We start from the raw sequence: 57671 nt of genomic DNA on the forward strand, positions 1-57671 counted from the left end.
TTGTTTGGCGGGAAGAAACATCCTCACCTTTCGAGGGTTAATAAAGGAAACTTGACTTTATTTCCGGCCTTATCCTGGTGTCAGAAATTTTAAAATATAGCGGCTCTATATGTGGTGCAAAAGGTGTGATTGAATAAAAAAAGACAAATTTGCTTTAGAAGCAATTTAAAACGCTACAGGAAGACCTTCAGTGATAAAATCCATACTTGATAACGACCTTTACAAATTTACCATGCAGCTTGCAGTGCTTGAACTTTTTCCCAAAGCTGAGGCTGAATACCGGTTTACCAACAGGGGGCCTCAGCGCTTTTCTGCGGAATTTGTAGAAGAACTTGAGAGGTTTATAGGCGAGGAAATCTCGAAGTTGGCATTAACGGAAGAAGAATACAACTGGCTTTCCGAACACTGCCCTTACCTGAAGCCCATGTACCTTGAATACCTTAAAAATTTCCGTTTCAAGCCAGATGAAGTAAAAATCTGCCTTACCGAAGAAAAAGATCTCGATATCCGCATAAAAGGACCCTGGCACAGCACGATTCTCTGGGAAATTGTACTTATGGCTGCTGTTTCGGAACTCTATTTCACAACCATTGAAAAAGAGTGGAAAGGGGACTCCGAAAACTGCACTTACGAATCCGTGCTGGCTGCTTATGAGAGCAAAATTCTTGAAATGGGAAGAGCTCTTGAGAAATATAACTGCCTTTTTTCGGAATTCGGAACCCGCAGGCGAAGAAGTTCCGAACTTCACGACCATGTGATGAAAACCCTGACCGAGATAAAAACCCTTATGGGAACAAGCAATGTCTATTTTGCAAAAAAATACGGCCTGAAAGCTATAGGGACAGTCGGGCACGAGTGGATTATGGGCACCTCGGCGCTTGTAGGGCTAAGGTATGCAAACCGTTTCGCTTTTGAAAACTGGGTAGAAGTTTATAACGGAGACCTGGGAATTGCCCTTACTGACACTTTCGGCTCAAAAGCTTTTTTTAAGGATATGGACCTGAAGTTATCAAAAATTTATGACGGTTTCAGGCACGACAGCGGAGACCCTTACGACTTCGTGGATACTGTGATAGAGCACTACCGGAAAATGGGTATTGATCCCATGAAAAAGTTAATCGTTTTCAGTGACGCCCTCAATACAGACACTGCTATCCGGCTCAAGAAATACTGCGAAGGCAAAATTAACTGCAGTTTCGGCATAGGCACAAGCCTTACCAATAACTCCGATTTCTTCAGGGAAAGCCCCCCTCTTAACATGGTCATAAAGCTGCACAGCATTGACGGCATTCCTGTTGTAAAACTGAGCGATTCCGCGGAAAAGGAAACTGGAGAAAGAGATGCCATTCGGGTTGCAAATTACATTTTCGGAAGAAAAGGGCTGGACGAATGATTAAAAGGATTAAAGGGGTTAAACAGGAATTTCATATAAAAATTATGGAATAACCTGTAATAAATAAAAGATAAGTAAAGAACGGAAAAAGCAATAAAATCGGTAGAATTAGTAAAGGGCGGGAAATAAAAAGAGTGAATAAAGAAAAACAGGTGTAAAAAATTAAAGCAAAAAACGAATGAAAAAATGAATATAAGAATTAAAAAAATAAGTATAAAAAGAATGAAAAAACGAATGAAAAAATGAATATAAAAAGAATGAAATGAAAAGCCGAAGATACCAGCACCTATATTTTGATTTTCACGACAGATCTACGGAATATTTGTAGACCTCCAGACCCTGCTGGTCGAGATATTCAGAAAATTGCGGATCTTTCATGTAAGTTCCTGCAAGGTCATTCTCCAATGCAGCCCGCACAAAGAATGTAATTCCTTCAGTTTCATTATTCGGTGTTTCATTATTCGGTGCTTCGTTATTCGGCATTAGTGTTATATTCAGGTTTTCTTCCTGTTCCTCATTCCATTCATATTCAACAAACTTTACAAGTGGATACTGTGCAGTGAGATTTCCATTTTTCCCCTGGATCAGGCTCCCTTTCGGATAAATTTTAATATCGCTACCTGTGCCTTCCACTTTTTCCAGTTCTCCCCCTTCAGGGAAAGATACCCAGATGTAACCTTCACTTGCGTTTAAGCCTTCATTTTTCACGGTTATGGAAATAGTGACAGTTCCGCCTTTCGAGATCTCATCAGGAGAGTCAATTTTGACACTGGTGACTTTCGGTAGAGAAGAGACTGCAGGTGCGGTTCCGAGTTTTATAACAGCAATTTCCGAACCACTCATTCCCGAATCAGTCGAACCATTTCCCAAAGTGGAATCTGGGCCGTTTGTTGCAGAATTGTTTGCTATTACCGAATTACTCCCTGCTGTGAAATTATCTCCTGTTACATAACTGTCTTTTACTGTAGAATTATCTCCTGCTGTTGAATTATTTGTTATTGCAGGGTTCTCCGCGATTATAGCGTTGTTAGAATCAGTCGGTATATCAGGATCCGGATTAATCATTGTGAAATTGTCCGAATTATTCTGCAGGTTATGCCCTGTAAAAACTATCTTTGAGCCGTCAGGGCTCCATCTGGGGATCGAATCAACCACTCCGATATTGTTTGTAAGCCTGGCCCTGTAATTTCCTTCGATATCCCTAAGCCAGATTTCAGGCTTTCCTCCTTCGTCCGAAACATACACTATTCTTTTACCATCAGGGCTAAAGGAGGGATTCCATTCCCCGTATGGAGTATCCGTCAGTTGGGTCTGGTTTGTGCCATACCAATCTATTACCCACAGATCAGGTTTTTCTTTTGAGTTTTTAGCACTGTACAGAATCTTCAGGCCGAGAGGGCACCAGTCTTTACCTATTCCTATATCTTCAGAGGTTCCAAGCCTGATTTTGTTACTACCATCCCTATCAACTATCCAGAGCTGGGAAGGGGAATCCCCGGATTTCTGGGTGTATACGATTTTCCGGCCCAGGCGGCACCAGGCTCCCCAGCCTTCGGATTTATCAGAATCGTCGACAACTGAGGTTACTGTTCCATTTTCCAGGCTCATGAGGTAGAGGCCAGGCTGGGAATTGATTGATTTTGTTAAAACGAGTTCTGTACCATTGGGATCTATATCGTTAAACCCGGTAAGGTTTCCTTCCATTATGCCTGTTTGCTCGATCTCGCTCCCATTTGCTTTCATTATATACGATTCAGAATTTTCTGATCCATCCCTCTGAACCGTGTACATAATATAATTTCCATCGGCAGTCCATACCGGGAACAATTCCGACTCCGGGCTGTCAGTAAGAAAAGTGATGTCTTCCACAAGACCATCCGGATAAATTTCTTCTCCATAGCCTCCGACCTCTCCTGTAACAACGCAAATTAAGCCCGAATCGGAATAGAAATAGTTCTCTGAAGCATTTTGCGTTGTATTCCACCCCGGTCCCCCCGTAAAGTTGCCGTATTCGGATACGGCACCCGGTCCTGCACTTGCAGGTGAGGTAAGAAATACAAGAGATAAGAACAAAGCTAAGTACCTGTACATTATTCTCATCAATTATCACCGTTAACTTAAAAAAATTAGTTTTATGAATATAAATGATTAATTATATAATGTATCGAAACCCTAGTTCATATTATACATCTTGACCTGAGCTCAGGATCAAGTTTATAAATTAAATGTTAAATGCCGGAAGAATTAGCCGGAAAATCATATTTTTGTCAATCGGGGGAGAAATCCTAAAACAAAAGGGAAATTTTACCCGGAAAGTAAAAAGGCTGAAGTCCGGGTAAATCTCTATGAATAAGGTTTTGAGTTAGTTAATTCATTTTCCTTAGTTGACTTAGTTACTTTCTTTTTTAATGCTTGACTTTCTTTATTTCAATTAATTTTTTCTACTGTAATCTGATTCTTATTATGAAGCTTCATTATACCCTTCGGCCAGGTGGACGTTTACGTATACTACGGCCTCATTAGTGTGCCTGTATGCATAATCGTCAGTAACTTCCGGCAGCTTATCGGCTTCGGCCTGTGAGGTGACAACCACGCCTGCCGGGATATACCTGCCATCAGGAATGGTTACGCCAATTGCTGCTGATCTCGGTTCAAGTACACAATCGTTCCCTACCTCTGATTTGAAAACGAAAGCCTGCATACCGATAAATGTATCACTGCCTACGGACGACGGACCGTGAACCTGAGACTGGTGGGCAAGCGAAACATTTTCTCCTATATAGACTGCATATTTCTTGCCGCCAATTTCAACGAGGTTCTTTTCTACAGGCTCGCCTTCCTCATCGATCGTCTCAAGTGCATGGAGCACAACTCCGTCCTGCACGTTGCTCCTATTACCTACGAAAATCGGCATTCCTTCGTCGCTCCGGACCGATGCCATGGGGGAAACCATAACACTGGCACCTATTTCCACGTTTCCTATGACTGAAGCCTGGGGGTCAATACAGGCTGTGGGATCAATTACAGGCGCGTCAGGCTCGGGGTTCCAGGGTGTTACCGGATTTTCTCTGATGTTCGAAAACTTACTCTCAATTACTTTCTGCGGGACATTTTCCTCTGCTCCTTCACCTTCGGAGATGCACCCGCTCCCTACAAGGGCCAGTGAAAGAGATAGAATAAGGATTGTAAAGATCTGCTTGTTGAATCTCATTGAGGTCCTCCATTAACAGTATGAAGATTATAAAATATATAGACATTTCTATTTTTATTCAAAAAAATATAAAAATATAAAAAGAGAAGAATGTAAAGCTTAAAAGTGGCCATTTTATAGTCAAAGTTTGCAAACCCGAAATCCCGATTGATACATTTTATTAAAGAGAAATGCAGCAATTCAAAAAAAGTCTTATATTTAAAAGATGTTGAGTGTGTCATGGAGGCTATGCTTCAAATTTCATGGGAAGCTGTACTGGCAGACCTGCCCGTATTTGCGGTACTTTCAGTATGGAACCTGTTCGTGCTGCTGGTTATCTCTAAAAAGGTATATGAGTTTGCTTTAAAAAAGGGCAGGTCGATTAATTCTTCAATGTATTTTTCAAGAAAAGCAATTCACTTTCTTGCGGGCGGATTGACAGCAATGTTGCTCCCCTTTATCGCCCATGAGCCTATTGTGCCGGCAGCTACTGCTTTCGGTCTTGCACTTATAACCTATCTGCCGCATAAACTCAACAGGAGGATGTACTGGTTCCAGGACCCCGAAAATTTCTATGATGTGGATTTCACATTGAGCTGGGGATTGATAATACTTTTTACCTGGTACATTGACAGGAGTTTCTGGCTTGGAGTGGTTCCGGTGCTTTTCATGGCATATGGAGACGGGATTACGGGCGTAATCAGGAACCTTAAATACAACAAAAGGACAAAAGCCTGGGAAGGCACTGCAGGTATGCTCGTGCTGTGTATAATCATCGGCGCAAAAATGGGCCTTGCCGGGATTTTTGCAGGAATAGTATGTTCATTTGTGGAAAGAATAGAGAATATAGACGATAATATCACAGTGCCGGCATGTGGCCTGTTTATACTGCTCGCAGCTCACTATTACCTCCCCTCGCTTACGGCCCCTTTTTATTAATTTTTTCTGATGAAGTTCCTGATTATTTATCCTGTATTTTCCGGTTTTCCCCGATTTTCCATTTTTACCTTTTCTTTTTCAGCTTAGATTTCCTTTTTCTCGCATTTCCTAATTTATAATTTTTTCACTTATTTCCTGATTTATGTTTTTTTTCAATTTTTCCCCAATCTGCACTTTCTTTGTAATTTCATATTTTCTAAACGCAGCCGTGGCCTTACAGTAACCTGACACCTACATATTATTTATATAAACAATCTAAAAGTTCATATATCTTAGGATGTAATATATTTAAAAATAAAGTATGTTACGGGCTGAGTTTAATAGTGTAAAGAGGGGGCATTTGTAACTTTTCAGACCCGAGCTCAAACAGATGGGTTCAGTTGTATCCGAATTATACGCCACCATATCAAAATATCCCGGATTGAAAGTGCCAATTTTAGAATTAGCAAACTGGAGGACATCCTATTTATTTTAAGTTCATTTAGCTTCATCTTATGAAATATTTTTTATAGTCAGTCCGGGTAAAGCTTTACACTAACGGGGGATAGAAGGAAAATGGATGAAAATATAAAAGATCTGATTAAAAAGTTGGAACGTTCGGTTTTTGCAGGAAACCGAACAGCTGCTGCCGAAGAACTTGGAAAGCTGGGGAACCCTTATGCTTTGCCCGCTCTGATAGAAGCGCTGGATGACTCAAACGCAAAGGTAAGAGCTGCCGCTGCAGAAGCCCTGGGAAAATTCAATCTACCGGGAGCTGTTCCTGGACTTATAAAGGCACTTGATGACCCTGAAAGTCCCGTTAAAAAGACTGCGATTGCCTCCCTCGAAAATATAGGCACACCTGAAGCAATCTCAGGTATTATTAAAGGGTTCGGGGATAAGGACAGGTTTGTCCAGAGGGAGGCGGTGAAATCTCTGATGAGAATAGGTTCCAGAGAAGCCATTTACGGCCTTGAGAAAGCCCTGGCTTATCCCGACGATTCGCTGAAAAGGATTTCGATAATAGCTCTCGGGAAGATTGACACTTATGAAGCTGCTCTCTGCCTGGTAAAGGCAATTGAAAATTCGGATAACAAAGTGAGGCAGCACGCAGCCGAAACCCTGGGAAAAAGGGGCAAATCTGATGTACTTGACGAGCTGATAGAAACCCTCAGGGACCCAAGGCAACCTGTACATGAGGCAGCGTCCGAAACCCTTTGCAAAATCGTAAGTGCGTCAACTTCAGTACCTGAGCTCGTCAGGGCGCTCGGAGCTTCAAGCAGGGATGTGAGAAAAATTTCAATTGAAACCCTCGGGAAGATAGGAACGCCTGATGCAGTCTCAGGACTTTTAAAAGCTCTTGATGACCCGGACTGGTATCTGAGAAGCCGGGCTTCAGATGTCCTGGGAGATATCCGTTCTCCCGAAGCGGCCCGGGGGCTGGTCAAAGCTTTTGATATCTATGAGAACTCCGTAAGGAAGGCGATTACCTGCGCTCTTGGGAAAAATGGAACCCCTGAGGCCATACAGGGGCTTCTGAAAGCCCTTAACGATCCGGACAGTTCAGTCAGGGAATCGGCAGTTCTGGGTCTTGGAAAAGCCGGCACATCTGAGGCTATATCAGGTCTTTTAAAAACCCTCCATGATAGTAAAGCCGCAGTAAGAGAAGCTGCGGCTTCAGCGCTTGGGGATGTCAAAGCGCAGCAGGCTGTTCCGGAGCTGATAATGATTCTTGAAAATCCTGAAAGCCTGATGCAAAAAGCCGCAATCGCCTCACTTGAGAAAATCGGTACCCCAGAGGCGATTTCAGGGCTTGTCAGAGCCAGTGAAAGTTCGGACGCCTGCGTACGAAGGACTGCATTGAAAGCTCTCGAAAGAATTAATAAGTCCAATCCGTCACAGGTAATCGCTCCGGAAAAGACCAAAAACCCTGATGCAGAGCCTGTCCTGAGTGGCTGCCTGGCAGGTGATAATCCTGAAGTTCGGATTAAAGCTTCAAATCTTTCAGGTGATATCCATAGCATGAATTCTCTCAAAGAGCTTGAGCTCTCAATTTCCGTTGAAGAGACCGAAGAGTCCAGAGCCCATCAGAACTCGAGTCCCGGAGAAAAAAAAGGGACAGGTCTGACCTGCCCATATTGCTCAAGAAGTCTGAACCTTCCTATTACTCCTAATTTCTGTCCTTTCTGCGGGATGAAGTTGAGATTGAAATTCTAAAAAGCGCCTCTTTCTCCGGGAATAATCAAAGGCTAAAACATATTCAAAAAGTCAAAAAGTCCCTATAAGCTGAAAACAATTTATAAAAATTCCAGTAGGGAAGAAAAAAATTCTTCCATTTGCAATTATTTTTTGATTGCTTTTTAAAGGAATCCTGAGCTTACTCCTATAAGGTTAGCTGAAAAGGGATATTAAAGCATTTATCAGCTTGCCGAGAAAACCGGACTCATTTGCGGTTTCTCTGCTGTCTTCTTTAGTGATATTGCCCGTTTCCCCAGGGTTTTCAGGAGGCTGTCCAGGAGGCTCACGATTTTCCATTGTCATATTTTCGCCGCTCGCCTTGCCTGTGTTATTCAGTATTTCAGGCATTTCAGGGCGTCTTTCCGACCTGCTCTCAAAAGTCCGGGAGAAGTTTCCACTTCTATTTTGCATTTCCGGCCCAGAGCTCATATCAGGAGTAAGAAATCCGGGGAGGTTTTTCAATTTTTCGGTAGCTGTGTTAAGCAGAGAATCAAGCCTCTGTTTAACCTCAAAAAGTTCGGCTTCATCTTCAGCTCCGGAAACTTCTTCCTTTACGGATTCAAGGCCAGCTATGAGCTGTTCGGCTGATTCAAGGAATCCATTATCAAGTTCTCCTTTTGAATTTTCCAGAACTTCGATCCTGCTGTTTACTGATTCGGTCATTCGGCTCTTCATAATCTCAAAGGAGTCCCCCGAACCGGATGAAAGAGGCATATTTTGCTCCTCAGCAAACGTGCAGGAGGGAATGATACCGAATAGAGTTAATAAAGTAAGAAAAATGGGAATTATTTTTTAGTTAAAATTTTCATAAATTTCACCTCTGGACTACCGCCCGAGCCGCCGCCCGAGTCCCGCAAACCTTTTCAAAAAAATGCTTGCTCGCAAACTTTTTTAAAAAAAGTTTGATCAAAAACCCCTGGCAACGGCGTGATCAACCGGCGCAACGCAAACCTTTTCCAAAAAGGCTTGATCGCAAACCTTTTCAAAAAAGGTTTGATCGAAAACCCCTAGCAACGCTTGTGGTAGAGATCGCTTATAATCCCAAAACCCTATCCGGCGTGATCAAACGGCGCAACGTTTGCGGTTCAACGGTTGTGGGACAGAGATTTTCCGGGCTGCAGGTGTTTTTCGTAATATTAAGGATATAGTGAATTTTTCCGTTCCCGAGTTTTCCGTGAAACCCAGTTTGATTTCGGGAACAGAAAAATCAGAGATTTTTCTCTTAATTTCTATTGCCTTCCAGCGGCAAGATGTCTTTTGGTGGAGTTCCAGTCTTTTAGTTTGCTGCCCGTTTCGTATCAGGTTTAAGTGCTGCTGTCGGTGTTGTCTTCAGTTGCGTTATCCTGAATTCGGCAAGGACAGTCCATAGGGCGGCAGCCTCTCTGACGCCCGGGATCGTCGGCATACATTCCATTTTTCATTGCAGTATTCCTGGCCGAGTACATGATCTCCTTAAGTTCGTCAAAGGATTCGGCTCCTTTGATTTTTTCTTTCAGGGCCGTGAGTTCCGTAATTCTGGTGCTGAGCTGCTCATCACTCGTGTTTCCGTTTTCATTCACTCTGGCTTCAAGGGTCTCGATTTTCTTTTCAAGATAATCAACGGCCTGGGCCTGTTCGTGGGTGAATAAGACTTCATTCAGTTCTGCCGCAGTCGAGGCTTCACTCACTTCAGTGTACAGGTTCCGAATCTCGGCAATTTTTTCATCAAGTTCTCCAGCCCTGTCGCTCTCACCGGCTTCTGTAAGCCTTGCCTGTGCAGCTTCGAGCTTTCCGGTCATATTCTGGAAGGAATCAAGCATTTCGGTCTGAACCTCAGTGAAATTTTCATCAGTTACATTCTCAAGCAGTCCAGGATAAAACCCATGCCTTCCTCCAGGCCCCATTTGCATCTCATCAGGCCCCATATGCCTTCCTCCATGCCCCATACCCTCACTTACCTGCCTGTGATCGGATAGAACTTTCTGGAGGTCGGATGCATTCGAAACCTTGTTTACCTCACTGTAGAGCGTCTGAAGTTCAGTAATTTTCTTATTTATCGAGTCAAGAAGGTCTGCCTGAACCTCATTAAAGTTTTCTTCGGTTATATTCCCGGCCGGATAGGGTCCTGGACCGTACACCGGATCAGTTGAATTTGTCAGGGTTGCGTTTTCTGAAGCAAAAGCCCCTGAAGGGATGATACCCAATACAACCAGCATCATCGCAAAGCGGGAAATTGATTTTAATGCTTTTATTGCCATAACTTACCTCCGTTAATTACCGTGTTTTCTTTGTTCCTTTTGTCTCGCCGGCTGTTCGCCTGTTGACAGTCCTGAAATTAACGGGCTTAAATATAAGCTTACTTTCCGAAATTAAGAGGTTAATGCCTCTTATTTTAAATAATAAGCTTTTATAAGCTTTAAAAACTTGCAGGAGGCTTAAATAGGCTGATTAAAACTTATCCGAGCTCTTAAACACTGTATCCTTAAACAAAAGAGATATATTTATTATCAGGACCTGCGCAGTTGAACTGAGAAAAAGTAGCATGAGATTTCAAATTGTCTAATCCATAATATTTACGGTAGACCTTCTCATGCTTTATTTTGCTTCTCAACTGCGTAAGTCCAATCAAGAAAGACCCTACAATACAGCTGGTTAAGAGTCTCCTGCTTTAGAATTTGACAAAGGGTTTTACGAGTCAGTTGTAATCAATTTTTTACAGCCGGTCCTCACCGTCTGCTTCCTTTGAATCTGTTATTATACTCATTTTGCCATTTCTTGTGATTATTTTGCCATTTTTTATAGTTGCTTTCCCATTTCTTGTGATTATTTATCCACTTCTTATAATTAATTTCCCATTTTCTGTAATCGTCACCGTGTTTCCTGTTGTTCCATTTCTGTTTCTCCTTTTCCCACTTTTTCTGCTCATTGTCCCAGTTTCTCTTCTCGTTTTCCCAGTTTTTCTTTTGATTATCCCATTGCTTCTTTTCATTGCCCCATTGATTCTCAGTTTGTGGAGCTGCGCTTACTGACGCAACCATTACTGACGCTACGAAAAAGACCAGCATTAAAATGCACATTGTCTTTTTTATTCTGTCAAATATTTGCTTTCCCATATGTCCACTCCTTTATTTTATCTGATTTGATGCAATTAATCTTTATTTTTCACTTCGCTTCCGCCGCATATGTACTACGGGGAGATACTGTACCAGGTTTACCAGCTAATCACCCGGATTTACTTCTGTAAGACTACTGGTAATTTTTTTAGGCATAAATAGACTTACACACTTGATAACAAAATAAAGTACAAGCAAGTTGTTGCAGACAATTTAAACTTTTAAATTTTCATGCTGCTTTTTCCTTGCTACTTCTTTCTCAGTTCAATTGCGCAAGTCCTTCTCTGTTAATTGTCTTACCGGTTATTTGCCGATAGACAATTCTAAAATATATTGGCTTAAATATAAAATTACTTGCAGAAATAAAGTAGTTATAGGGGTTTAATTCAAATAAGTAAGCTTTTTTAAGTCTCATATCCTATAAAAGACCTCAAATTCGGTAACTAATGCTTATTAGGCCCTTTAAACATTGTATTCTTTAACAGATGAAATATTACGCATTTGTTATCGTGGAAAATTCATCTAGAGTTCATTCTAAATTATATTCTCTAAGTATCCTTTTGTCCGTTATATAATCTCAAAGCAAGGACAATTTTTTTTAATTTGAAAAGTAGCCAATGTAAGAAAAAGCCTATTCTGGACTTTTAAAGGCTTATTCGCCTTTAAAATAAGCCAATTAAAAGCCATAAAGGATTAAATTCAAAAATAATTCCATTTAAAACATAAATTGTAAATTTAATCCATTAATATTACTGAAAAAGTAAGTATTCTTTTATCTTTAAATCCAGATATAGCATCTTCTGTCAGGAACATATCGAGCGTTAACATCCATCCCAAAAAACCCAGAAATATGCTACCAAAATATAGCTTTGTACTGTGCATGTAAAAACGGTTAAAGCATTGAGGAAACCATATGCCTATAGACCTGCAATATCAGTTCGATAGTTCCTGACAGATTTTCCAGCTTTTTAAAGAATTACCTTAAAGAGTTTTAATACAATCTATAAATGCGAGAAAAAATGCAACAGGAGTACAAATGCCTGATAACCCGGAGGAAAAATTGCTGATTCTGCAGCTTTCCGAAGATTCAAGGAAAATTGCCCGACTTCTTTCAAGTGAAACCTCAATCAAAATTCTTAAACTGCTTAATAAGGAATCAATGTCGGCAGGTAACCTGGCTGATGAACTTGGGGTGCGCCTGAATACTCTCAAATATAACCTGGACTCGCTTCTCGAGGCCGGAATGATCAGAATCAGGCACGTAAAATGGAGCCGGAAAGGAAGGGAAGTAAAAGTTTATGAGGCCGTGGAAAAAGTAATTGTTTTTCTGCCTGCAAAAGAAAATCCGGAGTTTTCTCTTACTTCTATGAAGCACGGGCAAAACAGTCCAGAAAATTCAGAGAGGCAAGAAATCCCAAAATTGTCCTGGAGTTAATCATATGCCTCAGAGGCTCCGGGATGATTCAATTTTTCCGAAAAAAGCTTTGAAAATAACCAAACATTAAATATAGGAACTTGAATAAAAAGTACAGTCCAGCAATCAGTTCTTTCCACAGGACGTGCCCAGTATGAAAATCAAATTTCTGTCCCTGCTCTTTATACTTGCAGGAGCTATCGTGATCTCAGGCTGCGTTGATGCGGAGACCCAGTTCTTTACTTGTAAAGCTCCAGAAGATCTTTACAGGACTATTTTTTGTCCCTACACAGGGCTTCTGGACCGTGAAGGACCTGGGATGCAAGGTATGCATCCCCCGGATTCCCCTCCAGGCGGGCCTCATCAAGGCTATGAGTCCGTCCATACTCTGAGAGATGCGACATCCCTTCTTGACAGCAATATCGAGAAGGCAGAAATCATCTCAATGCGGCTCGAAAGCGGGATTGAACGCCTCAAAGCCGAAGGGGAAGATGTTGGCAGACTTGAAGCCCTGCTTGAAGAATATAACCTTCTCGTAGATGAGGCAAAGCAATACCGGGCCCTTGCAGACGCAGCCGCAGGCGGAGAAAACAATAGCTCGGTTACGAATTCCGATCCATACAATGGTTCATCCGAAGACCTGGAAAGGGAATATCTGATCAGGTCGCAGGAAAGTATGATTCAGGCTAATCATGTCCTGAAAGATATTTTCGAGGAAATCCAGTTTCTGATGCCTGGAAGCGAAGAACTCAACAGCACATCCCGGCTCACTGCAGCAGGAGAAGGAAAAGCCATTCTCATGGGCAGTTTCACGCTGAACCTGCACCTGGAAGAAGGAAAAATGGCAATAGGAGATCTTTCCAGCGACTCCGAAATTGATATAGAAGGAGATTATACGTTTGAAGAGAAAAACGATAGGCATGATAAGGTCCGCCTGTACCTCATAAATTCTGCTGATGTGAAAGTTTCCGGCTCCCGTAAGACAGTACTGTTAAGCAATGAAAACATTACCCTGACTGCAGATGGTGAAGGTTATGCAGCTTTCCAGGGAAACGGCACATACGCCGTTGAAGAGGCAGGTAGATCAGTAAGAGAAGAAAACTGGGCGAAACCTTTCTTTGAAGAAGGGATGGCCCCTGGAGAATACGGGCCTGACAGAAAGGACGATAATACAGAATACGGGCCTGATAGGAAGGACGATAATACAGAATACGGACCTGAAAGGAAAGAATTATGATCGGTAATCGGGCACAGGTCAGGAATTAATACTACAGACTCTGAAAGAGCTTATCCGGAAACAGAGCAGGAGAGACTTTATCCGGAAGAGCCCATAAACTTTGCAGAAAAAGAATATTAAAGGGCCTGGGAAAATTGAAAATCAAAATGTAACTCTGGGTTTATCGAAAATGAATCTGAGGCTATATATTATTTGTATCGCTGCTGTAATTGCTTTAGTCGGACCTGCCTTAGCAGACAGCACGGCCACGGTACATGGGGAGGTGTACGGATGGGATACCTTCAAGCCCCTGGAAAATGCCGTGGTTGAGGTAAATTCCACTCCCTCTCAGTCCATGGTGGCAAAATACGGCTTTTATTCTTTTGATCTTATGCCCGGGGATTATACTATCACAGCCAGGTATTATCAAAACAGCACCCTTATTTATTCGGCAGAAGAGACTGTCAAGATTAAAGATGAGGGAAAATATGTACTCGATCTCCTGCTTCTTCCGGTTTATTCCGAAGAACTCATGGACGGCTCCGGAGTAAATGGATTTTCCGAAAACCCGAACCAAAGTGCAGAAAACTTATCCTCGAATACTACAAACCCGTTAACCGACGCAGCTACAGGCCAGATTACCAGCTCTGGAAAAGATAATTCAAGCAATACGAATCCAGCCGACCAGAGTGGAGCTGGCCCCTTAAATATGAATTACCTGCTGACAGCCCTTTTTATACTTCTCCTGCTTGCAGCAGGCTACCGGCTCTCCAGAAAGGATACGAAAACAGAGGAAAATCAAACTCAACAAAGGGTACATATAACCGGAAAAGGACATACGACAGGAGAGCGTAAGATTGGGGACCTTTCCGAGCCTGTTAAGATTCCCGGGCTTTCGGTAGAAACCCCTGATAAAAGGGTAGAAACTTCTCACAAAAGTGTAGAACAAAGGGTAGAAGTTCCTCACGAAAACATAGAACCCGAACTAAAACAGGAGTCTCAGGTACAGGAACTCCGGGTAAAGCCTTCAGGAACTGCGTCTGCAACAGAACAGGTAGCAGACCCTGTAAAAGAGCCTGTGAGAGAGCCGGTAATAGAGTCTCTGAAGGAGCCAGTAAAAGAATCGGTAAAAGATCCTTTGGAAGAACCGTTAAAAGCGCCAGTAAAAGAATCAGCACCCGAAATCCCGGAAAAGAAGGTGCAAGCAGAGCCAGCACAAATTAAAGAGGAATATCCGGGAAGTGGAAGAGAACTGGCTGAATCCGAACCGGAAAAAGAGAAACGGGAAACCTTCGAAGAAGCTGCGGATAAGCTTACAGATAAGCCTGCGGAGAATCCCGAAATTGAAATTCCTGCTTCCAGAAAAAAGCTTCCGCTTCCCGCAGACCTCCAGGAGGTTATGGATATAATTCGAGGCCAGGGAGGCAGGATTACGCAAAAAGACCTGCGCAGCAGGCTGAAGTATTCCGAAGGAAAGGTCAGCCTCATGCTTGCAGACCTTGAAAGAAGGGAACTGATCGAGAAGTTCAAACGGGGGCGCGGAAATGTTGTGATCCTGAGAGATGAGGAGCGCTAAAACTCGGGATACGGATCTTCTTATTAATTTTTAAAATATCATTAATTTTCCGAAAATAGATGTGCCTATCTTTCTCCATTAGATTTGCTTACTTTTTTTGTTCGCTATGGATGCTTTTCTCTGTCAATATGCCTGTTCTTCTCTGGATTTAAGTCAAACCGGGTTAAGATAAAATTGCCTCAGACTTGCTTAACTGAAAACTGGTAGTGGAAACCAATGCATTTTCGCAACCGTATCATGAAGCAACCCTTTAGGGGGTACTGAATAATACTTTAGAGGGCTTTTAAAGGATGAATTGGGGCTTAGACTCCTGAAAAAGCTTCATTGATAAATTTATTCCTTTAGCTTCCTTTTCGTGCTTAAGTATGCTTTTATTATTAAATACCAATGAAGGGGTTGACTGCCTTCTCCTGTAAGCTGGCAGACAAGGTTTCCTGTATTTTGCAGGTGCCTTAATCCGTTAGAGTTCAGTGGAAAGAACATGCAGGAACGGATATTTCGCCAGCAGAATCAGGAATCCTTCTATTGATATTCAGTTTTCCCATTTGAAGAACAAAAGAAGGAAGCAGTCAGAAATCTACACTCCACAAAAAGAGGCACTTTGCAGCTTGCAGGTGCCTCAAAAAACGCGGATCAGCTATTAACTCGCAGCGGATCCATTATCAGTCCTGCTTCAATGAAGGTGATCAAAGGCGACAAACTGGCAGCAGGAGAACTTTCAGATTAACACCGACAAGAGAAACTTCAGAGTAACTGAAGTAAAATAAATTTTAAATTGATGTTTCAGGCAGAGCATGGACAAAAAATCGAATTTATAAAAGCTGCCCCGAAGAGGCGGGATATGGTTTAGAGGGTGTATATGACACTTACTGAAATTATAGAGACATTTAAAACGAAATTAAATGCCTCAAATATTCTGAATTCGCTCGAGAAAGCCGCAGATTTCTACGGTGAATCGGATAATGATCCTGAGATGAGCGATCCGGGGGAAACTATAAAAAACAGCCCGTACAGCAGTTCAAACAGCGATTTTTTCAAAAGTCCGGAGGCAGAAAATCTCTCCGGGAACAGGGAAGTTCCGCTTATCAAACTGACTGACGTCTGGAAAACTTACCAGATGGGGGAGTCCGAATTTGCAGCCCTGAGCGGAATAAATCTTGAGATTTATAAGGGGGAGTTTCTTGTAGTTCTTGGCCCAAGCGGGAGCGGAAAAAGTACACTTATGAACCTGCTCGGCTGCCTGGATTTGCCTTCGAAGGGCACGGTTTTCCTGAACTCAAGCGATATTTCGGAACTTGACGAGTCCGAGCTTGCCAGAATCAGGGGGCAGATGATAGGCTTCATTTTCCAGAGCTTCAACCTTATTCCTACCCTTAACACGCAGGAAAACGTTCTCCTGCCTCTTGAATTTCAGGAAGAAGATGTACGTAAAGCCCTAAAAAAGGCCGAATACCTGCTTGAGATAGTCGGACTCTCAGATAAAAAACACAACCTGCCTTCCCAGCTTTCAGGTGGGCAAAGGCAGAGGGTTGCAATAGCACGCTCCCTTGCAGTGAACCCGCCTGTAATCCTGGCTGATGAGCCAACAGGAAACCTGGACAGCAGGACCGGGGACTATATTCTGGAGTTTCTGGACGGTTTGAACAAAAAGGAAGGCAAGACGATCATTATTGTGACCCATGACCTGGAACTTGTAAAATACGCTACAAGAATTGTGTACATCAGGGATGGCCAGATAGAAAAAATCGAAGAATGCACGCGAAATAAACAGGAGGAATGAAATGAAAAAATTTTCCTTGTTAACGCTCTTGATTATATATTCATCCGTGCTGGTGCTGGGAGCGGGAACAGCTTTTGCTGCAAGCGGATTGATAGATTCCTCGTCCGTTCAGGCAAACGTGACTAATCAGAATCCTGATGCCGCACGTCCAGGAGAACCGGTCGAACTTACTGTCAGTGTACAGAATATGGGAAACGATGACCTGAAAAATATTAATGTTGCAATCGAACCTCAATATCCTTTCAGTAAGGTTTCCGGAGAACCGCTTGAAAAACAGGTTTCCTACCTGAATGCACGGCAGGATAGTGACGATGCAGCTGTCCTTAAATTCAAGCTAATGACCGACTCCAATGTTTCCGAAGGTAAGTATGACCTCAATATTGTCACAACTGCCAGAGAGGACGGATCCTCGTCAAAGACGGTTACTACTACAAAAACCATCCAGCTTGAGGTAAGGGGTAAAGAATACGCTCAGATTGTTACCATAAACAAGGCGAATATTGACATAGCAAAGGAAGAGCCTCTCGAGTTCATAATAACGAATACGGGAAACTCCCCTCTGAAAAATATGGTAGTGTCCTGGAAAGACCAGAAAGGGGTAATTCTGCCGGTATATTCGGACAACACCAAGTACATAAAGTACCTTGAAGCAGGTCAATCCGTAACCGTTGCTTACTCGGTCATGGCAGATGTAAACGCTAACCCTGGGCTTTATACCCTGGATGTAGACCTTAAATTTGAAGACTACGACTCGAATGAGAAAAGTATCAATACCACAGCAGGACTTTTCGTAGGCGGAGAAACTGATTTTGATGTCTCCTTCTCAGAAAGCGACCAGGGAGAAGTTTCCCTCTCAGTTGCAAACGTGGGCAACAACATGGCATATTCCGTGAAAGTGTCGGTTCCTGAACAGGACGGGTACAGGATATCAGGAAGCTCTTCATCGATTGTAGGAAATCTTGAGAAGGGAGACTATACAATCGCATCCTTTAATGTTGCGAGTGCACAGGCTGCAAGTGGGGAAGAAACGCCTGGCACTGCAAAAGCAAGCGGTGCTGCCGCTGGAGATAATGCAAGTTCGGTTTCAACGGTTTCTCCGCTAAAAGTCCAGATCGAATATACCGATGCAAAGGGAGAAAGAATAACAGTTGACAAGGCTGTTGCAGTCCAGATGTCATCGCCTGCCGGTACTGGCACTGAGACCGGCCCGGGAGCGCGTAGCAGCAGTAGCCTCAGTTCATACGCGCCCTATCTCGCTTTAGTAGTGATTGCAGGAGCGGGATTATTCATACACCGCAGAAAAAAGCAGGCAAAAAGAGAGAAAAAATCCGGAAACACAGGAACCGGAGACCAGAAATACGACTCCGGGGCAACCAGAGACTAAAATAACGATATGATCGGAAAAGGAAGAACGCGGTATCAGTAACGCAAGCCTTTTCAGAAAAGGCTTGAGCGAAAACGCAAACCTTTTCAAAAAATACTTGATCGCAAACCTTTTCAAAAAAGGTTTGATCGAAAACGACACTGTCGGCGTGATCAAACGGCTCAACGGTTGTGTTTGAGCGAAAAAGAACGGAGGGATGCAGGATGAGAAATTCAACTTATGTGAAAATGGCCCTGAATATGCTTCTGCACAGCAAACTCCGAAGCTGGCTGACCATTATAGGGATTGTTATAGGGGTCGGGGCTGTTGTCGGCATCCTCTCTCTCGGGGATGCTATGGAGGAACAGGTTCAGAGCAGGCTTGCCGAGATGGACCTGACAAAGATAGCTATAAGCCCCGGATATACCAGGGCGATGTCAAATATGCCCGGCCCTCCCGGAGAGGGAGGTGGTACAGGTATGGATTCCGAATTGACAGACGATGATATTGATGCACTTCAGGGTATAGAAGGCATACAGTACATCGAAGGCGAGATTTCCGGCAGTGAAGAAGTGGATTATGCAGGGGAAAACGCAACCCTTTCAATTACGGGTGTAGATCCCCAGGTCTGGAAATACATGACTACCCTGGAGACGCAATCCGGACGACTGCTTGAGCCGGCTGACAAATACGTAGCAGTTATAGGGAGCGATGTTGCCAGCGGAATTTACGACCAGGACCTGGGAGTCAACCAGGTAATAACCGTAAAAGGCAAGTCCGTGCGCGTTGTAGGCATCCTGGCCGAAGAAGGCGATCATGGGGATAGCAGCATCTATATGCCTATCGATGGGGCAGTAAACCTGATTGAGGATGCAGAAGAAGATGTCTTTGACACGATTATGGTTAAAGCGCAGAGCGAAGATGTTGTGGATACGGTAATGGAAGATATTACAGATAAGCTCATGGTTTCAAGGCATGTTATGCGGGAAGATGACATGGACTTTTCCGTGACTGCGTCAAAATCTATGGCCGAATCCGTTACTGAAATGACCTCCTCAATGACGCTCTTCCTCGGAGCCATCGCAGCCGTGTCCCTGCTTGTTGGAGCTGTGGGAATTGCAAACACGATGTTTACCTCGGTCCTTGAGAAAACAAAAGAGATCGGCACTATGAAAGCTATAGGGGCGAAAAATCGGGATATTCTTATGATTTTCGTCTTTAATTCCGCAATGGTCGGTTTTGTCGGAGGGGTTTTTGGAGTTATGCTGGGAGCTTTTATCTCAACCCTGTTTCCGATGCTTGGTATGACCATGATGAGATCCGAGGGCGACACAGGTATCTCGCTTTCACCTCACCTTATGCTCTTCGGGCTTGTCCTGGCGGTTGTTATAGGCATCGTTTCCGGAGCCGTTCCTGCATACAGGGCCTCCAAGCTGAAGCCTGTAGATGCCCTGAGGTATGAATGACCTGAAAGTTAGCGGAAAATTAGAGAAAAACCTCAAGCTGGGGAATCGAAAATCCGAAGTGTTCCCCCGCTTTTATTTTTGAGCCAGCACTGCCTCTGCAGAGCTTCACTATCTTTTTTATCCGTCCAGACCTCTCCCTTAGACCTGACTGCACTCACACCCGACAACAAACTTTATTATACTTCTTTGCTTTTTTAGTGAATTAAGGGTAAAAAAAGTGTCTAAGTCTGTAACAGGATCGACTTACGGGCTTTTTTCGTAAAAATACAAATAATGTTCTGGACGAGATAGGTTATTTTCTTTCTTCAGATCAAATTCTGAAAAACCTGGTAAATATCGTAAAAACTTATAGTATATACATCTTTCGAAGGCGAAAACTGATTATGGCCTTTATTTTAAAGCCTCATATGCTTCTTATTTTTTGGGCCTGGCAAAAGCATGTGGATAGGGCATAAATGTAAATATTACTTATAAAAAATTATTTAATATGCCTATCTTGGATGACAGAGGTTTTCAGGTTGATTTTCAAGAAAATACCCATGCAAATTTATGAAAACTTCCACAAAATGTTTAGTGGCAATAACGAAAATACTTTTAATATCTGCAGGGAGTGCGGGGGAGCCTGCGAACATAATAAGATCGGCACTCTGCTACCTGGAGAAGAAGAGTATATGGCAAGAAAAATGGGTATAAGCATTTCGGAGTTTAAAATCCGTTACCTGGACCTTCTAAAAATGGACGATGGGACTCCAATACAGGTATTAAAATTAGGAAAGTTATGCCCGTTTTTAAATGAAGAAGAAGTATGCGAGTGCCAGAATTTTAAGCCAGTATTCTGTAAAATCTATCCTTTAGTTTTTACGGTTGAAGATGAGAAAATAAATTTTACAATCGATAATTGGTGTAAGTTATCGAAAAAAAAAGCGTGCAGACTTTATTTTGAAACCGCTATACCGCTTTTATCAAACCTTTTAATCCCGATAGAATGGTTAAAGCATGTAATTAGCTATGATAATCTCTGTTTTGATTACGATCAACTGGAAAAATGCAGGCGCGAAAAAAGCAAGTATGCGGTTTTTTCACTGGAAGAATTATTGAATTTGCAGAAAGCCGAGATAGAAACTGCCAGCTTATGTATTGATTTTGGTCAGAAGATTGAAGAGCCCGTTTTTTAACTTTACGCTGCCATAATCGAATTCAAGCGACAGCAGAGGCATGGGCTGGCTGCTGGCCAAAGTAAATAATTTTAGTTTCTCAGCCGTCTTATATTTAGCTTGCCTTTAGCCTGTCTTCTATTTAGTCTGTTTAATATTTTAGCTTTTTATGTTTTAGCTTTTTATGTTTTAGCCCTTTACTTTATTATCTAACCCTGTAGCTTCACTGTTGCCTTTATCACCTTTCATCGGAATTGCAAAAGCAAAGGTACTTCCCTCTCCCGGATAACTCCTAAACCAGACATATCCGCCATGTAGCTGGACAATCTGCTTAACCAGCGACAGACCCAGCCCGGTTCCCTGAAACTGTTTGGACGAAAAGGAATCAACCTGGCTGAAGGGCTTGAAAAGTTTGCTCTGGTCCTCGGGTTTAATACCAATTCCTGTATCCTTGACCGTTATTTCCACCATATCTCCTTTTTTCCTTGCTCCGATTTTTACAAACCCGTTTTCATAGGAGAATTTTATAGCGTTATCCACAAGGTTGTACATTATCTGAATGAATCTGGATTCGTCTGCACAGATGCTGGCAAGATCGTTACCAACGTCGATTTCAATTCGAATATTTTTACGGTCGGCTATGGGGGATACAAGATTCTTTATCATGTTAAGCTTACTGGCAAGCTCAAATTGTTTACAACTCAGCTCCAGTTTACCGGCTTCTACTTTAGAAAGATCCAGAATGTTATTTATCAGACTCAGAAGATGCTTTCCGCTCTTTGAGATGTTCCCGACAGATCTTAGCTGTTTTTCATTCAATTCGCCGTATGCCTGTTCGTGAAGCAGGTCAGAAAATCCTATTATCGAGTTAAGTGGGGTTCTCAGTTCATGGCTCATATTTGCCAGAAACTCGCTTTTGGTACGGTTTGCTGCTTCTGCGATTTGTTTTTCTTGAAGGAGTGTTTCTGCGGCTTTTCTTTCCGTAATATCTCTACAGGTTTCAAGCACTCCTATAATCTTTCCATTCTCTTCGGTTACAGGGATCGCCTGAACAAACCAGACCCTGCCGTCCATTGAAGTAAATTCTCCTGATTTTTTATTGCCTGTTACGAAAATCTGCTCAAACTGCAGGTAATCGGACAAAGGCCCATTTATGCCAGGGGCACTTTCAAGGCATAGACCCACTGCATTTTCAAGATCCAGTTCCATGAATTCAAGGGCAGCCTTGTTTGCCCAGATAATCTTAAGCTGGGGATTTACGAAAATAACCAGCTCGTTCAGGGAGTCAAGCAGGACTTTCTTTTCTCTCTCCTGTGCTGTTAGTTCCTGCTCTGCAAGATAAATTTCATTTAACATTCCGTTTATTTCCTTTGAAAGGCGGTAAAGTTCATCATTGTCTTTAAGATACAATCTTCTGGAAAGATCCTTTTCCGACCTGACCCGGGTAACGAAATCATCAACTTCTATCAATCTTGAGACGAATAGTTTGTCAAGTGCAAATTTCACTCCAACCCCTGTCATGAGACCAGTTAGCAGAAGGAAAAAGTACATGTTTTCAAGGGTTTTCTTGCCGTGTGAGTAGAGTTTTCTTGGAAAATCCGCTCTTATAATAAGCGCAGGCTTGCCTGAAATATCTTCTAATTTAAAGTATCCTGCTATTTTCTCTTCGCTGTAAGGTTCAATAACAGGTTTGTCTGGAAAATCGGAAAAGTTTTTAAACTTTGACTGAGCGTCAGCACGTAATTCCTCATCGGTTCTATACATTGAAAGAGAATAACAGGTAGCATCTTCGAAGGATTCCAGGAGGGTGTTGTCAAAATACTTTCCGAAAATCAAAGTGCCTTTGATAGGCCCCTCGTACTCTGTTGTAAGGATAGGATGGCACGAAATAAACATAGGGTTTTCTTCGAGCAAAACAAAACCGCTTATGTTTTCATTTTCTGATTTTGTGAGGAGAGTTCCGTTTTCTATCAGATCAAGAAGGTCCTCAGGCACTGGCACTTCCTCTGCAGTGTTAATATCTATTGATTTTGCATAGACCACAGAACCGGCTTCATTTACAAAAAGCATGACATTAACCTTGATTCCGGCAAGAGTTTGATTCTGAAGGTTTACATCTCTATAATCCTGGTTTCTGTCTTCAATAAAACGGTAGGTATCATCCCAGCAGGCCCAATCCTGGTTTATATAACTAAGATATCCCTGTTGAGTTGAGATGGCATTCTGTATCCTTTCTACATTCTCCAGTGTGTCCGCCTGTTCAAGTTCCAGAAAGTTGGAAAGCTGCATGCTATGAGTGAGCGTAAATGCAGCAGTAAGAACGGCAAAAATTAACAGGGTTATTAAAAGAACCTTTTTGCTAATATCTATTCTGGACACCCCAAAGAATTTAGCTACTAGAAAGAATTTAAAAGTAATATATTATTTGGTATTAAAAAGGTGAGAAAGTATATAAAATTTAGTCATTACAGGTAATTTAAGATCAATTAAAGCCTGTTCTTCCTGTTTCACCCGCCCTTCTATCGAAAGAGCTAACATGAATTTAAACAAGCTTTCAATAAAAATTTAAACGGGACTCTTTATTATTTTCTATCTGCACCATTCCGGGCTTTCAGGTACGACCGTTCGGTAATTTCCACATTTCCTTTAAGGTTTACAACTTTCATGCCAAAGGTAGAGGCAAACTCTTTAACATTTGTATGAAAATCCGGATCGCTCATAAGCCCTCCGTCTATTTTTGCAGCGAGGCAATAGAGTGGATTTTTCAGGTAATGCTTATTGAAGTCCCGGCTCCCGGTTTCATTTTCCAGCCGTTTCCAGCTCGAAGCCCACATAGGGGTCAGATAGATTGTTCCCATGCCCTGGAATTCGGCCATGGCTCTGGCATAGGCTTCGTTTCCTCCGAGTGCTAAACTTATGCAGTCTTCTATAGTTTCCCCGTTTTTATCTTTAAGGAAAAAAAGCGGACATCCGAGATCTGCAAGGTCCTCCTCCAGTTTTCCAAGCGCGTGCCCACAGGTGCCGTAAAAAATCAGGATCCTATCCGAGAAGGGAGCCATCTCACGGATATTTCTGTACACCTCTGCCTTCAGAATCTCAAGATCGGCATGCAGGCCCAGGCTTAACAGATTCACAACAACACTTATCTCTTCCCCGAGTTCCCTTTTCCTGCAAAACTTTTTGAATAACGGAAAGCATGAGAGAAGCTTTGAAGAAGCTCTGAAAGCAGGGCTGTGTCGGTCTTGCAGGAGCATTGGGACCCGATCCAGAAAAACTGCCCTTGGGGTGCAATTCCTTAATCTGAGCTTACGAAGGAACCCTGAGCTGTCCCGGTTTTCCACGACTATTAGCTGCTTTAGCTCGCGGTCTTTTGATAATACATGTACAAGCTCGTCTTCGAGCATTCCGCAGGCAATAATGCTCATTACAGGCATACTTCGGATGTCCTTCCTCGTAAATTCTTACTTCTGGAACTCTTCTTCGTAAATCTTTATTTCTGGAATCTTTCTTCGTAATAAATCTTTATGGTTAATCATTGTACAGTAAAATCGGGGGAAGTGGCAGATTTGATTCAGGAAATATATGAAAGAACCGCCAGCATTCACAAATAAAAAGCAATAGCTAAATCAGGGAAATTACTGAAAAAACCACAAAAGAGAATAAGTGCGGACAGGAAAGAATGAGTACCTGTTTCTTCTCGATTCTGTTCTTCTCATTTCTCTTTATGGCAATATCATATTAAATAAATTAGTTATAAATGATCTCTTTACAGACTGTTCTATAAATGTTTACAGACTGTTCTATAATGTTTACAGGCTGTTCTATAAATGATTCCTTTACCAACTGTTCAGCTATAAATGGTTCAGTTATTTCTATTTTATTTTCAGTACCATATTCTCTGAATTTGCTACTGTAAGATATCTGGTATATTATAGCATTTATAGCATTTATAGCACTTTATAGCATCGTTAATTTCTTCTTTCTTATTCTTTATTTCTTTTTACCAGTCTGTTTTTGTTTATTTTTTCTTGAATTTCCAGGGAGTTTTTTATCAGGAGTGACTCCGTAATACTTTGTCCTTGCTGCTCCCCAGATGCAGCCGTTTTTCCCGAAGATTTTCAATTCAATGTTCTGGATAGTCTTGCAAATTTGGTTTCCCTCTCTTGCACCCTTGCAGACTATACAGAACTTTTCACAAAAAACAGGGGGTTTCCCCTTATTTTCAACCATTTCGACACTTCCAGCCATAAGATATTCTCTTGTCCGGATACTTATGGGTGCTTATCCAGATATCGTGCTAACAAGAAACAATTTAATTCGATCAGAGCAATTTCTTTCCTGCGCCAGGGCCGGGAGCGCACTGGAATACTTCGCTAATCCTGACTTCTATAAGGTTCTTTGCAGGGAGTCCGGGTTTTGCGGCATGCACAATTGCTTTCATTTTTTCAAATTTTTCTCCGGAACTGATAATCTCGGTTTCACCTTTTATCTGGAAGCAGCCGCCTGTGTCCGGCCCCCATACATAGATTGCCACATTCGGGTTTTCTTCAAGGTTTGCCAGGGATTTATCCATGAAATTATCCGCAATCCAGATCGTTTCGTCATCTACAAGCTGGCAGAACCCTATCGGCACTACATTGGGAATTCCTGATTTTGAGGCCGTAGCTACGGGAAAGATCTTTACTTTTGAAAAAGCGCTTTTCATCTCTTCGTTTAATTTTACCATGGTAATCACCACCAAGATGGTTGCGGTATAAATTTATATATTTAAGCGTCAGAATTGTGTATTGAAGGTCGGATTTGTGTATTTTAATAACCTTCAGGGAAAAAAGGTTAATTAAAACTTTTTAAATAAAACCGGTGGAAATCTTGAGTCTTACTGATGATATAAGGAGTCTGGGGACAGGAATCCTTGAAAAAATTGGATCTCAAAACGAAAACGTTATTAACTGGAAGAGCTGGCTGCAAAAATATAATTTTCTTCCCGGGCATCCGGATGATCCGTATGCCTGGCTTACGGATATTCTTGCGCTGAAATCCGTAGATTCCGGGAATTACGGAGTTGGGAGTATTCTGGTAGGGGCAGACGGCAAGCTTGCAGCTATGGGCCACAACCTTGTATATTCCCCTTATTTCAGGAGCGACCTGCATGCAGAGATGGTAACCGTAAACAGTTTTGAAGAAGAAAATCCGCAAATCACCACCTTAAAAGCATATACTCTTTATACATCAATGGAATCCTGCCCAATGTGCCTGACAAGGCTGATCTCTGCCGGCATAAATAGAGTCTTTTACGTCTCTCCTGACCCTATTGGCGGGATGGTAAATGCAATTTCCCTGCTGCCTCCTCTCTGGAAGGAGCTCTCAGGCCCACAGCTTTTCACAAAAGCCCGCTGTTCTACAGAGCTTTCTAATGCTGCAACTGAGATCATGCTTATCAATGCAAATGAGCTTCTTGAGATCCTGAGAAAACGCCGCATGTAAGCCTCATCTTCTTAAAATTGTGCAGCTGGATTACGAAAGACAAACGATACTTTTTGTTTAAGATATGGCAAATCAGCATTTTCAACTTCCGAATTTCCTGCAAATAAATAGCTACTGCCTGTAACCCGCATAAGCAGGGCTTTTCTAAGCCTATCCCAGGCTTTTAAACCGCTTAATGATCGGACATTAGCCTGATTCGGTAGCATTAGAATTAACTTTTTAGCGGCATCATTACCTTTTTTTGACGAATGTTTCTCTGCAAAAACAGATAGGATTATATAAAGAGAACATATATTGTGGTATGAAAATTTCATCATAAAGTATATCTTTTAAATATATATTTGGGGGGAAGAGATATTAGGAAATCTGGAATTCTCGTAGTTTTACTTTTAGCAGGAATATTATTTATTTCCGGCTGTGCGGAAAATGATCAGGACAATGAGACCGATACCGGGGAAGGAGAAGGGGTAACTCCCGTAGAGGATGCAACTCCCGTAGAAGGTGTAACTCCTGATGCAACGGAAGAAGTTACGGAACCGGAAGGTGGAGACTCTGGGGAAGGGTTAATGCCAGGCCAGGAGGAAAGCTCCCTGATTGGAGGGGAAGAAGGCATAATCCCGGGTGAAGAGGAGCCGGGCCAGGACAATGAAACCTCCGTTGAAAACCAGATCCCGGATAATAATCAGACAATTGTTCAGGCTGCGGAAGGGGCAGGATATGCTACCTTTGCTTCACTCGTAAGGGATGCAGGGCTTGAAGACACTCTTAATAACGGGGGGCCATACACTGTTTTCGCTCCCAGCGACCTGGCCTTTGAGAGCCTTCCAGAAGGCACGCTTGACGACCTTCGTAATGATAAGGAGAAACTGAACCGTGTGCTGACCTATCACGTGGCCGACGGGGAATACATGGCTTCAGCTCTTGAAAACATGAATTCTCTTACTTCCCTGGAGGCCGGAGAGCTCACTGTGAATGCCACAGCCGGAGGACAGGTGATGGTAGGAAGTGCAACCGTCATAGAGCCTGATATCACTGCAGATAATGGAGTTATCCACGGAGTTGATAAAGTACTGATTCCACCAGGAATCTGAAAATAAAAACCCGGAATAGAAGCAAAGATTACGTTAATTTGCTTCTTTCACTTCTTTTTTACTTTACTTATTAAATGTTCGTCCTGCCAGTTAGCTTCTATTCTGTTTTTCCAGTAAAGCCTTTATTCCGTTTTGTTGCTGACAAACTTCAAGATGGTCGCATTCGAAGAGTTTAAGACCCCTCTCAAGAGTGAAAAGAGACCATATTAAAGTCCAGACATATTAAAGTCCAGATCTATTATCTTGAGCACAGATTTTTGCCAAAAATTAAAATACAGGTCTCAGGGATTCACCTGCTCCCTGTACCCGAACTTAACGCTGTAATCCAGATAATAGATAACTTCCGGCTCAATTTTTATCATGATACTATCCGGATCAGGTGGCATATCTGCAGCAATCGGAAATTTGGCTACCAGGATTTCCCCAACTTCTCGCAGTTCTTTTTCATCCGCAATTATCGATGCCTTGCCTTCAATCTGAAGAGCCTGCATATCAAACCAATCGGGGTCATCCTCATCAACAGTATATGCAACGTACGGATTCTGCATAATATTCTGGACTTTTCGCGTATTCTGATTGGTTGCCATATATACAACTGCGCCTTCGGATACATATGCCATTGTATGGGCCATTGGTCTGCCCTGCGGGCTTACGGTTGCAAGGTTCAGGTAGTAATGGTTTGAAAGATATTCGTAAATCTTATCTTTAAGCTCTTCTGCCATAGTCCCCACCAAAATTTTATAACTTTCAATTAAAATTCGTCGGATTGGATTCTTACACCGGATCTGCCAGGACACTGTAAATTCCTGACAGTTATTCCAAACCTGTGGTATAATTTACCAATCCCTGATCAGTTTTCCAGTCCTGTAATAAGTTTCCGGTCCTGGAATCTAAAAAGGGAAAACTCAATTTATCCCATCTTTCCCCCATACAGTTTAGAGGGACAAAATTTATAAATTTTACTTATATCTGCAGTCAGCGGGAATATCTATGCTGTAGCCGCGCGATTTTTCCCCGGAGTAAATCAGAAAGATAGAAATCTCGACTGAGAGAAAAATACCTGATAGGCCTGTGCTGCCACAAGGTACATCTTTTGGAGTTTTTTCCTTTCCTTAACCGAACAAACCGATCTCCTTTTCCGAGAATAATTTAAAAAACTGAAGGGTAATTAAAAAGAATTAAAGGCCAACTAAAAAAGGACTAAAGCCAATTAAAAAAGGATTAAAAACCATTAAAAAAATTAAAAACCATTAAAAAAAGTATTAAAAACTATTAAAAAAAATAAAGAGTAATCAAAAAAAGAATAGAAAGAAAAGTAATTCCTATTTAAGACTTTCTCTTCTTTATACATTCTTTTAGTTTCTCTTCCAGGCGGACCCGGGAGATGAAGACTCCGAACTGCATTGCAATGGTTTCAATAACGGTGCGCACGCTATCCGGAAGCTCGTACTCAAAGCTTGAGGCAAGATAAAAAACTGCAATGATTTCTTTCCCTGATTTTACGGGAATGATTGCGGCGGCCCTTAGATTTTCGTGCCTGAGTGCATCATCTCTCGCGGTAAGGAGAAGATCTACATGCTGTTTGTAAACAGGCTGCCCTATCATAACAAGTCTGGCATTCGGGGAATTCGCACTGTAATGGGAGCCATGTTCGACAAAATTAGGTGAAAGCCCGCGGTGAACGGCAAGCGTCATATCTCCTGTCTCTTCATCGATAAGATAAATGCCTCCGGCGTTGATTTCATCTATTTGAAGGCAGGAATCCAGCAATTTCTCAAGGGTCTCGCTCAGGCAGCTGGAAGTGCTTAGGGCAATGCCAAGGTCCCTCTGAATGTAGAGCAGTTTTTCTTTCCTCTTCCGCTCCGTGACATCCAGAATTATTCCCTTAAGATATTTTACAACCCCGTTCTCATCGGCTTCAATGAAAGTCCTTTCATCAACCCAGCGTACTTCCCCAGATTTCGTCAGGATGCGGTACTCCTGGGAAAAATCCACATAATCTTCCTCGATCCTTCTTAAGAGTTCTCTTTCAACTCTTTCCAGGTCGTCAGGGTGCACAATATTGCCGTACAGAAGTCTTCCGGACGTAAATTCTTCTACAGTATATCCGAATTTCTTTATATTTTCAGAGACAAACTCGGCAGGCCAGTACTTTTCCGGCCTCCAGAGGAAGACTGTCACAGGAACTTTATTTATCACTGAGATCAGCTCTTTTGCCATCTCCAGAGCGTTGCATAAAGCTATCTCGTTCAGGTATTTACAGGCTTTTTGCCTGCCGTTCCCATTCTTTGCCGAGTTCGAAACTGCTTTGAACATTTTATTCTCCGTAAATAAAAATCTTTTACAGAAAGCTATGAGAAAATTTCATGTATTTACATTTTTTGCTTGTAAACATAGAAGTACGCAATAAATTAAAAAGCTTGTGATTTGAATCCTGGAAGGTATCAGAATGCAGAGACTTGAAAGTTAGAATCTGTCAGGAGGTTAAATTATACGAAATATACGAACTGGAAATAGCCGGAGGGAAAAATATATAAATGGGATTCCGATTCAGTGATTTTTAAAGGGTAAAACTATAACTTGCAGGCTTCTTTAAGAACGCATTCATACTTCTTTCCTGCCAGTTTCTCATAAGTTCGGAAACCACAGCGTCTTGTAGAAACAGCCAGCTCACTTAATGCCGGTTTCTTTTTCTCAAACTTATTTCTCTTTCCCGGACTTTTTCTCTTCCTCGGACTTTTTCTCTTCCCGGACTTTTTCTCTTCCTCGAACTTTTTCTCTTTCCCGGACTTTTTCTTTTTTCCTGACTTTCTTCTTTTTCTAAGGCTCTGGAAAAGCCCTCTATTTTGCCGGCCGGAAGAATAAATCAGGTTTTTAATGAATGAGTTATTTTTTTAAATTAATTCTCAAGGTCGATTTGATATATAACCGAAGATATATTTTTAGACAAACCCATATAAAAAATAAAAGTAGAGGAGCTTGAGAATATCGACGACCTTCAGGGAGTATTGAAAGGACAGAGGATTGCTTATTTTTCTATGGAAATAGGGCTTAACAGTGAAATCCCTACTTATGCAGGAGGGCTGGGCATACTTGCGGGTGATACTATTCGCTCGGCTGCGGACCTCAACATTCCGCTGGTAGCGGTAACGCTGGTAAGCAATAAAGGCTATTTCAGGCAGATTCTTGACCCTTCCGGAAACCAGGTAGAGCATACCGAAGAGTGGAATCCTGCCCGCTTCATGACGCTTTTCGCAGAACAGGTAAGTGTGAAAATCCAGAACCGGGAGGTTAAAATCCGGGCCTGGCTGTATAATTGTAAAAGCCTTACAGGAGGCAGCGTACCCATTATTTTCCTTGATACCGATCTCGAGGGGAACGATTGGGAAGACCGCAGAATTACGGATTCTCTCTATGGGGGAGACCAGCGCTACAGGCTAAAGCAAGAAATCGTACTCGGGATAGGGGGAGTTCGGATGCTTGAGATCCTGGGCTGCAAGGTCAGAAAGTATCATATGAACGAAGGGCACTCAAGCCTGCTCGCCCTGGAACTCCTGAGGCGTAACGGCACCGACCCTGTGAAAGTGAAGGACCTCTGCATTTTTACCACGCATACCCCGGTAGAAGCCGGGCATGATAAGTTTGACTACGGGCTTGTCGAAGACCTTATTCAGGACCGAAACGATGTGGATATCCTCAGAAGATTCGGAGGAGCCGACCGCTTCAATACAAGTCTTTTTGCCCTTAACCTGTCGAATTATGTCAACGGGGTCACGAAGAGGCACAGCCGGATCTCAAGCGAACTCTTCCCCGGTTATAAAATCCAGGCGATCACAAACGGCGTCCACTCCTATACCTGGACTTCCCCTTATTTCAGGAACCTGTATGACCGCTACCTGCCAGGCTGGGCAAATGAACCTGAACTTCTGGTAAGGATAGACGGAATCCCGGACAGCGAAATCTGGGAAGCTCACTGGAATGCAAAAAAAGCCCTGATCGATGAGGTGAATAAAAGGACAGGCGTGGGCATGGACTACGACACTCTGACAATCGGCTTTGCGCGGCGCATGACCGCATATAAGCGCGCAACATTAATCCTGTCAGACCTCGAAATGCTCAAAAAAATAAACAAACGGGGCAAGATCCAGCTTATTTTTGCAGGCAAAGCCCATCCGCGTGACGAAGCCGGCAAAGAGCTTATCAGGGAGATCTTCAAAAACATAGAAATCCTCAGGGAAGATATAAAAATTGCCTTTCTCGAAAACTACGATATGGATCTCGCCGCAAAAATGGTATCCGGGGTCGATATCTGGCTCAATACCCCAACCCGCCCCTACGAAGCCTCCGGCACAAGCGGCATGAAAGCTGCCCACAACGGGGTCGTGAACCTCAGCGTGCTTGACGGCTGGTGGATCGAAGGCTGGATCGAAGGCGTGACCGGCTGGGCAATAGGCCCTCAGCCCGAAGAAAACCTCTCTGAAGAAGAAGCGAAAGCCGCCGAACTCAGCGACCTTTACAATAAGCTGTATTACATCATCGTCCCCATGTACTACGGGCGCAGGGACGAGTGGGTTAAGCTAATCAACAATTCCATTGGCATGATAGCCTATTATTTCAACTGCCACAGGATGATGCGGCGTTATGTAACACATGCCTACCTGTAAACAATTACTGTTAGAAGTCACAGGAGTATATGGGTTCGGATTTTATCCCCTGAACCCAATATCATCATTCAAGGCTGGCAATTTTTTATTTCGTGGATCTGACAGCTTTCGAAGGGTTGATTGAATAAAATTTTGATTTCAGCCAGCGGGCGGAAGCTGGCAGGCCGGAGAAAAAGAAGGTAAAAGTGCTTCTGGAAGGGTTTCTCTTTGGATTTGCTAGGGGTTCTCTACCGGTCAGAAGGATTCAGGATCTGTTTGAGAAGGTATTTGGGGTTCTATTGTAGTTCTCGCATTAAAGGTTGAGGTAATAGGTAATGCGGAAAAGCACAACTCTATGTTTATCTATACACTCAATCATTACAACCTTTTTGACATTACTAACCCTGCTGTATATCTTGAATAAGATCTAGAATTGTAGATACCAAGTCTGAAGTAGTTAGGCATTTGTCACCAAGCTTCTCAAAATTACCTTTAAATCTTGGAGAGGCATTTGGATAAAAAATCTCAAAGTTGTTCCAAACTTCTTTCCATATATCCTCAGCCATGTATCCTGTAGCTCCAATGGGAAGCGGTAGAACTCCATCTTGAACGCATAAATCAAATTCCTGCCTCATTCCATCAGATAGGACAATATTATTTGCAGAATCAAGCTTGTTTCCATAAACGAAAATAGCAATTCCAGCTTGCTCAATCATAGACTTTCGATATTTAGTCCTTTGATCTGCAAGGCTTATTCCATCTGTTGTAAATTGTGGAAACGGGCGCATTACTATATCTTCTTCAGAAATTTTTTTCCCTGCATCGTTCAAATAAGCAAGCACACTATTTATAACGGCATCTCCTACACCAAGTCCAAAACCAGTGATGATACGGTTCGTATTATTATTACAATTCATATTATTCTGGTTTTTATTCAAGGCTACCTGCTTGCTTAATTCGTAAAGAAATGATCGCGCATCTATTGAAGATAAGTTTCCATATACTTCAGCTGCACCTGAAATAAAGATTGAAGAGAGCTTATAAGTCTTAGCAATTTTCATGAGTAACTCAGTGATATCTTCGTATTCATTTACTAGAACAGTCTGAATATTAAAACGTTTCAAGTCGCGAATAAAATACTGTTGCTTTAGTTCACGATGCTTAAACGATTCGTCAGTTTCATTTACTGACTTAGAAACTTTTCGTTGAATAAAATAGTGCCTTCTTTGATGATTTTCGTACAGTGCTCGGACTCTACTAAGAATATAATCGATGTTTGGATCTTTAAAACTAAATCCTAAAAACAAAAACGTCTTCTCAATAAGGTCCCCTCTGAGGGCGGAAATAAAAGGAGACATTTTGAGTGGATAAGATTCATAATCATCTTTTAAAATCACCACATCATAAGGATGATCAACATCGCCGTGCATTTTATAAACTACAACGTCACGGTCGGGCCGTGTGACCGAAAGTTGTTTCAATGTATATTTAATGTCTGGAACCTTTTTAGCTTCAATCAGCGCAGTTTCAATAAGTTTATCATAGTTTGTAGTCCAATATGTTTGAATTGGCAACTGTGCCAAAATTTTATGATTTTGAGTTGGATTTTTTGTTTGGCTAAAATAATCTAAGATCAGTTGTGTAAGCTGTGATCGGTTACCACCTGCTTGATTACAATGATATTGTGCAATCGTAATCAAATTCAATTCATGATCTTCATCCGGGTCCAGTCCGAGATCATTAATAATGTCTTTTAGCAAACCTTTCCAGTCTGCATACCCAGCGTTTTTGGAAAGTCCTGCACCAGCAAAGACAGCCACATTTTTATTATGGAGCTCATGAACAAACTCACGAATAAAAACGCTTTCTGAAATGGATTCTATGACCATGATAATTTCTTCTTGTTAAAGATTTGATATCAATATAGAGTACTTCATCTTTTTTCGAGAAGAAATACAAAATTTAACTTTCAACTCAATTATAGTATGTTTAATCTCTGTATCTAATCCATTAAGAAGAGATAAGTTCTTAAGTTCTTTCTTTTTTATTGAAATAGGTGTTTTACTTTGGATTCTGGTGAGTATTATTCTTTAAAAAATAAAGGCATTAACTTTTTCAAGCGAGGATTGTACAAAGAAGCCATTGAATGGTTTGATCGAACCCTTAAAATCAAGCCTGATGACTGCAGTTCTTTGAGAAATAAGGGAATTTCTTTAGTCTGGTTGGGTCGGTATAAGGAAGCTATTGAGTGCTATGACAGAGCCCTCAAAATTATGCCTGATGACTACGATTCTTTGAGATGTAAAGGCATTGCTTTATTCTATTTAATAAGATACGAAGAAGCAATTAAGTGTTATGATCGGGCTCTTAAAATCAAACCTGATGACTATGATTCTTTAAGAAACAAAGGGGTTTCTTTGTTTCAATTGAAACGATATAAAGAAGCTATTGAATGCTACGATCGAGCTCTTAAGTTTAAACCTGATGATTATGATTCATTGAGGGAGAAAGGTGTTGCTTTAAGCTGCATGGAAATGTATAAAGAGTCTATTAAATTTTTCGACAGAGCTCTTAAAATCAAGCCAGATGATTATATTTCCTTAAGACGCAAAGGTGCTTCTTTACACTGGTTAAAGCGATATAAAGAAGCTATAGAGTACTATGATAAAGCTCTTAAAATCAAACCTGATGACTATGACTCTTTGAAGGGAAAAGGCATTGCTTTAGGCTTCTTAGGAATGTATAAAGAGGCCATTGAGTTTTTAGATCAAGGACTTAAAATCAAACCTGATGACTATCAATCTTTAGAATTTCGGGATAATATTTTGGAGAAGATGAAGGATAGTAGAGATATTAAAACCAAAAAAGAAAATGAGGATAAAACAAAACAAGACGTCTTTAAATACGACATAGCTCTATCATTTGCTGGCGAAAATCGGGAGATAGTAGAACAAATAGCTGAAAAATTAGCTGAAAATAATATTCAAATCTTTTATGATGAGTATGAAAAAGCAAAGCTATGGGGAAAGAGATTATCAACACATTTTCAAAAAACATATGGGGAGAATACTTGCTTTGTCTTAGTCTTCGTTTCTAAAGAGTATTCATTAAAAGATTGGACAAACTTCGAATTTTCTATTGCACGAGGCGAGGCAAAAGTTAGGGGAACTGAGTTTATCTTGCCTGTTAGGTTAGATAACACGCCCCTATTTGGTTTGCCTGATGACATGGCCTACCTAGATTTTAATACAGAAGGAATTGAAGGTATAGTTAGCGCAGTTATAGCTAAACTAAAGGATTAGTCATATTGTTAGAGGAAATTCAGTTTGAATTTGTTCGGCAATTCTACTACTCATTTTTACTTTTTCTCGAAGTGTCAGAGTCTCCCTATACTGCTTTGCTTCGGCCATCAATATGAATTCAATATTTCCATTCAACTCTTTGACTGCCGTTTCAATCTCTTTAAGCGCAACATTGTAAAACTCTTTTCGGCTATTAACTAAATTCAAACTTTTTTCATTAAAACGCCTATGTAATTTAGCTTCTAGCTCAGGGGCATTTTCAGAATGAATTAAAGCATGCACATCAAAATCAAAAGGAACAGACGCACCAAATTCTCGAATTCTATCTAATGGTTCTAGCCTTCGTGTCATCCCAATTTTGTAAACATCCTCCCCAAAAGAACCAATATTTGAGATTACATAAACGTACCCACTTTTTGTCACTTGAGCAATTGAGAGAGCTCTTCCTTTTTCCTGAGCTTCTTTAAGTTGCTGTTCGAGATTCAATATTTTATCTTTCAGTTGTGTTACTTCTCCACTTGTTGTCGTTTCAATTTCTTTTCTAGCCTCATCTAGGGCTTTTAGACATTGTTTTTCTTCATTTTCAGCCGCTTTTCTTGCAGCTTCAAATTCTCTTATCGCTTTTTCCTCTTCCCGCATCTGCTCTTTTACTACTCTTTGCTCTTCCTTTTCTTGATACAATTTTTCCTGACGTTCATAAACAAGATGTAATTCTTCCAGTTTCAAACTAAAATACTTATTTGTAATTTTTATATCCAATGGAGCAACCAGCTTGTTAATTTCCTCATACGCTCTTTCAATCCTTTCTTCCATCTTTGACACGTTGTTCCATTTTACTTTTAGTACAGCAGCGTCACACTCACTATTGAAATCACGCAATGCAAGCTTTCTGTTCCGAGCAATCATTTCTGCCCCCTTCTTTTTATCACCTTCAACGCTCCATTCTTTTGAGCACACAGAAGCTGCCTTATCTTTTATGAGCTGTTTTTGACGTTGGTGGTTAGTTAGTATCCGTTTTTGATATTCACTAGAAGTATCAAAATCAAAATGAGGTTTGTATAATCCATAGGAAATAATTTCTAAGTTTTCTTCAAGTGAGTTGATTTCACTTAATAATTTATCATATATAGTTCGTTTGTTTTTATAGTCTAAAATCATCTCATTAGTTTTGGCCTGTATTTCATTCAATTTTTGATTTTCTTTAGTAATCTCTGATCGAATATCCGTAAGATCTTTGAAATCCTTTAACGTTCTCTCATATGTCTCTTTTCTTTTCTTGTAATCTACATTTGTTTCATCAATTTTAATTTGAATTTCTTTTAATTTTAGATTTTCTTTTGAGATTTCAGAATCGATATCTGTGACAGTTTTAAAACGCTCGTATAATTTGTTGTATTTTAATTTTTGTTTAATGTAAAAATATATAATTATGATTAACAAAGGCATAAACGTAAAATCCATCAGTGTCACCTTTTAACTTACTTGATTTTTAAAATATTTTTATAACTTCAAAAGTTTGAATGTTATAAAAATAATTCGAAATCTATTCAAATTATTAGAAGCATGTTGAAATTGTATGGAATTTTATACTTTATTCAAGAAAAAGACAAATATTTAAAAAATCAATAAAAAATTAACAATTAGAGGGCTACTCCCAAAAACAATTTTTTCCTTAACATCTGGATTTTCAGGTTTGCTTTTAAAATTAAAAATTCGGTTGGTTACTGTATTTAATTTCCTTAAGCCTTAATCTATCCCCCGAAAGAAGTTTTACCCAAGCCTTAACCCTCTCCAAAACATGGCTGTTAAGGGTAAAAGGCTTATTACTTTTGGCTTTTTGCTTCGCGTTGACGACATAAAAAACAGATAAATTCAAGAATCTTTTGTATCCCGTGAAAAAGGATACTCTCTTATTACCAGATATTCGTACATCACCGCCACTATCCACCCAGTAGCCGCTCCTAATTGAGTCCAATCGTTTGAAATTCTATAACAATAAGCAATGACTACGATATTAAGAACGGAAAGTACCATTGCAAGGATATGTAAATTCTTTTGAAAACGTGCAGTTACTTGCATTATTTCTCCCTCATTCCCACAATCCTGAAAGAATACTTATTTTTTTGATACATTAAATAAAAAAATTAAACAACACTATCTACTGCCGCTAAGCTAACCTCAGAGGCGAGATGTTTTTCAGAGAAAAACATCTCTTTGTCTGATGCGATAATAACAGCGGCAATAACAATGAGAACAACAGTTTCAATACATTTTGTAAATTGGGTTATTGCCAGGATCTCCTGCGAGATATTGATGATAAAGTGAAAGAGGATCGCAGCCAGAACGCTTTTTCCGTTTTTTATGCAGATCCAGCTGATAATTACTCCCATAGGGATGATGCTGACAAAAAAATTCACGCCAAACCAGATATTTTCGTGAAAAATCTCATACTGATAGGAGTTATTGACAAATATCAGCGGAAAGTGCCAGAGCGACCAGAGTATGCTGAAAATAATCGATGCCGTAAAGTAGGTGTACTTGCTCTGGAGACTGTCAAAGGCATATCCCCTCCATCCAAGCTCTTCAAAACTGGCGGCCAGGAAAAGAAGAAGCAAGACAGGGACAAATCCTGTTGAAAAAGAGAAGCCGTCGGCAAGTTGAAATTGGGAAGTCGATCCGCCGAATGGAAGAGAAAGAATAATAGATGCAAGAATAGTGAGCGGCATTATTAAAACAAATACCGGCAGCACTTTGGGCTGTATCAGTCTGAGATTGATAAGCCGGTTGAGAAAATCTTTTATTAAATCCGAATTTTTAGACTTAAAGATTATAAAAAGTGAGATAAGAAAAGGCGCCATCAATCCGGGAAGCATAACCAGCATATACAGCCCGCTTTTATCGTCCTGAAAACTTAGATACGCCCCTGCAAACCAGAGAGTATAAGTTACGATAAAGGTTGCAACAAAATATACCCTGGGCCTGTACCTGTAGTCAGGAATCATGTGTTCGTCCAAATTTAAATGCCATAACCCTGTTCTTGTTTTTTATATTCAACCGAATTTAACGTCAAAAGTAAGTAAACTGTTTTTAATTTTTTGTCTATTTTTGCCTATTTTTTGTCTAATGCAAAAAATGCAAGAAATCATATAACCCGTTAAACTATTTCCAATATATATGCTTTCTTATCGGCACTGTTATGCTGTTTTTCTGAAATGGGAGGATATTTCCTCTTTTCTTTGCTGGTGTTGTGCAAAATAAATTAAAACGACTAAAACAGCTTTTACCAGGCTTATTTTCAGGCATTTTCAGGCATTTTCAGGCTTGATACAATTTTCTTAATCTCCTTCTCGCCTTCAGGGATGAAAGCTATAACTGCATATGTATTCCTGGAAGTTACAGAAAGTCAAAGAAACAAACTTTTTTATAAAAGTAAAACCTATACAGCTGATTTAATATTTAATCAGACTCACTTTAAAATAGCCCATTCAGTGAGTTTTGTCTTAACATTTCTAAGTTTATAGTCTGTAAGGAGAACCCTCAATAAAAGTGAGTGATGAAAATGAATGAGAAAGATCCTGGGTATGCAGGGAAAAACTGGCAAAAATTAAGATTTTACATTATAATTTTCGTTTTCCTGATTCTACTGAATGTATTTATTTTTCAAATCCTTATTCAGTCCAGGCCTCCGCTTATACCGTCAAATTCGATTGTGTGGGTCGCTGGCGATGGGAGTGAAAACTTCACCTGTGATGGAATTGATGATCAGGTAGAAATAAACCAGGCTCTTGCATATGTTGCAGAAAATCCGCAGTTCACTACAGTTTATTTGAAGGGTCCGAATACATATGTTCTCTCAGACACTGTCTTCATTGGAAATAATACGACCCTTGAGGGCGATCCTACAGCAGTAATTAAACTTATAGACAACGCGGACTGGCCAGCATTTAAACCCCTGATTACGCAGATGGACAGTACCGGAATCCATGGAGTCACTATAAAAGGATTCGAAATCGACGGAAATCATGACAATAATCTGGATAAAAAGAAGGGATATGGATATTACAATATGATCCATTTCCGCAATTCCAGGGATATTCAGATTCATGATATGTACGTTCATGACGGGCATGGAGAGATGATTAAAGTAGACAACGGCTCCGGTATTCAGTTTTATAATAACCTCGTATATAAAACGGGGCATAATAGTCTTTTTGCCGAAGATTCCGAAAAAATAGAGGCCTGGAATAATAGCATAACCGTCAGGACTGATTCCGGTTTTAGAATGAGGAACTCAAACCACATAAAAATCCATGATAATGCAATAGACTCCTTCTACGACTGGAGTGCAGGCGGCGCTGGAATTCTGATTGAAAAAACAGAAGGTGTCGTTAACGACGTAGAGGTCTATAATAATTCTATCCAAAAAACTTACGGGCCTGGAATCTGGTTGATAGGTTGTTCTCAGTCGTATCCCAGGGACGAGGCTAAGAATATCCACATTTATCATAATACCTTTTACAATACCGGTACAAACCCGAGTATTGACTGGGTAGGCGGTATAGTGACAAGTGGATTTTACGATACCCTCATCGAAAACAATACCTTTGACGGGGTATATCACGGCGCAATTATTCAGATGTATCCTACAGGCGGTACTCACATTTATCCTACATACAGCAATTCAGGTCACATTGACCTTTCACCTAAAGATACGGGATATACAACAATTGTCCGCAATAATATTATCGCAAACACCAGACAACGTAGTAAAGATCCTGATGGAACAGGATATGGAGTAGTTAATTATCTCCCTGAAACACATACAATTGTGCTGGAGAATAACTGTCTGTACAACAACTATGCTGGTAACTACCTGAACTGCACATCAACTACTGATATCTATGTAGATCCTCTCCTTTTGGACCAGAACATTGGCGCCGGATATTCTTCAAACCAGCATCCAAAAAATATTAATCAGGACACCATAGATTCCGTCTTTATACGAAGATGTTCATGACGCGTCTGGAGCAATATTGATGCATAGGGCCTGAAACAGGGCCAGCTTTTCTTTAGCATGAGAGTACGTGAGACGTATATTCTCATGTACTCTTTCCATTTTTCCTATCATAGAGTTTATTCCATTAATCGTTATTTCCATAGATCATCCGAGAATGTCTTTATCTCAATATTCTTCTTTTGAAATTTTCCTGTTTCATATCTTACTTCTTCTCTTACTCAGAAACACTCCAAGCAGCCCGATAATACCGTAAATCATTTCAAACCCAGGCATACCTGTGATTTTTTCCTTTTTCTCAGAAGTATGTTCAGCATCTGCTGCCATATCCTGAGTATTATTTTCCGGATTTTCGGTTTCAGGTTCAGGCAGGATTTCAATCACATTTTCCTTTGCCTTAAGCTTGCCTGTTATTGCAAAAGGCGAGAATCCAGGGGTTTCGGCTGTGAAATACAGGTATTTGTTATCTTCCCTGAGCAGGGTGGCTGGCAGTTTATTCCATTTTTTGTCATTGTACCTGTCAAGGGTGATTGAAGCCTGGTCAATGCCTTTCTCCTGAACCCGGGATTTTTCGACTTTGAAACAGATGACCGCATTTTCGATGCTTCTATCAGTTCCGTATCCGCCGTTTCCAACCCAGATATTGAGGTAATCGCAGACCTCGCCCTCGGGCGCATCCGGCGTAAGCGTGGATTTACCTTTCAGCATCTCGACAACGGTTGTTGTCCTTCCAGCCGCCTTCTTTGAATCAAAGCTTAAATAAACAATAGAGGTAGCGTTCTTCGGGAAATCAAACTTTACAGGCTTTCCGCTCGTAATGTAAGTCTGCGAAAGTTCCTTTACTTTTACATTCCTTGCAGGCTCAGGGGAACCGCCCGCGCCACCGCTGCCGCTGCTGCTCCCACCACTTGAACCGCTGTCTCCACCGCTGCTTCCACCATCGCTTCCTCCATTGCTTCCACTGCTTGAGCCGCCGTTTTCAAGTGCAGTTATTGTAGCCGTTTTTGACGAGTTTCCGTCAGCGTTGCCTGCTATCAGGCTGACTTTGTAGGTTCCGGCTGAAAAATATGTATGTGTTGGATTCTGCTCAGTCGAAGTAGACCCGTCTCCGAAGTTCCAGTTCCATGAAACTGGAGACCCGGTGCTGGTATCATCAAACTGGACAGTTAATGGGATATTTCCGCCTGTTACATTTGAACGGAAATCAGGCGACGGGGATTGTCTCACTGCTGTTATATAATTCATTTTTTGAATCGAATTTGATCCTCTGCTATTCGACACGGTCAATGTAACAGAGTAATTTCCGGCATTTGAATATTCATGTACCGGATTCTGGCGTGCTGACCTGTTTCCGTCCCCGAAATCCCATGACCAGGAAGCCGGAAGTCCGGTTGATGTGTCTGTGAACGCTATGCTCAGCGGCCGGTATCCGGCTGTGCAATTACTGATGAAATCAGCAACCGGAGCTGCTGCCTGCACAACCTTAATTGTCTTGAGCATGGAATTGCTGGAAACGTCATTTGTTACCGTTAGATTAGCCGTATAAATTCCTGGTGCCGTATATGTGTGAATAACGTTTGCAGTACTGCTCGCAGGTGACCCGTCCCCGAAATCAAGTATTTCGGTGGCCGGGTTGACACTGTAATCCGTAAACGTCACGTTTTCCCCGGCCAGCAGGCTATTTGCAGAAACCGTGTAATTTGCAGTCACATTAGAAAATCTGGGTACCTGTTTCCAGGAAGAATTCCCCAGATCTCCCATGTGATAAAATACTCCGCCGTTCTGACTGGTATAATTTAGAATATAGTCCAGTCTTGCGGTTGAAGTTTGATAGGGTCCGGTAATGTTTGGAGTAATCCCATGCCCGAATAAAACCAGTACACTCCCTGTTTTTATTGCGTAATCGATTCCGTTTTCTATAGACGGCAGGCTGGCATCAATTGCCTGGTCATCGATTTCAACGCCGTATAGGAGTTGCGTATCATCCCAATTATAGTAAGCCAGCGCTGTTTCATTTATATTCCCGTTTACTATCGTGGGAGTTCTCGTTCTAAGCGTCCGGAAGTATGGAGCTAGTGCTGCATCTGAAACTGCATTCCTGCTTGAGTGGGGGTATGCGAGAGTATAAACCGGATAACCATAACGGGTAATTTCTACGATGTTGGGGAATATTTCCCTGTCTAGCCACACTTCAGGAGAGTTACTATTTATAAATACAGCTGAATCGATATGATTGTACCCGTGCAGAGCTATTTCCCATCCGGCTGAATACAGCGCATCCAGTTCTTTTAATTCAATTGCAGCCTGTGGTCTGGTGCTTACGTTATTTACATTAATAGTGCACGTAGCATTATACTTCTGGAAAATTGGTAAATATTGATGACAGGATCGAATACGTGCTGAATCGTCCCAGGATAAAGCAATGCCCCCCGGCTTGCTTAAATTCTTTATACTTCGAAGGTCACTCGCATATAAATTTAATATCTCGGATGAATTTAATGTTCTGTTATACAGGTAAAAAGCATATACCGTGCCGTTTAGCCCGTAAGTAGTATCTGAAGAAGATCCTATCGTCCAGTTCTCAGCGGTATAGCTCGGGCCTAAAGCCGCTGCCGTATAATTTACGCCTCCCCCATTAGCGACTCCATTGATGTATAATTGGGCATGAGAACCGTCATATGTCACAATAGCTTCATAGTCTTTGTTAGGCTGTATACGAGTTCCACTGGAGGCATGAATTGCATGGCCGTCTGCATAAACTTCATATGTCAGCATGGAATTCGTATGGTCAATGCTGATCCTGAATGCGGTATTTCCTTTGGAAACCAGATATGTATTGCGAGCCGGATTGCTTGAATTGTAACGGAAAAATAACCCGAATGTTATATGAGGATCAGTAAATGCCAGTTGTCCATTGTCAGGTATTGTTATTCGATTTTGTCCGTTAAAATGTCTTCCTACTTGTCCGGTTGGCAGAACAAAGGTTGTACTGCCGTTATTTATACCGTTATTTCCGTGTCCCGAATTGTCAACTATAGTATTTCCAGTATCTGCAGACCAGTTATAATAGACAAGTTGATCTGTATCTGCATGCGCAGTGCCGACCAGACTGATTATAAATATAAGAAATAACCCCGGTTTTACATATTTTTTAAAACTTTGGAATTTCATTATGTCAGACCTCTTCAATGAAGACAATATTAAGCGTTTTACTTTTACGCAGGGCCCAGAGGCCTTCTTTTTCTAATTCTGGTTCAAAAGCTCCATATTCAATCAATAAGCAACTATTTCACTTTTTTAACCAGTTACTACTTTATTTTTATTCTTTGAGTGTCTATATGTACGAGACATATGCCTGGACTTTTATATGTTAAAAATTCCCCATTTTCCAGAACGCTCAATTTAATAATATCAATAAAGTCTATTTCTGAGAGGTTAATCTGATTGATAAACAGTATAAATATTCTTTATCAAAGTTAGTACAACTTCCTAATATTTATATTTAAGTCATCCACGCCTGTAATCTACTTCACGAATAGTTTTACTAAAAAGTCAATATAGTTTTGAATGGGGACTCAACAAAAAAGTTAATTTAGTATCGAGTGCAAACACTCAAATTAAGTCGCCTGATGTTGTATAACTGCTGTCAGCATGGAAAAACACGAAAAAGCTGTTCAGCGAACCTTGTATGATAAAGAAATTCGCGGAGAATAGTATAATTAAGTTTTAATCATCAGATGTACTGATAAAGAGTATTTTAATTTACTAAATGGGGAGGTTTAAGTGGATAAAAAAGTTATTCGCAATATTCTGGTATTTATTGTTATTGTTATTGGCAGTGGATGGATAGGTGTTCTTGTAGATTCTGTCCTTACCGACCAGCCCAAAGGCGATTCTCCTGGTATGGGTATATGGCTGGTATTGCCTATGCTGGCTGCAATTGCAATCACTATATTTTCAAATGGCAGCTGGAAGGATTTTGGTTTCAAGCCGAATTTCAAAGGAAACGTAAAATGGTACTTGATTGCTGCTTTGATTTTTCCTGTTGTAACAGCAATAGTTCTAATAATCGGAGTTACAATAAAATGGATTGACTTATCAACATTCGACCTCGGACCATTAGTTTTGCTGTTTTCCAGTACTCTGTTAATTAATTTTATCATTGATATTTTCGATGGGCCTCCTTTGTATGGTTATCTGACCTCACAACTCACCAGATTAAATCTTAATGATTGGTGGATATATCTCACTGTTGGCAGTGTTTGGGGAATGTGGCATCTTCCATATTACCTGGTCTTTTTACCCGAAACCGACATACAAGCGGTGTTACCTGTCAGCCGAACTATAATTTCCATTGTTTCCATTATAACAATGGTATTCTGGGCGGTGATGTTTATTGAGCTTTACAGGGTAACAGCATCAATCTGGCCGGGTGTTGTATTACATATGGTAGAGGATTCGCTAATAAATCCTTTAATTATATCAGGCTATATCAGCATTGTATCAGGAAAAGAGATTTTTGTTTCACCAATCTACGGGATTATTACTTCAATTCTTTACTTATTTGTTGGACTTGGAATAAGAACCTATAGAAGAAAGGCAAACCAGATACTTTTAGTTGATAGAGAATTAATTAATGAAAAATTAGTTAATAGAGAATAGTATTTTTTAATCCCAAAAATTAATTTTTCTCCGAAGCCAGCCTTTTAACCTTTGCACGGGCTGTTTCAGCCTGGGTTTTGAGCCCTTTGCTTTCCCACAGGTTAGCTGCGATCTTAAAGGCGTTTTCCGCTCCTTTGGAGTTGCCAAGCTGCAGGAAAACCCTGCCCTTTTCATACCAGGCGTCTGGAAAATCCGGTTTCTGCCGGGTTGCCTTTTCAAAAGCGTGCAGGGCTGCTTTTTCAGAGCCGGTTTCAAAAAGCACTTTTCCCCTGAGATGCCAGGCCCCTGCGTTCTCAGGTTTTTCTTCAAGGGCCTTTTCAAAAGCCTCCCTGGATTTCTCAAGCTGTCCGAGCCTTAAATGCAGTTTGCCTTTTTCAAACCAGGCGCCTGCATCTTCGGGATGCATTTCCAGGGCTTCCTCGGATTCCTTCAACTCTTTTTCGCACTGGCGCATCCGGGCAAGCACGGCGTCCTTCCCTTCCCAGGCGTTTTTCTGTACCGGGTTCAGGGAGATAGACCTTTCGAAAGCTTCAAGTCCCTGCCCGAGGCGCTCAAGCTTTACCAATGCAAATCCTATATTGGTCCAGAGCCCCGGATGATCCGGATTTAGCCTGGAGGCGCTTTCAAACGTTTCAAGAGCCTCTTCGTAGCGTTTTAGTTTTAGCAGGGTATTTCCTTTATGAAAAAAGGCTGGAAAATGCCGGGGGTTTTCGGAGAGTATCGTGTCAAAAGCTTCAAGTGCGAGCCTGAGCTTTCCCTGCCTGTAGAGAGTCACTCCTTCATCATAAAGGCTTTCTGCACTTTTTTGACTGCTTTCTTCCGGAATCTCGCTTTCGATATGGTTTCTTTGAAGCCCGGATTCCGAAAGATACCTGAAATCCGGAGATACTTTCGAGCCAGGTCTGGAATCAAGGTATATGAATTCCTCTTTTGGCACAAAGGCCTTGCAAATACATCCTGGCTCAACCTTCCGGTTTGTAATAACACAGTACCCGTTAACATGTTTGGAACAGGTCTCGCAGCAGTAAATTCGCCTTTCCAGCCGGTATCGGATCTGGTCAAGCTCGGTAGTAACCAGCCCCTCGTTCAGCCGTGTTTTGAAAGTTTCGTATGGGATATTTTTAATTTTGATATAAACCGTTGAAGGGGCAGGCGGGTCCCATTCTGGGGGGGTTGAGGTTTGTTTTCTGCAAATCATATCGTGGCAGGTCTTCTCCTTATCGAAAATTTTTTCTTTACCGAAGATTCTTTACCGAAGATTCTTTACCGGAAATTTTTCTCTATATGGAGTTCTTCTCTTACTGAAGGTTATGTATTGGAATTAGATGTTTCTCGCAGGTTACATATTTATTACAGTTTACATATTTATTACAGTTTACTTATTTAATTGTATTTCATGCCTGGGAGGATTCAACGTTGTAGTTGAAATCCCACCAGCCGCTTTTCTCACTTTCCTGGCCGTCAGAACCAGCAGCCCATACACGCCATCGGCCAGGTGACTTAACCGCAGGCTCAAAAGAATAACTGGTTGCGGTTATCCCGGACTCCATCCTGGACCTGGCCGAATCCGAAAGCCACAAACCGGAACCCGAATCATACTCATCGATTTCTACCGTATAGCTTGCCGCACCGGGAACAGCTTTCCATTCCAGTGTAATCCCGGACGTGAAATTGTCAAATACCGTTCCATCGGCAGGCGAGAATTGCTCTGGCGTTGAAATCGGTGCAGGAGAGGGAGTAGAAACCGGTTCTTTCGGGGCAGGTGCAGAAGGCTCCTGTACAAATATGACTTTGGTAGCATCTACGCTCCCGAACTCGTTTGTAGCTGTCAGGGTATAAGTTGTGGTTTCACCGGGGAATATACGCTGGCTGCCAGTTAAACCTACGGTTCCTATTTCGGGCTCTATCGAGACCTGCGAGGCTTCGGAGACACTCCAAATTAAATTGGAGCTCTCTCCCTTCCCAATAGCATCCGGATTTGCATTAAAAGAGCCGATAGATGGCAGACTTTTTTGAGATGCCTGGTCCGCCTGAGATGCCGAATTATCTTGAGATGTCGGATCCCCTTCAGATGCAGGATTGTCCTGAGGTGCTGGATTCTCGTCAGGTGTCAGGCTTTCCTCCGCAGATGAAAGCTCAGATGGGGGAACGTTTTCAGGGGATACAGGATTTTCCTCAACCGCAACAGTACAGTAGGCTGCATCTTCTTTATCGTCGTTTGAAGCTGTAAGTTTGTATGTCGTAGTGCTGGCAGGAGCTACGTTCAGTGTTCCGGTGTGCCCTGCAGCCCCAATATCAGGCTCTATGGTAACGTTTGAAACCCCGGTAACGTGCCAGTTGAGGATTGCACTCTCTCCTGGCTTGATGGAGTCCGGGGTTGCATCAAACGAGCTGATGATAAGAGGCTCCTGAGAGCCTTCACTAACCGTAACCGTGCACGAAGCTATTTTTTCCTTTCCCTTACCGGCAGCTGTCAATTTATAAGTTGTAGTTTCGGAAGGAGATACCGAGAGTGACCCATTCGAACTTACAGGCCCTATACCAGGCTCTATTGTAATATTTTCAGCTCCGGAGACACCCCAGTTCAAAACAGACGATCCACCTGGCTCAATAATTTCCGGACCTGCATTAAAGTTATTGATTTCCAAAATCGCGGCAGGAAAAAGGACTTTAAGGGCGATAGCTATACTCAGTATGGTACCAATCAATTTTAGAACTTCTGGAAATGAGCTCCATAAAGACTTAATTTGGTCCCAGATTGAATTTTGACTGTCTTCTTTATCCATAACCATACTCCATATAACCTGTAAATTAAAGCACACAACCATATCATTAGCAGGTTGAAAAGCAATGTTTTTCAGGAAAGTTTACCTGAAAAGTTAAGTCAAACAAAAGTTAAGTTAAACATTAGATTCTTTTTTTAATTGGAGTTGAATATACCCCGTAGTTTAATAGTATAATATATATTAATTTTGGGATATATTTTCGAAAAGTTAGAAAACAGTTAAGAAGTGGGCAAGCTTTTCAGTTAGGCTTGAGAGCTTTTTCTATTTATCGTCAAATTAAAACAATCTCATAATCAATTTGAAGAAAAAAGGCTTGCAGGTTAAGTTATTTATATTCGCCATCCAATAAATATTATTTTAATAAATATTCTAGCAGAGGTGATTATATGAACTATTACTGCAAGAAAACACACGGCGTACCGGCATTATTTTCTTTTTTCATCCCTGGGCTGGGCCAGCTTGTAAAGGGCGATCTGTCCAAGGCCGTGGGCATCTGGGCCGCTCTGGCATTCTGTCTATTCATGAGCATTGTCGGAATCGGATTTTTAATGGGACTGGTTGTCTGGATTGCACAGGTGTATGACGCCTATAATGCCTGAATAGAAACAGGTTAAGAAAGTAGTTTTACAAGTGATCTTTAGAGGAGAACGGCTTTTCAAGTTAAATTATTTTACTCCCCTCTTATTAAGTGTTTATAAAAGGTAAGCTCTATGAACTATTACTGCAAGAAAACACACGGAATTCCAGCCTTATTTTCTTTTTTCATCCCTGGCCTAGGCCAGCTTGTAAAGGGCGATCTGCTCAAGGCACTGGGCATCTGGATAGCCTTTATCGTCACCAGTGCCTTGCATATTTTCGGGATTGGATATTTAATATGGCTGATCATCTGGGTCTGGCAGCTTTATGATGCCTACAATGCGTGAATAAAAAAGTTTTCTATCGGATTCTTTCCTATTTTCCTGTCCGATCACATTTATTTAGTTAACTTTGAGCTGCAAGTTATCAATTTTACTATCAATATCTATCAAAATGTATCAAATTGATAGAACGCAAAAAGACAATCGATATCAGCGTCCATGGGCACCTATCAGTCTCTATCAATATCTGCGCACCATTTCCGCCTGCCATTCCGTTTCCGGCCATCCTCTAAAACCCCTTGATTTGTTTGTCCTGTCCAGGTAATTTACTACTTCATCAGCCGAAAACCCAAGATCCCTGAGCACACATCCTAGAACCGTGCCAGTTCTGCCTATACCTCCCACGCAGTGGACAACGATGCCTTTTCCTGCATCCATTTCTCTTTTTACTATGCTAGCTGCTCTCCTGACAAGCCACTCCAGTGTTTCAGGATCATATGGAGCATTACCATAATGCAGGTCTTCCAGTTCTGCAGAAAAAAGTACTTTGAGAGGATAGGGGTCATAGGATACCTCGGAATCACAGAGACAGACAACGCCTGAGAAACCTGCATTACCGATTTTCTCCCAGGGCGTGCTCATGGCTGGATAGGACATACCAGCCAGAAGCGCAGGCTCCTTAAGCACTACGTAGAAAGTCAGTGGGATTCGAATGCCTTCGATTACAGGCATTGATGTAGGACTCAATAATGAGGGTGCCATGCTAAAAGTATGAGATCAGAAGATATAAATTTTCATTTAAAGAGCAGGATATTGAGCATAAATGTGTAGTCAAGTCGGCTACCAGCAATAAATAGCAAAATCTCAGATATCTGCTGATTAGCCTGAGAGGGCTTGAAGAGAATCAAGTGAATTTACAGCCATTGAAAAAGTTATCCTGATTAATGAGAATGGCTAAAAAATTATTTTCAGCGGGGAAATGGAAGCTAGCGGCGGCTGTGTAAAAAATTATTGTCTAAACAATAATTGTTGTTACAATAATTAAAGTTCATCTGTTAATAACATAACCCTTGATTACGTAAATATTAGGTGCTCTTCTAAAAAGATCGACGACTTTCAAAAGATTGACGGTCGTTGAGGGAGACTATCTTCGGAACCTTTATTGAGTAATGTTAAATATTATTGTGTGTACAATTATTGTTATGACAATAAAATCTGAGTTCATAAATCGGGAGAGTGAGCTCAAATACCTTAATGAAGAGTATGAGAAAGATAATTTTCGGTTCATTTCAGTCATTGGCAGACGAAGGCTTGGAAAAACCCGCCTCATACGAAAGTTTTTGGAAGATAAAAATGACTTTAGCTACCTGCTTGTGCCCGAACTGAATGATCTGGAAGTCAGGCTTGAGATTGCAGAGAGTTTCCATGAGAAATTCGGGCTCAACTTTCTGGGCACTCCCTCATGGGATGAGCTTTTCGAAAAGCTCTTCCAGTTCTCAGAAAAAAAACGTATTATTCTTGTATTCGACGAGTTCCAGAGGTTTTTTGACATTAATAAAAGCATTTTTTCATATCTCCAAAAGCAGATAGACAGTTATGCAGCCGAATCGAAGCTGTTCTTTATCGTCTCAGGGTCTTCGATTGGTATGATGCACAGGATTTTTGACCACGCAGCCCCTCTCTATGGCAGGCGGACAGGCCAGCTTGGCTTTGAGGCTTTCAGGTTCTATACCTTGAAAGAGTGGTTTCCCGAGTTCTCCCCGGCCAACCGGGTGCATATATACGCAATCTACGGCGGAACCCCAAAATACTTAGAAGAAGTGGAGTCCAGAATTCTTGCAGAAAGCCTGAAGAAGATTCTCAGCCGGACCAGCCTTCTTTACTCCGAGCCCGAAAACCTACTAAAAACCGAAGTACAGGACAGTAACACCTACTTCAATATCATGAAAGTAATTGCAGCGGGCACGACGACCCCCTCGGAAATTGCAGTAGCTTCAGGCATTAAGCCCACCTCTATTGACTATTTCCTGACCGTGCTTCGAGACGACCTGGATCTCATCGTCAGGGAAATTCCGGTCTGTGAAAGGAAAACCACAAAAAAGAGTATCTACCTGATCAAGGACAATTTCTTCAAATTCTGGTTTCGCTTCATCTACCCAAACTATTCCGAACTCGAACTTGGAAATACCGACCTCGTTCTCTCAAAAATCGAAGCCGAACTTGACCGCTTTACAGGCCCGGCCTTTGAGGAAATCACCAGACAGTTTCTGATAGCCCTGAATCATCAGAAAAAGCTTCCTTTTACCTTCGGGAAAATTGCTAAGCAGTGGGGCAAATTCCGCGGAGAACCCGGAAAAAATACCTACGAAATCGACCTTGCAGCTCTAAACGAAAACACGAAAGAGATTCTCTTTTGCGAATGCAAATGGCAAAAGCAGCCTGTCGGAACAGAAGTGCTTGAGGGACTTATTGAGAAGGCAAAGCTTGTAGACTGGTACAGGGAAGAAAGAAAAGAGTATTTTGCTGTTATGGCAAGGGAAGGGTTTACGAACGAGGCTAAAAGGTTTGCAAAAGGAAAAGGGATGCTGCTTTTTTCACTGGAAGACCTGGATACGGTTAATGAGTGAAAAACTTCTTTTTTTCGGGTGGTTTTATCAGATATATCAAAATCTATCAGAATCTATCAAAATCTATCAAATTGATAGAAAATAAAAGGAATTGACAGATAGCAAAGAGTAGCTTCAGATTCTCCAGCCCACGAAGGAATTCCAGGTTTTGAAAGGCAGGCTAGAATTTGATCACGAAATGGAAGTTCGGATAAATTTTGATACTTTGTACTAAAGGTATCAACAGTAAGTTTAAAGTCTAACCGGGCCATTTGATACTTCTGTTACTTTTATCCCATACCTTTTAATATTCCCAATACCGTAACTATGAGAACTACTCATGCCAATCATCTTCAGGTGACTTTATCAATGTACTCTGACCGAATCAATGCATTACCCCCATATCTTTTTGCAGCTATAGACGAAGCAAGGGACGAATTAATTGCCAGGGGCGTTGACGTGATCGACCTTGGCGTGGGAGACCCTGACCTGCCGACGCATCCGCATATTGTAGAGGCTATGCGGGAGGCGGTTTGCAATCCGAAAACGCACCAGTATCCTTCTTATGCCGGGATGGCGGATTTCAGGAAGGCGGCGGCGGATTGGTGTAAGAAATATAAGGGGATTGAGCTTGACCCTGCAACTGAAGTTCTTTCCCTGATCGGGTCAAAGGAAGCGGTTGCGCATATTCCGCTCGCTTTTGTCAATCCCGGGGATGTTGTGCTTTACACTGATCCTGGGTATCCGGTTTACAAAATAGGGACGCTTTTTGCCGGCGGAGAGCCGTATCCGCTGCCGCTGACTGCCGAGAACGATTTCCTGCCTGATCTGGACTCGATTCCGGCGGATGTCCTGAAAAAGGCAAAACTTCTCTTCTTTAATTACCCGAACAATCCGACTGCTGCAACCGCAGACATGCGGTTCTTTGAAAAAGTAGTTGAGTTCTGCAAAAAGCACGACATTATTGCAGTACATGACAATGCTTACTGCCAGATGACGTACGACGGGTACGAAGCTCCCTCTTTCCTTGCTGCTGCCGGGGCAATGGATATTGGCATGGAACTCTATTCGCATTCCAAGACCTATAACATGACAGGCTGGAGGCTCGGGTTTGCGGTTGGAAACAGTGACATTATAAAGGGGCTCGGCAAGGTCAAATCCAATGTGGACTCAGGCGTCTTTGATGCGATCCAGATCGCAGGCATTGCAGCCCTGTGCTCTTCCCAGGACTGTGTCGATGAAACAAATAAGATCTATGAGGAGAGGCGGGATGCTCTCATCGAGGGGCTCACGGCTATGGGCCTTGAAGTAAAGCCGCCAAAAGCCACTTTCTACATCTGGGCACCTGTCCCGAAAGGCTTTACCTCAATAAGTTTTGCAAAACTCCTGCTCGAAGAAGCCGGGATCGTTGCGACCCCCGGAGTCGGGTTCGGAGACGCCGGCGAAGGCTACATCAGGTTTGCCCTTACAAAGACGGTTGAGAGGATTAAAGAAGCTGTCGAAAGGATGAAGACGCTGCAATTCTAACTGCCGCGTTTAAGAAATTAGAAAAATAACTCTGGCCATGCATATGGGATACAGGGCCAGAAAAATTTCTTTTTTATAAAGAGTATCCTCTTTTTCTTAAATTCTATTCTTAAATAACCTCTAACAGGCTTTAATTATCTTAAAAGACTTTAGAAGTCTTTAAAATTTTATTTTCTGTCAAAAAAGATATTTTTCCCGGTTACACTCAGCGGAATTGCAAAAATGACATCTGCATCAAGCAATCCCGAGACCCTTGCGGCTGCACCAATCGAATACATAACCCTGTTGTCGATACAGAGGTCTCTGGCTTTTGCAGCGGCTGAACCTACAGCAATTCCGAGATCTACGTATTTGAACATGCAGTTTGGGCCCTTAAATTCTACTTCTAACTTTTGCCGGTCCAGCATCTCTGCACAGGTTTTAAACCCGCAGGCTCCACAGTCCAGGCCCGCAGCTCCGCTGGTTTTAACTCCTATCAGGACTGCAGCTCCCGCATTTCGAAGATTTGCAGCATCTCTTTTCAGAAAAGCGTAGCCCGGCCCTTTTTCATCCGCCAGCCTTTCCATTGTCGAGGCAAGCACCTGAATATCCTTTTTTTCGACCAGGGCAGTTACAATATCGTCTACACCTTTTGCTTTCGGCGCAGTCCTTGCAGCCAGGAGGATGCTCTTTGCGAGTGTCTCAAGCACTTCGGATTCAGGATTAAGGATCATGCTCAGGTATTGGAACTGTCCGGGCTTAAGCATTTCGCAACTTTTTAACGGCTATTTTCCACGCTTAAAAGCTAAAAGTATGCCCGTTTGCGGGCGCATATGCATCCACGCCGATTTCTTCCAGAATCCACTGCGCAAAAATTTCGGTTTTGTCCCCATGCATTACAAAGACTCTTTCAGTGCCTTTTTTGCAAAAATTCTTTACAACCTTTTTGAGTTCGCTATCGCCGCTGTGGGCGGAAAAGTCGTACTGCTCCACCCTGGGCTTGAGAGTAAGGATATCTCCTCTGGTCTCAATAAGTCCGTGCTCAAGAGCCAGCCTGCCGTTCGTGCCCTCGGCCTGGTAGCCTGTAAGCAGGACTTTTGATTTAGGGTCTTTGTAAAGCCGGCTCAGGTAATACAGTACCGGCCCTCCGTTCAGCATTCCGGCTGTGGTAACAATGACCGAGGGTTCTTTAAGTACCGAATCCCGTTGCTGGTCTTTTACGGGAATAGCACGTCCGAAAGCCCTGTCAAGACGCTCGGGTTCTTTAAGGTATTCGGGATACTTTTTAAGAATTTTATACACATCCCTGCCCATGCCGTCCACATAAGCCCGAATTCCGTGGGCATCAAGCAGCATAAGTATCTCCTGAGTCCTGCCTATTGCAAAGGCAGGGATAAGGGCAGTGCCTCCCCTATCAACCGTATCCAGAATCGATTCGATAAACCTTTCTTCGGTTTCCTTTCGCGGGACATGCTCTTCCCCGAAATACGTGCTTTCGAGAATCAGAGTATCGGCCTCGGGAAACTCAGCCGCCCTGGGCACAAGCCTGGTTTCGGTCAGGCTGAAATCTCCGGTGTAAAACAGGCTCTCCCCGGATTCGGATTCCATGAAGATGCCAGCTGCCCCCGGGATGTGGCCTGCATCATGAAAACAAATCCTGTATCCGTGGCTTTTGAAAGGCTTATTATAATCTACTTTCTGTGTTTGCCTGGAAAGCTTCTGGAGGTCGTCGGGATCAAAAGGGGATACACCTGACAGGGTATTCTCTGCAAGTTTCAGGGTATCCCTTCCCAGCAGAAAAGCAAATTCTGCAGTCGGCGGGGTCATGAAAACCTCAGGATTCAGGTACATCAGGTTGGGCACAGCCCCGCAGTGATCAAGATGCCCGTGTGAAACAAGCACAACCTTCGGTTCCATGCCGTTGAGAGGATATTCCGGGATATCTCCTGTTTTTATGCCGTAATCGAGCAGGATTTCCCCATTTACTAAAAAACCCGAACGTCCTACTTCCCTGCATCCGCCTTTAAAGGTAAACTCCAGAATAAAACCTTCTTAAGATCTATTAAAATTTTACTATAATATTTACTATAATATATGCTATAATATTTGCTATAATATTGTTAAATACTTCTGTGAGCGCGGGCAGTCAAAGAAGAAAGGAAAAGTTTGAGATTCTGAAAATCGCTGTCATTTAGCTTAAGATTACTTCTTATAACTAAATTTTTTATCTTATTTTTATGATCGATTTCTAATTCACAGGTAAACATAAGAGTTCCCGCCAGCCTGCCTGGCAGTTCTTCCCAAAAACATGAAAGAAATTGAAGGAAATAGAGAAAAAGTAGTAAGAGGTTCAAAAGTCCCTTTTCATAGTTGTAAGGACTTGAAAACAAAGCTGAAATTCTCTGTCAATACAAAATAGCACACTATTTTTTAGGTTTCCAACAACTAACTACTTTAAGAACAGCATTCGATATACCTGCAAAAACAGCAATACCAATTGCCACCTTAAACCAAAATGTCCCTCCACCCTTAGACATAACGCAACATATGATAAACAACTATAAAAATATACATCAAGCTAATTTTTAATTTTAGGATATTCGAGAATGTAAAAAATGGCTTATAGATAAGATGAGAAAGGAAGGCATGATTTAAACTTCCTCTTTTTATTTCCCTTTCCTTTTCTTATCCTTTTCTTTTACTTTATTTTCAGGTTCCTTAACTTCCTCAACTGGCTTTTTAATTTTGTCGCTCGTTTCCTTATCTATCTTATCTCGTTTTGCAGCCTTTTGTTTCTTGGTCACCAATTTATAAACCTCTGGAAATCATTTTTACAAATTAATAATTATAAAACAGTCTAGTACTATATAAAGGTTCATCATTTCTTAATCCATTCTCATAGTTTTCCGTATCTTCTTCAAATTGTATGGGGAAAAGTAAGTTTCACATATTTGCTGAAATCGCTTTTTGATTTGCATGCTTTCGGAAGCTTCCGCCAGCTTATCTGGTGGCTCTTTTTAAAAAGTAGAAATAAAAAGTTTGAAAAAGTAGTAAAAACAGTAAAAGTGAATGCAGGTTACTATTTTCCTTTTCTTTTCGTTTTTGTCTTTTTTAGAAGGCCGCTCGCCTTCGTCGAGCGTGACAATCGTTTCAGTATAATGACTCGCGTTGCACAGGTCAGAAGTATTGTAATTTAGCCTCTTGAGGAATCTCACCATTATAAATCATAAATTAGTCTGCCTTTAGGGCGTAACAAGTTTGGTTTCTTGTTCAGATCCAGAAAGTTTCATCGCTGAGAGCCCATAAGAACTATAAATAAGCATAGAAAAATAAAGGTGATCAACCAGAACGAGAAAAAGAAATCTTACTTATTCTATTGCAGAAGAATCATTCACCATATCTAGAAAGACAGAGTTTCAGTTTCTGTATTTATCCTTTAGCATGGTCGCTTTCCAGCTGGAAAATTAATTTTGACCTGTGCAAAAAAGTGAAGGCAAATTAAAAGCAGATAGGGAGAGATAGAGTGCCTGATATCATTAATTCTGATACGGTCATAGTTGGGGGAGGTATCACAGGTCTTTATACCTGCTATAAACTCAGACAGTTAAAAGGGGTTAACCATACCATTTCTTTATTTGAAGCTACAGGTCGTTTTGGAGGTCGAATTGAGACTGTGGAGATGGGCGGGTTTTTAGCGGAATATGGTCCAATGCGATTTGAGAAGCTTGCACAGCCCCTGCTTATGAATCTCATAGCTGAACTTGGTCTGGAGACAAAATATTTCGTTCCTTACACAGCGGCAAAAGATCCTGATTCTCTTTTTGATCTGGCTTTTGATGAATCCGGTGGTCAGCGTTACGGAAGCAAATTGACAACACTTCAGCTTTTAAAGCTGGGCATTCTGCGTCTGTTAAATTCAAGCGGGGTAGATATGGACAACCCTGATGACCCCAGGCATCGGGCATGGTGGGCTACTCTTGACGAGGAGTACTACAGTTATGTGCGTAATAAGGCTGCCTACAATGGAAAATATCTCTACCAGATGGGCTTATGGAATGCACTAAGTCTTGTGCTTAGCCATCGTGCAGTGAATAAGATCATCCATCATGGGACGTTTTACCATTTTATTCATTTTAACCCCAATGCAGCAGAATGGATTATTTTCTGGCTGCGTGGGCTGCATCCAGACGATGAGCTGGTTGGCATAGCACAGGGTACCGAATCCCTTGTTCAGGAGCTGGTTCACAGATTTGGCTCCGAATCAGAACTTTCGGTCTCGTTACACCTAAATCACAGGTTGACAGCCCTTTCTCCCCAGCCTGACGGGCGAGTTTTACTGGAATTTAAGACTGACAATACTGCAGTTCAGGTACTGGCAAAACATATTGTTCTGGCATTACCCCGTTATCCCCTGATGCAGCTTCGCCCTCTTTTACCCCAAAGTATTGGAGAGCTGGTAGATTCCGTAATTCCTATTCCACTGGTAAAATGTTTCTTTGTTAATGAGAACCCGTGGTGGGATGAATTCACACCAGCACAGACACGGGCTTCATCCACTCCCGCAAGAGAAATCCATTATGGTTTCAGGGATGATGGAACCGGTAAACGTGGAATTGTTATGGTCTATGGTGACCCGCCCAGTATGCGCTACTGGACGCCATTCGTAAAACAACAGGAACATCTAAAAGCAGAGTTAAATTTTGATAAGCGTCTTGTTGAAGGCTACCTTCAGTATTTACGGTCGAATCCCGATAGTACAGACATTAAAGAAATAGAAGCAGAAGCTGAATTAATAAGCTGTTTTGGCATAAGGGATTGGAGCCGTGAGCCTTTTGAGGCTGGATGTCACATCTGGAAACCTGGCGTCCGTGCTGAAGAGGCAATAAAAGAGTTAACTGCATTCTCATTACAATATGGGTC

The 57671-nt window shown here is 41.7% G+C and carries 46 protein-coding genes (1 of these 46 cut by a window edge); 23 read left to right on the forward strand and 23 right to left on the reverse strand.

The window, feature by feature from the left end; translation table 11 throughout:
- Positions 1 to 190: 190 nt before the first annotated feature.
- Positions 191 to 1393 carry a nicotinate phosphoribosyltransferase gene (gene pncB / locus ACPK8D_RS03945; RefSeq protein ID WP_424716540.1) on the forward strand — a complete coding sequence of 401 codons (1203 nt, stop codon included), beginning with the start codon at positions 191 to 193 and terminating at the stop codon, positions 1391 to 1393.
- 300 nt (positions 1394 to 1693) lie between these two features.
- Here pncB and ACPK8D_RS03950 read toward each other — a convergent pair whose 3' ends face one another.
- Positions 1694 to 3493 carry a TolB family protein gene (locus tag ACPK8D_RS03950; RefSeq protein ID WP_424716541.1) on the reverse strand — a complete coding sequence of 600 codons (1800 nt, stop codon included), beginning with the start codon at positions 3491 to 3493 and terminating at the stop codon, positions 1694 to 1696.
- Between the two features lie 361 nt (positions 3494 to 3854).
- The gene (locus tag ACPK8D_RS03955) at positions 3855 to 4604 is read right to left on the reverse strand and encodes a carbonic anhydrase (protein WP_424716542.1); all 750 of its coding nucleotides are present in this window, start codon (positions 4602 to 4604) and stop codon (positions 3855 to 3857) included.
- A 228-nt stretch (positions 4605 to 4832) separates the two neighbouring features.
- Here ACPK8D_RS03955 and ACPK8D_RS03960 point away from each other — a divergent pair, with 228 nt between their 5' ends.
- Complete coding sequence (locus ACPK8D_RS03960; protein WP_424716543.1) at positions 4833 to 5522, forward strand: dolichol kinase; 690 nt, start codon at positions 4833 to 4835, stop codon at positions 5520 to 5522.
- A 555-nt stretch (positions 5523 to 6077) separates the two neighbouring features.
- Positions 6078 to 7718: a HEAT repeat domain-containing protein gene (locus tag ACPK8D_RS03965; RefSeq protein ID WP_424716544.1), complete on the forward strand. Its 1641-nt coding sequence runs from the start codon at positions 6078 to 6080 to the stop codon at positions 7716 to 7718.
- A gap of 174 nt (positions 7719 to 7892) precedes the next feature.
- On the opposite strand, the gene ACPK8D_RS03970 is transcribed toward ACPK8D_RS03965, so the two are convergent.
- Positions 7893 to 8453: a hypothetical protein gene (locus ACPK8D_RS03970; RefSeq protein ID WP_424716545.1), complete on the reverse strand. Its 561-nt coding sequence runs from the start codon at positions 8451 to 8453 to the stop codon at positions 7893 to 7895.
- 188 nt (positions 8454 to 8641) lie between these two features.
- Here ACPK8D_RS03970 and ACPK8D_RS03975 point away from each other — a divergent pair, with 188 nt between their 5' ends.
- Entirely contained in the window at positions 8642 to 8887 is a 246-nt protein-coding gene (locus ACPK8D_RS03975; RefSeq protein WP_424716546.1) for a hypothetical protein, read from the forward strand.
- A 156-nt stretch (positions 8888 to 9043) separates the two neighbouring features.
- Here the strand turns inward: ACPK8D_RS03975 and ACPK8D_RS03980 are convergent, their stop codons facing one another.
- Both ACPK8D_RS03980 and ACPK8D_RS03985 read right to left on the reverse strand, forming a co-directional pair.
- On the reverse strand, positions 9044 to 9976 hold the full coding sequence (locus ACPK8D_RS03980) for a hypothetical protein (RefSeq protein WP_424716547.1): 933 nt from the start codon (positions 9974 to 9976) through the stop codon (positions 9044 to 9046).
- A 468-nt stretch (positions 9977 to 10444) separates the two neighbouring features.
- Positions 10445 to 10831, reverse strand: a complete 387-nt coding sequence (locus ACPK8D_RS03985) for a hypothetical protein (protein ID WP_424716548.1) — start codon at positions 10829 to 10831, stop codon at positions 10445 to 10447.
- 1036 nt (positions 10832 to 11867) lie between these two features.
- Here ACPK8D_RS03985 and ACPK8D_RS03990 point away from each other — a divergent pair.
- The 8 genes from ACPK8D_RS03990 (at position 11868) to ACPK8D_RS04025 (ending at position 20821) form a co-directional block, all read left to right on the forward strand.
- Positions 11868 to 12266: an ArsR/SmtB family transcription factor gene (locus ACPK8D_RS03990; protein ID WP_424716549.1), complete on the forward strand. Its 399-nt coding sequence runs from the start codon at positions 11868 to 11870 to the stop codon at positions 12264 to 12266.
- 133 nt (positions 12267 to 12399) lie between these two features.
- A complete protein-coding gene (locus tag ACPK8D_RS03995; RefSeq protein ID WP_424716550.1) occupies positions 12400 to 13482 on the forward strand; it encodes a hypothetical protein in 1083 nt (360 codons plus the stop codon).
- A 169-nt stretch (positions 13483 to 13651) separates the two neighbouring features.
- On the forward strand, positions 13652 to 15037 hold the full coding sequence (locus ACPK8D_RS04000; protein ID WP_424716551.1) for a DUF7343 domain-containing protein: 1386 nt from the start codon (positions 13652 to 13654) through the stop codon (positions 15035 to 15037).
- A gap of 601 nt (positions 15038 to 15638) precedes the next feature.
- The gene (locus tag ACPK8D_RS04005) at positions 15639 to 15764 is read left to right on the forward strand and encodes a hypothetical protein (protein ID WP_424716552.1); all 126 of its coding nucleotides are present in this window, start codon (positions 15639 to 15641) and stop codon (positions 15762 to 15764) included.
- Positions 15765 to 15896: 132 nt separating this feature from the next.
- On the forward strand, positions 15897 to 16817 hold the full coding sequence (locus ACPK8D_RS04010; protein WP_424716553.1) for an ABC transporter ATP-binding protein: 921 nt from the start codon (positions 15897 to 15899) through the stop codon (positions 16815 to 16817).
- Position 16818: 1 nt separating this feature from the next.
- Entirely contained in the window at positions 16819 to 18201 is a 1383-nt protein-coding gene (locus ACPK8D_RS04015; RefSeq protein ID WP_424716554.1) for a COG1361 S-layer family protein, read from the forward strand.
- 203 nt (positions 18202 to 18404) lie between these two features.
- Positions 18405 to 19646 carry an ABC transporter permease gene (locus ACPK8D_RS04020; protein ID WP_424716555.1) on the forward strand — a complete coding sequence of 414 codons (1242 nt, stop codon included), beginning with the start codon at positions 18405 to 18407 and terminating at the stop codon, positions 19644 to 19646.
- 518 nt (positions 19647 to 20164) lie between these two features.
- Positions 20165 to 20821: a YkgJ family cysteine cluster protein gene (locus ACPK8D_RS04025; RefSeq protein ID WP_424716556.1), complete on the forward strand. Its 657-nt coding sequence runs from the start codon at positions 20165 to 20167 to the stop codon at positions 20819 to 20821.
- A gap of 168 nt (positions 20822 to 20989) precedes the next feature.
- Here the strand turns inward: ACPK8D_RS04025 and ACPK8D_RS04030 are convergent, their stop codons facing one another.
- The 4 genes from ACPK8D_RS04030 to ACPK8D_RS04045 all read right to left on the reverse strand — a co-directional run bounded on the left by ACPK8D_RS04030 (position 20990) and on the right by ACPK8D_RS04045 (position 25526).
- Positions 20990 to 23179, reverse strand: a complete 2190-nt coding sequence (locus ACPK8D_RS04030; protein ID WP_424716557.1) for a CHASE4 domain-containing protein — start codon at positions 23177 to 23179, stop codon at positions 20990 to 20992.
- Between the two features lie 203 nt (positions 23180 to 23382).
- Positions 23383 to 24234 carry a DUF1638 domain-containing protein gene (locus tag ACPK8D_RS04035; protein WP_424716558.1) on the reverse strand — a complete coding sequence of 284 codons (852 nt, stop codon included), beginning with the start codon at positions 24232 to 24234 and terminating at the stop codon, positions 23383 to 23385.
- Positions 24235 to 24790: 556 nt separating this feature from the next.
- Positions 24791 to 25030: a hypothetical protein gene (locus ACPK8D_RS04040; protein WP_424716645.1), complete on the reverse strand. Its 240-nt coding sequence runs from the start codon at positions 25028 to 25030 to the stop codon at positions 24791 to 24793.
- A gap of 91 nt (positions 25031 to 25121) precedes the next feature.
- On the reverse strand, positions 25122 to 25526 hold the full coding sequence (locus ACPK8D_RS04045) for a pyridoxamine 5'-phosphate oxidase family protein (RefSeq protein ID WP_424716559.1): 405 nt from the start codon (positions 25524 to 25526) through the stop codon (positions 25122 to 25124).
- A 143-nt stretch (positions 25527 to 25669) separates the two neighbouring features.
- Here ACPK8D_RS04045 and ACPK8D_RS04050 point away from each other — a divergent pair, with 143 nt between their 5' ends.
- On the forward strand, positions 25670 to 26284 hold the full coding sequence (locus ACPK8D_RS04050; RefSeq protein ID WP_424716560.1) for a nucleoside deaminase: 615 nt from the start codon (positions 25670 to 25672) through the stop codon (positions 26282 to 26284).
- Between the two features lie 11 nt (positions 26285 to 26295).
- Here the strand turns inward: ACPK8D_RS04050 and ACPK8D_RS04055 are convergent, their stop codons facing one another.
- Complete coding sequence (locus tag ACPK8D_RS04055) at positions 26296 to 26598, reverse strand: hypothetical protein (protein WP_424716561.1); 303 nt, start codon at positions 26596 to 26598, stop codon at positions 26296 to 26298.
- A 27-nt stretch (positions 26599 to 26625) separates the two neighbouring features.
- Between ACPK8D_RS04055 and ACPK8D_RS04060 the strand changes: the two genes are divergently transcribed.
- On the forward strand, positions 26626 to 27375 hold the full coding sequence (locus ACPK8D_RS04060) for a fasciclin domain-containing protein (protein WP_424716562.1): 750 nt from the start codon (positions 26626 to 26628) through the stop codon (positions 27373 to 27375).
- 281 nt (positions 27376 to 27656) lie between these two features.
- On the opposite strand, the gene ACPK8D_RS04065 is transcribed toward ACPK8D_RS04060, so the two are convergent.
- Both ACPK8D_RS04065 and ACPK8D_RS04070 read right to left on the reverse strand, forming a co-directional pair.
- Positions 27657 to 28097 carry a pyridoxamine 5'-phosphate oxidase family protein gene (locus ACPK8D_RS04065; RefSeq protein WP_424716563.1) on the reverse strand — a complete coding sequence of 147 codons (441 nt, stop codon included), beginning with the start codon at positions 28095 to 28097 and terminating at the stop codon, positions 27657 to 27659.
- Between the two features lie 604 nt (positions 28098 to 28701).
- Positions 28702 to 29691: a PAS domain-containing protein gene (locus tag ACPK8D_RS04070; protein WP_424716564.1), complete on the reverse strand. Its 990-nt coding sequence runs from the start codon at positions 29689 to 29691 to the stop codon at positions 28702 to 28704.
- A gap of 671 nt (positions 29692 to 30362) precedes the next feature.
- Here ACPK8D_RS04070 and glgP point away from each other — a divergent pair.
- Positions 30363 to 32039, forward strand: a complete 1677-nt coding sequence (gene glgP, locus ACPK8D_RS04075; RefSeq protein ID WP_424716646.1) for an alpha-glucan family phosphorylase — start codon at positions 30363 to 30365, stop codon at positions 32037 to 32039.
- A 377-nt stretch (positions 32040 to 32416) separates the two neighbouring features.
- Here glgP and ACPK8D_RS04080 read toward each other — a convergent pair whose 3' ends face one another.
- Positions 32417 to 33907 (reverse strand): SIR2 family protein, encoded by a 1491-nt coding sequence (locus tag ACPK8D_RS04080; protein ID WP_424716565.1) that lies wholly within the window; start codon positions 33905 to 33907, stop codon positions 32417 to 32419.
- Positions 33908 to 34084: 177 nt separating this feature from the next.
- Here ACPK8D_RS04080 and ACPK8D_RS04085 point away from each other — a divergent pair, with 177 nt between their 5' ends.
- Positions 34085 to 35320, forward strand: coding sequence for a tetratricopeptide repeat protein (locus ACPK8D_RS04085; protein WP_424716566.1), 1236 nt, complete (start codon positions 34085 to 34087; stop codon positions 35318 to 35320).
- Here ACPK8D_RS04085 and ACPK8D_RS04090 read toward each other — a convergent pair whose 3' ends face one another.
- The 3 genes from ACPK8D_RS04090 to mmrce1 form a co-directional block, all read right to left on the reverse strand.
- Positions 35321 to 36781: a DUF4041 domain-containing protein gene (locus ACPK8D_RS04090; protein WP_424716567.1), complete on the reverse strand. Its 1461-nt coding sequence runs from the start codon at positions 36779 to 36781 to the stop codon at positions 35321 to 35323.
- Positions 36782 to 37192: 411 nt separating this feature from the next.
- Positions 37193 to 37399, reverse strand: a complete 207-nt coding sequence (locus ACPK8D_RS04095) for a hypothetical protein (protein WP_424716568.1) — start codon at positions 37397 to 37399, stop codon at positions 37193 to 37195.
- Between the two features lie 65 nt (positions 37400 to 37464).
- Complete coding sequence (gene mmrce1 / locus ACPK8D_RS04100) at positions 37465 to 38322, reverse strand: MmRce1 family CPBP family CAAX prenyl protease (RefSeq protein ID WP_424716647.1); 858 nt, start codon at positions 38320 to 38322, stop codon at positions 37465 to 37467.
- Between the two features lie 557 nt (positions 38323 to 38879).
- Here mmrce1 and ACPK8D_RS04105 point away from each other — a divergent pair.
- On the forward strand, positions 38880 to 40337 hold the full coding sequence (locus ACPK8D_RS04105; protein ID WP_424716569.1) for a right-handed parallel beta-helix repeat-containing protein: 1458 nt from the start codon (positions 38880 to 38882) through the stop codon (positions 40335 to 40337).
- A 195-nt stretch (positions 40338 to 40532) separates the two neighbouring features.
- On the opposite strand, the gene ACPK8D_RS04110 is transcribed toward ACPK8D_RS04105, so the two are convergent.
- Positions 40533 to 43505, reverse strand: coding sequence for a PGF-pre-PGF domain-containing protein (locus ACPK8D_RS04110; protein WP_424716570.1), 2973 nt, complete (start codon positions 43503 to 43505; stop codon positions 40533 to 40535).
- 612 nt (positions 43506 to 44117) lie between these two features.
- On the opposite strand from ACPK8D_RS04110, the gene ACPK8D_RS04115 reads away from it, so the two are divergent.
- Positions 44118 to 44996, forward strand: coding sequence for a type II CAAX prenyl endopeptidase Rce1 family protein (locus ACPK8D_RS04115; RefSeq protein WP_424716571.1), 879 nt, complete (start codon positions 44118 to 44120; stop codon positions 44994 to 44996).
- A gap of 19 nt (positions 44997 to 45015) precedes the next feature.
- On the opposite strand, the gene ACPK8D_RS04120 is transcribed toward ACPK8D_RS04115, so the two are convergent.
- Positions 45016 to 46194, reverse strand: coding sequence for a tetratricopeptide repeat protein (locus ACPK8D_RS04120; RefSeq protein WP_424716572.1), 1179 nt, complete (start codon positions 46192 to 46194; stop codon positions 45016 to 45018).
- A 196-nt stretch (positions 46195 to 46390) separates the two neighbouring features.
- Positions 46391 to 47704: a hypothetical protein gene (locus ACPK8D_RS04125; RefSeq protein ID WP_424716573.1), complete on the reverse strand. Its 1314-nt coding sequence runs from the start codon at positions 47702 to 47704 to the stop codon at positions 46391 to 46393.
- A 464-nt stretch (positions 47705 to 48168) separates the two neighbouring features.
- On the opposite strand from ACPK8D_RS04125, the gene ACPK8D_RS04130 reads away from it, so the two are divergent.
- Complete coding sequence (locus ACPK8D_RS04130; protein ID WP_424716574.1) at positions 48169 to 48381, forward strand: hypothetical protein; 213 nt, start codon at positions 48169 to 48171, stop codon at positions 48379 to 48381.
- 111 nt (positions 48382 to 48492) lie between these two features.
- Positions 48493 to 48705, forward strand: coding sequence for a hypothetical protein (locus ACPK8D_RS04135; protein WP_424716575.1), 213 nt, complete (start codon positions 48493 to 48495; stop codon positions 48703 to 48705).
- 174 nt (positions 48706 to 48879) lie between these two features.
- Here ACPK8D_RS04135 and ACPK8D_RS04140 read toward each other — a convergent pair whose 3' ends face one another.
- On the reverse strand, positions 48880 to 49401 hold the full coding sequence (locus ACPK8D_RS04140) for a protein-tyrosine phosphatase family protein (RefSeq protein WP_424716576.1): 522 nt from the start codon (positions 49399 to 49401) through the stop codon (positions 48880 to 48882).
- 440 nt (positions 49402 to 49841) lie between these two features.
- Here ACPK8D_RS04140 and ACPK8D_RS04145 point away from each other — a divergent pair, with 440 nt between their 5' ends.
- Together ACPK8D_RS04145 and ACPK8D_RS04150 are read left to right on the forward strand one after the other, a co-directional pair.
- Positions 49842 to 51266: an ATP-binding protein gene (locus ACPK8D_RS04145; protein WP_424716577.1), complete on the forward strand. Its 1425-nt coding sequence runs from the start codon at positions 49842 to 49844 to the stop codon at positions 51264 to 51266.
- Between the two features lie 348 nt (positions 51267 to 51614).
- Positions 51615 to 52772 carry an LL-diaminopimelate aminotransferase gene (locus ACPK8D_RS04150; protein WP_424716578.1) on the forward strand — a complete coding sequence of 386 codons (1158 nt, stop codon included), beginning with the start codon at positions 51615 to 51617 and terminating at the stop codon, positions 52770 to 52772.
- 167 nt (positions 52773 to 52939) lie between these two features.
- On the opposite strand, the gene ACPK8D_RS04155 is transcribed toward ACPK8D_RS04150, so the two are convergent.
- From ACPK8D_RS04155 to ACPK8D_RS04165, 3 genes are all read right to left on the reverse strand, one after another.
- Positions 52940 to 53485 carry a ferredoxin domain-containing protein gene (locus tag ACPK8D_RS04155; RefSeq protein WP_424716579.1) on the reverse strand — a complete coding sequence of 182 codons (546 nt, stop codon included), beginning with the start codon at positions 53483 to 53485 and terminating at the stop codon, positions 52940 to 52942.
- 64 nt (positions 53486 to 53549) lie between these two features.
- Positions 53550 to 54791, reverse strand: a complete 1242-nt coding sequence (locus tag ACPK8D_RS04160) for an MBL fold metallo-hydrolase (RefSeq protein WP_424716648.1) — start codon at positions 54789 to 54791, stop codon at positions 53550 to 53552.
- A gap of 626 nt (positions 54792 to 55417) precedes the next feature.
- Entirely contained in the window at positions 55418 to 55555 is a 138-nt protein-coding gene (locus ACPK8D_RS04165; protein WP_424716580.1) for a hypothetical protein, read from the reverse strand.
- 719 nt (positions 55556 to 56274) lie between these two features.
- Here ACPK8D_RS04165 and ACPK8D_RS04170 point away from each other — a divergent pair.
- Positions 56275 to 57671 carry the 5' portion of a flavin monoamine oxidase family protein gene (locus tag ACPK8D_RS04170; RefSeq protein ID WP_424716581.1) on the forward strand. 169 nt of this gene lie beyond the right edge of the window, so only the first 1397 of its 1566 coding nucleotides appear in the window; it begins with the start codon at positions 56275 to 56277; the stop codon falls past the right edge of the window.

The sequence above is a fragment of the Methanosarcina sp. genome (genome assembly GCF_049706645.1).
In the GTDB taxonomy this organism is placed as follows: domain Archaea; phylum Halobacteriota; class Methanosarcinia; order Methanosarcinales; family Methanosarcinaceae; genus Methanosarcina.

Bases quoted from the DNA above. Each gene is read 5' to 3' on its own strand.
- ACPK8D_RS04105 (WP_424716569.1), top strand. From the start codon at position 38,880: ATGAATGAGAAAGATCCTGGGTATGCAGGGAAAAACTGGCAAAAATTA.
- ACPK8D_RS03955 (WP_424716542.1), bottom strand. From the start codon at position 4,604: ATGAGATTCAACAAGCAGATCTTTACAATCCTTATTCTATCTCTTTCA.
- ACPK8D_RS04055 (WP_424716561.1), bottom strand. From the start codon at position 26,598: ATGAAATTTTCATACCACAATATATGTTCTCTTTATATAATCCTATCT.
- ACPK8D_RS04090 (WP_424716567.1), bottom strand. From the start codon at position 36,781: ATGGATTTTACGTTTATGCCTTTGTTAATCATAATTATATATTTTTAC.
- ACPK8D_RS04140 (WP_424716576.1), bottom strand. From the start codon at position 49,401: ATGGCACCCTCATTATTGAGTCCTACATCAATGCCTGTAATCGAAGGC.
- ACPK8D_RS04120 (WP_424716572.1), bottom strand. From the start codon at position 46,194: ATGATTTGCAGAAAACAAACCTCAACCCCCCCAGAATGGGACCCGCCT.
- ACPK8D_RS04015 (WP_424716554.1), top strand. From the start codon at position 16,819: ATGAAAAAATTTTCCTTGTTAACGCTCTTGATTATATATTCATCCGTG.
- ACPK8D_RS04155 (WP_424716579.1), bottom strand. From the start codon at position 53,485: ATGATCCTTAATCCTGAATCCGAAGTGCTTGAGACACTCGCAAAGAGC.
- ACPK8D_RS03995 (WP_424716550.1), top strand. From the start codon at position 12,400: ATGAAAATCAAATTTCTGTCCCTGCTCTTTATACTTGCAGGAGCTATC.
- ACPK8D_RS04065 (WP_424716563.1), bottom strand. From the start codon at position 28,097: ATGGCAGAAGAGCTTAAAGATAAGATTTACGAATATCTTTCAAACCAT.
- ACPK8D_RS03990 (WP_424716549.1), top strand. From the start codon at position 11,868: ATGCCTGATAACCCGGAGGAAAAATTGCTGATTCTGCAGCTTTCCGAA.
- ACPK8D_RS04080 (WP_424716565.1), bottom strand. From the start codon at position 33,907: ATGGTCATAGAATCCATTTCAGAAAGCGTTTTTATTCGTGAGTTTGTT.
- ACPK8D_RS04135 (WP_424716575.1), top strand. From the start codon at position 48,493: ATGAACTATTACTGCAAGAAAACACACGGAATTCCAGCCTTATTTTCT.
- ACPK8D_RS04110 (WP_424716570.1), bottom strand. From the start codon at position 43,505: ATGAAATTCCAAAGTTTTAAAAAATATGTAAAACCGGGGTTATTTCTT.
- ACPK8D_RS04000 (WP_424716551.1), top strand. From the start codon at position 13,652: ATGAATCTGAGGCTATATATTATTTGTATCGCTGCTGTAATTGCTTTA.
- ACPK8D_RS04130 (WP_424716574.1), top strand. From the start codon at position 48,169: ATGAACTATTACTGCAAGAAAACACACGGCGTACCGGCATTATTTTCT.
- ACPK8D_RS04040 (WP_424716645.1), bottom strand. From the start codon at position 25,030: ATGGTTGAAAATAAGGGGAAACCCCCTGTTTTTTGTGAAAAGTTCTGT.
- ACPK8D_RS04150 (WP_424716578.1), top strand. From the start codon at position 51,615: ATGTACTCTGACCGAATCAATGCATTACCCCCATATCTTTTTGCAGCT.
- ACPK8D_RS03950 (WP_424716541.1), bottom strand. From the start codon at position 3,493: ATGAGAATAATGTACAGGTACTTAGCTTTGTTCTTATCTCTTGTATTT.
- ACPK8D_RS04070 (WP_424716564.1), bottom strand. From the start codon at position 29,691: ATGTTCAAAGCAGTTTCGAACTCGGCAAAGAATGGGAACGGCAGGCAA.
- ACPK8D_RS03980 (WP_424716547.1), bottom strand. From the start codon at position 9,976: ATGGCAATAAAAGCATTAAAATCAATTTCCCGCTTTGCGATGATGCTG.
- ACPK8D_RS03965 (WP_424716544.1), top strand. From the start codon at position 6,078: ATGGATGAAAATATAAAAGATCTGATTAAAAAGTTGGAACGTTCGGTT.
- ACPK8D_RS04010 (WP_424716553.1), top strand. From the start codon at position 15,897: ATGACACTTACTGAAATTATAGAGACATTTAAAACGAAATTAAATGCC.
- ACPK8D_RS04035 (WP_424716558.1), bottom strand. From the start codon at position 24,234: ATGCCTGTAATGAGCATTATTGCCTGCGGAATGCTCGAAGACGAGCTT.
- ACPK8D_RS03970 (WP_424716545.1), bottom strand. From the start codon at position 8,453: ATGCCTCTTTCATCCGGTTCGGGGGACTCCTTTGAGATTATGAAGAGC.
- ACPK8D_RS04045 (WP_424716559.1), bottom strand. From the start codon at position 25,526: ATGGTAAAATTAAACGAAGAGATGAAAAGCGCTTTTTCAAAAGTAAAG.
- ACPK8D_RS03960 (WP_424716543.1), top strand. From the start codon at position 4,833: ATGCTTCAAATTTCATGGGAAGCTGTACTGGCAGACCTGCCCGTATTT.
- ACPK8D_RS04095 (WP_424716568.1), bottom strand. From the start codon at position 37,399: ATGCAAGTAACTGCACGTTTTCAAAAGAATTTACATATCCTTGCAATG.
- ACPK8D_RS03985 (WP_424716548.1), bottom strand. From the start codon at position 10,831: ATGGGAAAGCAAATATTTGACAGAATAAAAAAGACAATGTGCATTTTA.
- mmrce1 (WP_424716647.1), bottom strand. From the start codon at position 38,322: ATGATTCCTGACTACAGGTACAGGCCCAGGGTATATTTTGTTGCAACC.
- ACPK8D_RS04020 (WP_424716555.1), top strand. From the start codon at position 18,405: ATGAGAAATTCAACTTATGTGAAAATGGCCCTGAATATGCTTCTGCAC.
- ACPK8D_RS04145 (WP_424716577.1), top strand. From the start codon at position 49,842: ATGACAATAAAATCTGAGTTCATAAATCGGGAGAGTGAGCTCAAATAC.